Genomic DNA, 57,671 nt, shown 5'->3' with positions numbered 1-57,671 from the left:
GGGTAATATGAATCCTCATCTTCGTGATGTGCCAGATTTTCAGCATAAATTATGGGATCAGTTATTTATAATAAGTGATCTTAAGCTAGATGTTGAGTCTCCTTTTCCAAAACCAACGAGGGAAATGCTTACAGAGCGTCCTGAAATGCTTGATTATCCAGAGAATAATCCCAAGTACAGGTTCTACGGAAACAATATCAAGCGCATGATCGATGCAGCAAAAGATAAGGAAGAAGGGGATTTCAAAGATGCCCTGGTGATGACTATTGCCAATCACATGAAGAAATCTTACCTTAACTGGAATCGTGATTCTGTAGATGATGAAGTCATCATTAATCATTTGAAAGAATTGAGTGGTGGAAAGATCAATCTCAAAAATGCTGACGAGGATCTAACCCAGGCTTCAGAACTTATTCGCGGAAGCGGATCCAACAAGAAGAAATACTCGAAAAACAAAAAACATACCGGCGGCCGTAAGCCTGGTCGTAAACGCCACTAATATTTTTCTTTAATGGGAACATTTCAAATAGAAGGCGGTCATCGTTTGAGCGGGGAAATACAACCTCAAGGAGCAAAAAACGAGGCGCTGCAAATTTTATGTGCAGTATTGTTAACCGATGAAAAGGTGGTTATCAATAACATTCCAGATATACTGGACGTTAATAAACTAATCAACTTACTAAAAAATCTTGGTGTTAAGATCGAAAAACTGGGTAAAGGAAGTTATTCCTTTCAAAGTGATGATCTGGACATGGAGTACCTGAATAGTGAACAGTTCAAGATCGATGGAGGAGGACTTCGTGGTTCTATCATGATCGTAGGGCCTATGCTGGGAAGATTTGGAAAAGGTTTCATTCCTAAACCTGGTGGCGACAAAATTGGTCGACGCAGACTCGATACTCACTTTGAGGGTTTTATGAAGCTGGGTGCCGATTTCAGATATAATAAAGAAGAACGATTTTACGGAGTTGAAGCTCCTGAAGGTTTGACCGGGAGTTACATGTTGCTGGAAGAAGCTTCAGTAACCGGAACTGCCAACATTGTGATGGCCGCAGTACTTGCAAAAGGAAAGACGACTATTTACAATGCAGCCTGTGAACCATATTTACAGCAATTATGTCTCATGATGAACCGCATGGGTGCTAACATTAGTGGAATAGGTTCTAATATGCTTATCATAGACGGTGTAGAGAAGTTAGGAGGTTGTGAGCATACAATTCTTCCAGATATGATTGAAATTGGATCATGGATTGGCCTTGCCGCAATGACCAAAAGTGAAATCACTATCAAGAATGTAAACTGGGATATGTTGGGTATCATCCCTACGACCTTCAGGAAACTGGGAATTACTGTCGAAAGAAAAGGTGACGACATTTTTATACCTGCACATTCTGAAGGTTATGAGGTGCAGAGTTTTATTGATGGCTCGATCATGAATATCAGTGACGCGCCATGGCCAGGTTTTACCCCAGACCTTTTGAGTATCATCCTTGTGATTGCAACTCAGGCAAGAGGAAGTGTTTTAATACATCAAAAAATGTTTGAAAGCAGATTGTTCTTTGTAGATAAACTTATAGATATGGGAGCGAAGATCATACTTTGTGATCCACATAGAGCTACAGTGATTGGCCATGACTTTCAATCTCAGTTAAAAGCTACTACCATGACCTCTCCAGATATTAGAGCTGGAATTTCCTTGTTGATTGCTGCACTTTCGGCCAAAGGAACTTCAACGATACATAACATCGAGCAAATTGACAGAGGTTACGAAAATATCGAAGAAAGATTAAAAGCGATAGGAGCGAAGATCACCAGAATAGCCTAACGGTTTTTTCCTCGGAAATTAAAGCATAAAAAAAGCTGTTCGTTAGAACAGCTTTTTTTATGCTTTATGTATTCAGGTTAGACTTCTGACTTCGCCTGTTCCTTATGCTCCTTATAATGAAAGAGATTTTGCTCCTTGATCATTTTTGTGGTTTTTTCTGGAAGCATATCTTCCCATCCACTTTTCCCTTCGCTAATCATTTTTAGTACTTCGCGAGAATAAACATTCAGCGTATCTGGATTATAATTTTTGATATCCTCGACACGTCCATTATATTTAAAGAACTTGAATAATTCCTTCATTCTTGGGTGTACTTTCAGGTTTTCGCTGGTAGTGAGTTCACCAGTTTCCTCATCTTTCAGTGGATATAAGTACACCTTTAGATCTTTAAAAAATAATTTTCCGAAGGCCTCAAGAATACCGCCGCTTAGATGTCTATAGTATTTTTCATCAAATACGTCCACAAGATTCTGAACACCCATGGTAAGACCCATACGCTGTTTGGAGTATCTGGAGAAATATTCTACTACCTTGAAGTATTCCTGGAAGTTAGAGATCATAACTGTTTGTCCTAGCGAACATAAAAGTTCTGCTCTATCCATGAAATCACGTTCATCGATCTCCCCTTCAGCTCTCAAGTTGGATAGGGTGATTTCGAAAATGATCTCAGTATTTTCTTCAGAAACCTTACTCTCGTTGAAGAATAATTCTTTAGATCTTTCATACATATCCATGTTTACCTTGGTAACAGGTCTAAAGCTACCACGCAGCGCAAGAATATTCTTTTTGTAAAGTATTTTCGCAGGAAGTACATTATTTCCATCAGGGCCGAACATTACCGCATCGGTCATTCCATTCTTGACCAACTGTAAGCTCATTAGCCTGTTATCCACATTCTCAAAACGAGGACCCGAGAAATTGATCGTATCAATCTCGATCTGATCTTTATCTATATGATCATACAGGTAACGTAGTAGTTTTTTTGGATTATCGTACTTGTAATAAGCGCCGTAAATAAGGTTAACACCCAGTATTCCTAAGGTGTTTTGCTGGTGACGGGCGTCATTCTCATGAAATCGTACGTGTAGCAGGATCTCATTATAATCTTCTTTAGGATCTACCTGATATCTAATTCCTACCCAACCATGACCTTTGTATTTCTTCGCGAAATCTATGGTAGCTACAGTATTGGCGTAAGTAAAGAATAATTTGTTTGGATGTTTTTCACGAGAAATACGCTCTTCAATAAGATGGGTTTCGTGAGACAGCATTTTCTTCAGCCTTGCTTCAGTAACATATCGCCTGTCATCTTCAACTCCATAGATCGCGTCACTAAAATCCTTGTCATAGGCACTCATGGCCTTAGCGATGGTTCCAGATGCACCTCCAGCACGAAAGAAGTTTCGCACTGTTTCCTGCCCGGCACCAATTTCAGAAAAAGTTCCGTAGATATTTTCGTTAAGATTGATACGCAGGGCCTTACTATTAATAGAAGGAACATTTTCAAATTCCTTATCGCCCATTATGGTAATTGGCATATTTTATTGTTTAGGTAAGCATTGTTAATTGCGTACTCCAAAAGTACTAAAAGCGGTAGGCATACAAAAAAATATATTTACTTTTGTGTCAAAAATAACAGCATTTGGAAGTTACATTCTTAGGTACTGGAACATCACAAGGTATACCAATAATCGGGGTGGATCACCCGGTCTGCTACAGCGATGACCCCCGCGATAAAAGGCTTCGGGTCTCTGTATTGGTTAACTGGAAAGGAAAGAATATATTGATTGACTGTGGACCAGATTTCAGACAGCAGATGCTCGCCAATAATGTGAAAAAACTGGATGCTATTTTTTATACACATGAACACAATGACCATACTGCCGGTCTGGATGACATAAGACCATACTTTTTCAGGCAGGGAGACATTCCTATTTTCGCACATCAAAGAGTTTTAGATTCGCTAAGAAAAAAGTTCGATTATATTTTTACTTCGGAAGATCGATATCCTGGCGCTCCTGCAGTTATTGAGAATGTAGTGCGTAATGAGGAGTTTCAATTCGAGGGTTTGAATGTTTTACCTGTAGATTTTAAGCATAATAAATTACAGGTATTTGGATACAGACTGGGAGATTTTGCCTATCTCACTGATATTAAAACGATTTCTGAAATAGAGATCGCCAAACTGAAGGATTTAAAAGTTCTGGTAGTAAGTGCATTAAGAAGAGAGCCACATCATTCACATTTCAATCTTGAAGAAGCTCTAAAGTTTGTAGAAATGGTGAAGCCGGAAAGAACATATTTTACACACATAAGTCATATGCTGGGATTTCATGCGGAAGTCGAGGAAGAACTTCCCGAAAACGTTCATCTCGCATATGACAACTTAAAAATTGAAATTTAGCATGCGTAGCAAGATTCTAATGTATCTATTCATCTTCGCCTTATTATTCTGCATATTTATTTATGTAAATGATAAAAGAATTCTGGATTCAAAGCAGGAAAAGATCGAGCAGCTTGAAGATAAGCTTTCTGAGGTAGAACTCAATCAAAAGCAACAATCTATAGCAACAGAGGATTACTTCAATTTGAAGGATAATGAAGATGCAATCACTTACTTTCAGAATAACGGAATAGAGACCGAGGGACTTATCACAAAAATCGAAGATGCGATCATTTCTAAGAACAGCGCTTCAAATGATAATCCTTTGGTTCCACATGCTGGTATGGAAGGTTCCATGAGAATCAATAAGATAAAAGTTCTGAATCACAAATGGATCATTGCCGACTTTACCGATGGCTCTTACTGGGGGGAAGTGTTCTTAACTTACACTATTCAGGAAGACGGGACTCCGGTATTTAATACTGAGAAATCATTCCTATATCCTAAATATTAAAGTCTTTTTTGAAGCCATTCTTTGAGTTCAAAGAAATTCTGTGGAGCAACGCCGTGGCCGACTGGAAATTCAGAATAAGTAAAATCTACGCCAAGGTTTTCCAAGAATGGTTTTGTTCTGCGAGCCCAGTCTACAGGAATCACCTGGTCTGCAGATCCATGCGAGCAGTAGAAAGATAGCTGACTAAGATCATTTTTAAGATAATCCCGCCCGAATATCTCTTTATTGATATAACCACTAAGAGCAATCACATTATCGATCTTTTCCGGGTAAGTCAATGCCACGGCATAACTCAAAATACTTCCCTGGCTAAAACCTAAAAGATTTATTTTCGACGCATCTACAGGGTAGTTTTCGATCACCTGATCGATAAAAGTAGCGATCATATCTCGAGACTTAATAGCTTGTATATCATCACTAAACTTTCCATTCTCGTTATCAAAGTGTATAGCATACCACGCGTTTCCATATGGTTGCATTGAATAGGGAGCTTTAGCAGAAATTATAAATAATTCCTCTGGCATTTCCTCTGCAAATGAAAAAAGATCGTTTTCATCGCTTCCGTAGCCATGTAAGAGGATAACGGCAGGCGCATTTTCAACGCTTACTTTAGGTTTTCTTATAATATGATCTAAAACAAAATTGTCTTGCATTACTTAACTGTACTTAAAAATTTTTGAAATAAGGCGCCAAGAATCGGTACTTCTTTGGTTTGACCCTGTATTGCTGTAATGATTCCGTAACCCCAAAGTACTATAAAAAACAGGTAGAAGGCTCCTATGATAAACACCTGGTCAAATAGTCCCATTAGAGCTCCAAGAAGGTAAAAGGTGATGTTGATCCCAAATGCCTGTCTTATATGAAAACTAGCAAATTCATTCTTTTCTTCCATATTCATGAAATAGGCAATTATGGTTCCTACAATAGTGATATAAGAGATAATTGCACTGGTCTTTGCGTTACCTTCTGTTTTCATGTTTATGATCTTAGAATTAATCCTGCATTGTTTACAATTCCAACAGCTTTTCCCTTTAATTGACTATCCAGAAAGATGCTGTTCTTAGAATCAGATAGAATATCGTTCTTTCCGAAGGTATAGTTTACATCTGGCAGGAATAGACTAAGATTGGCAGGATTACCTTTTTCGAGTTTTGATGTTTCAAGCTTAAAGCGCTCTGTTCCGGAAGTTAGAAACTTGATGGTTTCTTCAGTAGTAAAAATAGTTTGCAAGGCGCTGAAAGCCGATTCAAGCCCAATAGTACCATACAATGCATTATCAAATTCCACTTTTTTATTTTCCACGTCTATTGGATTATGGTCTGAAGTAACCATATCTATAGTGCCGTCTTTCAATCCCTGAATTAGTGCTTCATTATCTACCTGAGTTCGCAAAGGAGGTAGAACCTTTGTATTGGCATCGTAGTTCGATAGCATTTTGTCTGTAAGAAGCAGATTGTGAATCGCCACACTACAGGAAACATCCATACCTTTTTTCTTTGCTTCTCTTATAAGTTTAACCGACTTTGCCGTTGAAATTGTAGGAATATGTAGTTTTCCACCAGTATATTCGAGAATATAAAGATCGCGGGTGATCTGCAGTTCTTCAGCTAGATTCGGGATACCTTTTAGGCCAAGGGCAGTACTATTCTCATGCTCGTTCACCATACCGTTGGTCGCAATTCGATTTTCCTGCGGATAACTTTGTATTAAAGCGTCAAAATTCTGCGCATACTGCAAGGCAATTTTAAGAAGATTGGGATTTTTTAAAGGTGATTTATAATCTCCAAAACTTATCGCACCGGCCTGTTGCATGTCCAGTAATTCGGCTAGATCTATACCTTCACTTTTAATGGTCAGGGCACCAATGGGATAAAGGTTTACCGGGTGTCCCGAACTTTTAGATTTCACGGCAGATATGGACCCGCTATGGTCAAGTACAGGATTGGTATAAGGATTTAGTGCAACGCCTGTAAATCCTGAGCTTCCTGCAACTTCGAGTCCGTTTTCTATGGTCTCCCTTTCTTCATAGCCAGGTTCTCCAAAACAAACACTACTATCAAACCATCCTCTGGAAACATGCAAACCTTCAATCTCTACATGTTTAACATCCTCCTTTAGTATATCCTTTCCAATTTCGGCAATTACTCCATTCTCGATATAAATGTCGGTCGTTTGCCCGTTCAAAGGCGAGGACTCATCAATAATTGTAACCGCTTTCAGAAGTAATTTCATTTCAGAAGTTTTAATAATAGCATTTCAATTGCTAGAAATATGATCGCAAAAATAATAAACCATTTCCAAAGCGAGCTGCTTTCGTTTCCTGCTTTTACTTCGGAAAAGTATTCTGCTATAGATTCATGATTCTGAACTGAAAATATCTCCGGATCTAAGTATTCGAGCTCACTCTCTTTTCTAGGTTCGTTAAAACTCAAATTTGATATGATTTTGTCCTGGCTCTTGATTTCATAATTTCCGGCATCCAAATTTTCTGAACCAACACTTATGGAAACCCGGTCAACAAATCTTTGCTGCTGCGGAATAAAATCCAGGTTAACACCGGTAAGATGAAGCACATGATCCTGTTCAATTTTTGCCGGTATAGATATTTCTTCTAATTCTGAGGTTTGGTAATAAAGTTGAGCAGGAGGGAGGCTTTGCAGTCCAATCTGGTATAGAATAGGTACAATTAAAGGTGAATTCTGAAAATTTGATATTTGCTGATTTAATGGAGCTGTAAAAATATAGGTATTGGACTTAGATATAAGAAAAGGATCATTGTTCTGGAAACTTAGAATACTGTTACCGGAGATGTTACTGAAATAACCATGCACACGGGGATACTCGAAATTTTGAATCTCCTTTTGAAATACATTTTCCAGCAGTGGATGATCAAAGTTAATAGTAGTAATCAGTTTTTCGCCCTCGGTCCATTCAGGCCTGTATCCCAATTGAAATTTCTCTGAAAACCGAATTAATTCAGTTCCGTTTTTTGAATTTGGAATAAATAGAACACTGGAACCTTTGTCTGAACGTTGTTTGATATTGTTCAGGTTCGCAACACTTAGTTCACTTACTTCATTTAAAATGATCAAACTAGCCTGCTGAATATCGGTATATTCAATTTTATTCGCTTCGCTTATTATTAGATTAAATTCAGGTTTAGTATATAATCTTTGTAGAAAATTAGAATCCTCATCAGAAATAGCGAGAACATTGATTGGGGGTTGTTCAGAAATACTGAAGTAGACGATATTATCATATTTCAAGCCCTCATCGTCTATAACAACTTTTCCATTAAGGATGGGTTGTGATGGTATGGAAAATATTGTACTGATATTGGTGTTTTTGGCATCGATTGTTTTCCTGCTTAGGAGTTGAGATCCGTCATACATGGATATAATTAAACCATCTTTCTTTAAATTTCCGGATAATAGAACTTCAATATCAAGCATTCCTGCCTTGGAATTTACCAGATAAAGAGAATCAATCTTTAAATTCCGGGTACTTTCAGGGGTTAGTTTTATACTACTAATACTTTTGTAAGGAACGTCTATTTCCTTTTGACTTAGAAATACTTTCTGAAAATCTGAAATTAGCAGCAGATTTGAAGAATCAATTTCGCGAAGTTGCTGGGTTTTCAACAGAACACTTTTCAGGTCCAATTGTTTTGAAGTATACTTTATCTCCTGAAGTATACCTTTTAATTCATTACCAGACTTTTTAGTATAAAAGGCATCATTTGTGACCAGACTATATTCTAAAGTAACATCGAGATTTTCAAGAAGCCCATTTCTGGCTATTTCCAGGAGTTCGTCATCTTGATTCTTAAGTTGCATACTACAAGAATTATCCAGGTAAATGATCAAATTTTTAGTGGAGCCTCCAGATTCTGCGGGAAAATAGGGTTTGGCAAATGCAAGTATTAGAAAGCCTAGCAGAAACATTCTGGAGAAAAGAACCAGAAACTTCTTTAGCTGAGAGCTTTTGCGCGTCTGCTGAACGACACGTTTTAAGAATTTAACGTTGGTGAAGTCTTCCTTCTGAAATCTGCGTAGTTTAAAAAGATGAACCAGAATAGGAATTATAAGCAAAAACAGTGCATACAGTAATTCCGGATGTTCAAATTGCATAGAAACAAAGCTGTTTCTCAAATATAGCTAAAGACTCAGAAGTTTTAGTGTCGGGGAACGCTAAATTTAAAATTACTTCCTTCACCTTCGGTAGATGAAATACTCACTTTCCCATGCAAGGATTCTACTAACTTCTTCACTGTAGCAAGCCCAATTCCACTACCTACATTTCCATCACGGTCGGCGGTATCGAGCGTAGCAAATAATTCAAAGATCTTTTCAAATCTTTCCGCAGGAATTCCATTTCCATTATCGATCACTTCAAAGGTGTAAAATTCTTCTTCTGGAGTGAATGCGATCCTGACTTTTCTTATATCCTTATCGTTGTATTTGAGTGCATTACTAATCAAATTCATGAAGACCTGCGTGAGCGCAGCTTTATTGACAGCGGTCAACTCAATATCTTCTGGGTAACTAATCTCAATATTGTTGGAAACCGTATAAAGATCTACGATAGGCTTTAAAAGCTTGCCTAAATTTATATTAGAAGCTTCTTTTTTGATGACATGATCACTGCGATAAAAGCTTAAGATACCATCAATATAATTTCGCAGAGAATAAGAGGCTTCAACCAGAAATTGCAGGTATTGGTTCGTTTCTTCATCGAATTTCTCCTTGTTTTCATCTTTAAGTAATTCACTGAGTGATATGATATTCGCAAGGGGAGACTTCAAATCATGCGATACCAGACTCGCGAATTTCTCTAACTCCTTATACTTTTCTTCCAGTTTATTCTGAACAGTAAAAAGTTTCTGTTTCTGCTTTCTGGACTCAAATAACTTTAAGGCTTGTTTTGATAAGGCTAGAAGCGCTGCTTCCTGCTTGGAACTAAGCTCTTTCTCGTATGTGTCAAAAATACAGAAAACCGCTATAGCATGACCATCGGGATTATATAACGGGACACCGGCATAAAAACTATATTCAGTAGAATACAATCCTGTAGCCGACTCAAATATTTCGGGATCTTCTGAGCGCTTTAGACAGAGAATAGGAGTTTTACTTTTGATCGTTAGGTCACAAAAAGAATGCTCTCGTTCGACCTCAGTAGATTCGGCTCCATGTACAGATTTGTTCCATATACGATCCCGATCAACGATATTTATTTTGGCGATCGAAACCTCGCAGGCGACTGTGGCCAGGAAAGTAAGATTATCATAATCTTCGTCTGGTCCCGTATTTACAATTTGATATTCCTTTAAAGCGGCCCGCCTTAATTTCTCATTAAAAGTGCCTGAATTTTTCTGCATTTCCCCTTACATTCTTGATTTAAAGTTATTTAAATTTAAATAACTTTTTCAGAATAAAAGCTTAAACCGGGATATTATGTCGTAAAACGCTGAACTCGAACACAGTACCTTTATTTTCTTCAGAATTAACCGTAATAGTACCTCCAAGACTGTTTACCAGCTTTTTAACTGTGGAAAGTCCAATTCCATGACCTTTCTTACCTCTACGATCCTGTTTAGCCACCGTAGTAAAAAGATCGAAGATTTTAGATTGCTGTTCCTGTGCGATACCTATCCCATTGTCACTAATTTTAAAATTGAAAAAGTGCTCGTTTTCTGTACAATCAATATCGATCACTATTTTTTCCTGATCATTGTATTTAAGACTATTATTGATCAAATTCATGAAGATCTGCCCTATAGCTGAGGCATTTCCATCTATCAATAGATTATTATCGGGTAGATTGATCTCACAGTTATCCGCGATCTGGAGAAGATCTATAATGTCCTCCAGCATATCGTTTAAAAAGAATTCTTTTACACTATTCTCACTATGGTGTTCGTTGGAATAATGATCAAGTAAGCCATTTATATAGTCACTTAGAGTAAGCCCGGAATCCTTAAGGTAAGAGATATATTTCGCTCCTTCTTCACCTAATTTCACAGCATACTTTGCTTTGAGAACATCTGCAGTAATGATCATATTTGCAAGAGGCATCTTAAGGTCATGAGATACAGTGCTCGCAAATTGTTGCAATACCTGATAGCTTTCATCAAGCTCTTCTTTCATTTTTTCAAGCACACTGTTGGCTCTGCGTGTTTCCAGTAAAAGCTCCACCTGTTTCCCTAAAGATTTCAATGCCATTTTCTGTTCTTCGTCCAGATGATGCTCTTTGGAATCATAAACACAAAGCGTTCCCATAGGATAGCCTTTTGGATCCAGAAGTGAAATACCTGCGTAGTAATTAATAGGTGTATCTGCAGTAACGAAAGGATTATCAGAAAAGCGATTATCCTTCAACGCGTTTGGAACTTCCAGTAAATTCTCAGGATCTGTAATGGTATGACCACAAAAGGAAACATCTCGAGGTGAACCTTTCAAATCTGTTCCATAACTGGATTTGAAAAAATTACGATCGGCATCGATCATATTTACCACCGCGATTGGCGTTTTACATATATAACTAGCGAGCCTGGTAATATTATCATAAGCCTCTTCCGGAAGAGTATCCATTATATTGAGTTCTCGCAGAGACTCAAGTCTTTGAAGTTCATTCACTGGCTTTTCCGGAGTTATCATATATGCATCCTGTTTTTTAGGTTCAAAGAAAGATAAATATACTGATGTTAAAAATACTAAAACCGATCTTTTTCATAAACACCCAGACCAAAGAGTGCAAAATCATATTTAACGGGATCCAAGGGATCCATTTTTCTCAATTCCAAGTCGAGCTCTTTTACTGCTTTAGCATCATTCGCTTTCCTGTGCAATATCCCGAGTTTCCTTGCAACGTTACCAGAATGAACGTCTAAAGGACAGCTAAGTTTTGCTGCAGGAATGGTTTCCCATATTCCAAAATCCACGCCATGCTTATCTTTCCTGATCATCCAGCGCAAATACATATTGATTCTTTTTGCTGCTGAATTTTTCAGCGGATCACTTACATGTTTCTCGGTTCTTACCTGGTGAGCTAATTCGAAAAAGATCTTTTTTAGTTCATGGATGGCATTCTGAAGATCGGTTTCAGTTTGATATTTGATAAAAATATTCTCCAGTCCGCCATGCTCAAGATAAATATTCCGAAGTGATTTTAGAAAATACTTTAGATCATTCGCATTAAAAGTACGATGAACGAAACCTTCGAATCTTTCAAGATCCTGTTCTGAATGATTTAAAATAAAATCATAGGGAGCATGATCCATTAATTTCATCATCTGGTTAGCATTTTTTAAAATGCTTTTACGGTTTCCCCAGGCAATCGTTGCTGCCAGAAAACCCGAAATCTCAATATCTTCTTTCTTCTGAAATAAATGGGGAATACTAACCGGGTCCTCCGCAATGAATGCTAGTGTGTTGTACTGAGCCGTTTTAAAATCAAGAAATTCTTTTAATTCTGACTTTTTCAAATACTGGTTTTTATTTCAGGAGCAATTTTACCGTCTACCATCGTAAGTTTTCTATCTGCCATATTCGCCAGTTCTTCATTATGCGTAACGATCACAAAAGTTTGATCAAATTCATCTCTGAGCCTGAAAAATAACTGGTGAAGATTTTCCGCAGATTCTGAATCCAGGTTGCCTGATGGTTCATCTGCAAAGATCACTGCAGGATTGTTAATAAGACTTCTGGCTACCGCGATTCTCTGTTGTTCTCCGCCACTCAATTCTCCAGGTTTGTGAGAAGCCCTGTTTTTAAGCCCAAGAAATTCAAGTAATTCCATAGCGCGGTCTTCAGCCTCCTTTTTTGGAGTTTTATGAATAAATGCTGGAATGCAAATATTTTCCAATGCTGTAAATTCTGGAAGCAACTGGTGAAACTGAAAAATGAATCCTATATGCTTGTTTCGGAATTTAGAAAGTTCTCTGGATTTGAGTCCGTAGATATCAGTTCCATTAATAAGAAGTTCTGAATTTTTATCTTTTCCCGGTTTGTCCAGAGTCCCCAGGATTTGCAATAATGTGGTTTTTCCAGCACCTGAAGCTCCAACGATCGAAACGATTTCTTTCTTCTTGATATGCAGGTCTACCGACTTCAATACGTGCAGATCCCCGTAATATTTATGTATGTTCTTTGCGATTATCATGAATGCGAAATAAACATTCCGAAATTAGCCAAATTGCACACATTCCCCAAGTTAACTGCGGAATATGTTTCGGAGGTTATTGTAATCTATAAAATAAACGACCCTAAGGCTTAAATTGTGCCGTGCAGGTTTTGAAAATAAATTATCCAGGCTATCTGAATAATTGAGCTCACTCAGTTTATCTTCATTAAAAATCGAGTTTCGATACAGGAGCACGGCTTCACTACCGGGCGCAAACTGCCAGCGGTAGCTTAGATCCAGATTCCAGATATTAAAATTCGCGTCTGGATCTCTGAAAGTATTAGTATCATAACTGGTAGGTTCAAGTTCACCTTCTGCTATCAATTTCTGGAAGGAGTTATCACCAAAACTTGCCGTAGACCAGAATTGTCTCGCACTCAAACTTAAGCCTTGTTTTGTATTGAAATTGTAATTCGCTCGAATAGAATTTTCTACAGTTTTCTGATCTCTTATTCCGAAGATGATATTGTCATTTACTTTATTTACGAAACTGGGACGCTCTTTTTGCAATCCGTAATCAAACTCATAAACCATATTGAACCTGTCACTAAACCTGAATCTTGGTTCAATGCTCAAACCATAATAGGCATAATCTGTATCGAAATATTCTTCCACATAGATCCTGGAGTCAATTGCAAATTTCTTTCGATAATCTGATGATATAAAAAATCTTGAACTTGCAAAAGGTTTGTAGGTAACATACGTATTTTCAGCCCTGGTTTCAAAATAGTCTCTAAACTTTGAATTGAAATCCAGAGACCCTCCAAAAGCAAAACGCTCGCGAGTCATCGCAAAGAAATCTCCGCCCATTCCGGTATTGATCGTTTTGTCTGGTTTGTATCTTCGAAGGTGCTGGCCGTATAGACTAATTTGAAAATTGTTGAGATTACCCTGTGGTTCAAAGATCTGGTAGGAAGTCCCCCAGAAAATATTGTTGTAATTGTTCGTAAAGTTGATGCCAAGGTCGTTAATGTCGAAAGTCTCGTTCGCGAACTCATGAGCAACTCTATACCTGAAATTTCCTTTCGTACGGCGTGCTGCAAAATAGGAGGCAAAACCAGTAAGATTCTGGCCGGGAAGATTGACGTTACTCATCTTTGCCTGTCCTTCAACATTAAAACTGTTCGCCTTGTTGTACACGTCAAACAGGAAGCCTGTCACATTCCCATCTCTAAAGTTTCCATCACGTGTCACATTTGTATTAATCAGTGTTATAGATGAGTTTTTATTAAACCTTTGATCCAGAACAACAATATTATAATTGGCAAGTGGCTCGGTGATCTTGGATCTTGTGTTGCCAGTTAAAGTATCGCGAAATACTGCTTTCGCTTCGCTGGTAATTGCATTAAAGACTCCAATACCTAAACCACGATCTGTTCTTCCTGAAACTTTCAGCGCATTAAGAAGATCTGTTCTGCTCGGATTTTCAATAATTTCCTCACTATCAAGTCTGCTGGTTTGAGCCGTGTTGAAACCAATAGGAGTACTCCCAACTCTTCTGGAATAAAATAAATTTCCTTTATTAAAAAGCTCAGTTCCTTCAGTAAAGAAAGCGCGGTTCTCACCAAAGATCTGTTCAAAAGGACCCAGATTCAATTCAACTTCGTCATAAGCTGTCTGTCCAAAGTCTGGCACTAAAGTCATATCCAAGGTAAAGGAATCATTAATACCATATTTCAGATCCATTCCAGCGTTGAAACTAAAATCATCACTGCCGTCAAATGAGTCAAAAGCAGATTGTATAAATGGATACAGACTCAGGCGAACAGGGGGATCAATATTATTAATCCCAGTAAGTAAACCTGTGTACTGTGCCATTTGTCCTACCGACTTATTGATATAGTTCCAGACATATGTTTCATTTCTATGCGTGATCTCACGTGAAAACTGCAAGCCCCATCTTTGTTTTTCAGTTTCCGGAAATCTCAATGCAGAATAAGGGATCTTCATTTCAAGATACCAACCATTTTCATCCTTGGAAACTGCCGACTCCCATACTACATTATAACCATAATCCTCCTGAGATCCTGTAATGCGTGCATCGGCTTGCGTTCCAGCAGAGGTTACTATAAACCTGGTCTGGTTCTCACCATCATCATAAGTGTTGATGTCCATCAAAAAATATTCAGATTGTTGAAGATTATCCCGCTGAGTAAATTGCCTGATTGTTTTATCTGGATCACTTTCCTTCATGGTCGCAGCAATATAGATCGCAAGATCATCATATAAGATCTTGACTTCTGTAGCGTGGGATTCGGGAATTGGAGTACCATCTCCAGGCTCAACCATTACAAATTTTTCCGCTGTAGCAGCTTTCTTCCATACTTCTTCCGAAGCTAGTCCATCGATCTTTGGTGCTTCCTGTATACGAGTTGCCTCGTAATTTTTCCTAATTTCTGAATTTTGTGAGGATAAAATGCTGCAATTGATGATAATAATGAAAAGCAGCCAGTATTTTTTCGACATTTATTGATGAATGTTCAATATTGATATTTACGTAAAAGTAAATGCTAAAATTTTATCGGCAAAGTTTTTCATTAAATTCCCGTTAAACGAGGTATTTCTTGTTTAATTAGACCTTAAATTTGATAAACAAAAATAATATTGCAGGTTATGAATGAAGATAATTTGAAGAAAGCGACCCTTGCCGGAGGATGTTTCTGGTGTACAGAGGCTGTTTTTCAGAGATTGAATGGTGTAGAAAAAGTGGTATCAGGTTTTACAGGGGGTGCGATCAAGAATCCCGCCTATAGAGAGATCATTACAGGCCGCACCGGACATGCAGAAGCAATACAGATTACATACGATCCAGATAAGATTGCATACAACGACTTACTGTTGGTGTTTTTTGCGACTCATGATCCAACGACACTTAACAGGCAGCAGAATGATGTTGGAACCCAATATAGAAGTGCGATATTCTTTCATGATGAAGAACAGGAGAAGATAGCGAGAAAAACCATAGAAGTTATTGAAGAAGAAAATGCGTTTGAAGATCCTATCGTAACCGAAGTTACTGAAGCTTCCGCTTTTTATGTTGCAGAACAGGAACATCAGGATTTTTACAATCAACACAGGCAACAACCATATTGCCAGTTTATAATTGACCCGAAAATATCAAAGCTGAAAAAGTATTTTTCAGATAAGCTTAAGCAAACTAATGATCATGGCATATAAATTTTTTGAAGAATACAACCAGGAGGTTACTGGCAAAATGAAACAGAGTTTTCAGGACATCCTTGTGGGCGTTGGAGAAAATCCCGAACGAGAAGGAATCGTTAAGACTCCTGAAAGAGCTGCCAAAGCAATGCAATTCTTAACTCAGGGATATGAAATGGATGCGGAAAAAATTCTGAAGAAAGCTATGTTTTCTGAAGATTATGATGAAATGGTTGTAGTGAAGGATATAGAATTATATTCACTTTGCGAACATCATATGCTGCCATTCTTCGGAAAAGCTCATATAGCATACATCCCTAACGGAAAGATCGTAGGATTAAGTAAGCTTCCTCGTGTCGTGGATGTTTTTGCCCGAAGGTTACAGGTACAGGAGAGACTAACCCATGATATTCTGGAATGTTTGAATAATACACTGCAACCTCAGGGAGTAGCTGTGGTCATCGAAGCGGTACATATGTGTATGATGATGCGCGGAGTGCAGAAGCAGAACAGTGCCACCACAACATCGGGTTTCCGTGGACAGTTCAAAGAAATTGAAACCAGGAATGAGTTCCTTAAACTTATAAGCTCCGACCTTAAATAGATTTGGCACCTTATTTGCTTTTAAATAGTCAAAACCAAAAAACATGAAGCTATTTAAAAATAAATTATTTGCAAAAGGTCTGGTATACGACCTTGTAGGGATGGCAACTGTTGCAATTCCATTCGTAGGTCCATTTCTGGATTTACTATGGGCGCCATATGCTGCTAAAAAGATGAGAGATATGTATCCGGGTAGAAAAGGTAAATTAGCCTCAGTACTTGTTTTTATTGAAGAGATCCTTCCAGGAACTGATATAATTCCAACTTTTACACTAATGTATCTATACACCTATGTCTGGAAGAAGGAACCTATGATGCAACCACAGGTGATCGAAGTAGAAAGTTATTAGAATTTACCAGATATAAATAAAGAAGGGCTACTAATTTCAGTAGCCCTTTTTTATTTAAATATGAATATTAGCAGAGAGCATGATGTTTCTCCCAATATTAGATATGCTATCATTCTTTAATCGGGACAGGTGTGCAAAATAATCCTTATCAAATAGATTGTTCACACTTAGTCGCAATTCAAATAACGCGCTGTTGGTTCTAAGCTCAGTTCCGGCACCCAGATTCACCAGGCTGTAACCACCAGTTCGGGTTTCAAAACTGCCAGGGTTTTCCTGATCAAACACATTCTTTAGTGTTATAAAACTATAAGAACCCGATAATAACTTCCCTTTATCAAATTCAACCCTGAATGTGTTCGTAAGAGAATTTGCTGGAATTAATGGAAGGTAATCATCATTATCCAGTTTTCCGGTTACTGTTTCAAAGCTACTTTCCAGGTGAAGCCAGTCCAATGGATGTGGGTGAAGGTGGATACCTATTTCGCCACCATACAATTTAGCGTCATCTTGCTGATAACGAAATACATTCTCATCATCTATAATTTCTCCAGACGGACTTATAAATATATAGTCATTTACATTATTAGAAAACCCATTTACAAAAGCTTCGAAATGTTGATTTCTCCATTCCACGGCAAGATCAATCTGGAAATTCTGTTCATTATCTAGATCAGGATTTCCAATCTCGTATCTGTTAGCACCATTGTGAGAACCATTAGAGGTTAGTTCAGATAAATTAGGCGCTCTAAAGCCACTGGCAAGATTTAACCTGGTGGTAAGATTATCGGTAATATCCAATTTTGCACCTAAAGCTCCATTAAAGCTATTGAACTGTCGATCTACTTCATCAAGTATATCACCGTCCTCTGCGATATAGGATTCTGTTTCAATAGATCTGTTATCATATCGTATACCTCCTTGAAAATCAATTCTTGGTAAGTGATAATGAGCAGTGGCGAATAAACCAAAATCAGTAGTAGTAGCATCGGGTATTAAAATTTCCTCACCAAAATTCTCGTTGCTCTGCCACATTCCCTGTACTCCGGCAATAACGTCCAGGTTATCGAACTTGGGGAAATTGTATTTTAGATTATAGTTTAAAGTTTCCAAATGCATCTCAAGAGCTGGTTCATCACCTTCATGATCTTCATTTCCATGTACATCCTCTTCATGCTCTTCGCCCTCGTGTTCTTCGTGCTCTTCACCTTCATGATCTTCGTGATGATGATGGTCTTCAAATTCCTGGCGATCGTTAAACTGGTAACCAACTTTAAGGTCGATACTGGAATTATTCAGATAAAACTTGTTATCAAGACTCAGGATATGGTTGTCGATATTCTGGTAGGGTAGAAGTGGATCTTTATCAGTGGATTGAACACCCAGTTCTTCCGGAATACCAATTTCTGAATTATTAAAGTTATATCGTAGATCTCCTTTATAAACACTGTTCTGCAAACCAATTCCCGCTTTGATATCTTTCTCATTAAAACGAGTATTGGTAACTCTTTCTCCATCTCCTGTTTCATAATCACTATGAGCAGCATAACTTCCTCGTGCAATAATTTTTAGTCGTTCACCAGCAGTAGAAGCCATTAAACTAGTTTGATACCCTAGCGTATTTGTAAAATAATCTGACTCCAGACTTGCTTTCGTGCTATTCTCAGGGGCGTATCTTTCGGGATTCAGATATAAAACTCCACCAATGGCATCACTTCCGTAGAGTAAAGAGGCAGGTCCTTTGATAACTTCCACGCTGGCAATCCCTTTAGAGCTAATTCCCAAGCCATGCTCATCGCCGTATTGCTGATTCTCTAAACGAACTCCCTGAGTGTACACTAGCACTCGATTAGAACTAAGTCCTCTTATTACAGGTTTTCCAATACCCAATCCCGTGGTTAGATTTTCAACTCCCGCTATTTGAGTAATTCCTTCGGAAAGGTTTACAGCTCCATTTTTAGAAAGTTCAGAAACACTTTCGCGTTCCACCTTCATCACATTATCACTTTGTAATTGGTGAAATGGAGTAGATACTATAACCTCTTCCATTTCTATGGCTGAAGAATTTAATGTAATGGTAATATTCTGGGAAGGTAGAACCACATCCTGGGTATAACTGGCGTACCCTATCGAAGATACCACCATTTTAAAATTACCGCTTGGCAGATCTGATATATTAAAATTACCATCAAAATCTGTCATCGTCCCTCTTTCGAGAGCAGGGAAATAAATATTTGCACCAAGAACTGGTTCCTGAGTATCCTGATCGGTGATTTTTCCGCTCAGGGAATTTTGTCCATATATAATAGACTGAACTGCCAATAGCAGTGTCAATAGCATTGTATTACGCATTGAAATATTTTAAATGATTATTACTGCATTATCCTGTAATAGATAAAGCTGGTGGACCACGTAGCTCATAGCATAATGGTTCATAATCATTTAAAAATCGATAATAATCGCAGGTAAGAGTAGAGGTATAGAATACCTCAGTAAATTCAAAACTCTGGACGTCCAGAGATATAATTGGATTCTTTTGAAATTTATGAAGTTCGCAATCTAAGGACTTATCATGATAATGCTGATCTGCATAATTATTACATATTTTATGTCCATGATCTGAGAAAATATGCGAAAAACTCACTCCGCTAGGAAGCAGTATGAGGACTGCCGTAAAAGCTAGAAGTATGTTCTTCATCAAAACCATATTAGGTATCAAACATTTTAGCCAGACCGAGCCTGCTCAACATTTTCTTTTCGAAAGCCCAGAAAAATTGAAACTGACCAAATATCCAACCAAAACTCACCAGCAAGATTTGGTATATTGGAAATATCAATAAAATTCGAAGTGTCCAGTAAATGCTCCAGTGTGTAGTTTCAGATGTGATTCCCAGGAATTGACAGAGCGGGCCGGCAATTTTCGCAGAGGAAGAACCCGTAATGGCGAAAACCAGCAATATGATAAAAAGCTGCCAGTTATCATCAATTCCCCATCTAGCCTTCAGTTTTTTCATACGGCAAATATACGATTTTGCTTAAAAAATCAAATTCGTGTAGGAACACTAAATCGTTGGTTATAATGCCGGCTGAAAAAAACAAAATAATTGTACAGCAAATAATTTACCTCATACCCATAATTAATGTTCGGATCGTAGTTTATTTGATTGATATATAAATTGGGATCGTAGGTTTGTGGTTGCATAACCCTCGTATTATATTCAGTTACCAGAAACTGGTTTTTATTTTCCAGATAAGACTGCGTATGATATCCTCTAGGTCGAGCATAAGAATTGATGAACAAATTGAATCCTGGCTCAATGATAATTATTTCATATTCAAGACTATCATTGGCGATACGAACAGTATCGTTAGTTGCATCCCTGTCCTTAAAATCTCTGGATCTACCGGAGCCACAACTATAAATAAATAAAGCCAGTAGGCAAATGTAAATTATATTCTTCATAACAATTTAATTAGCTGCAATAAGCATTCCCTATTTCCCTCCTGTAAAACCTCCTAAAATACTGTCTTCGGAAGAGTCTTTATCTTCCAGAGCGATTCTTCCGGCAGGTTTGATAAGATCTGCGGTATCATTTGATCCGCTCGTAATTACTTTTATATATTCTTCTGAAGCTTTTTCAGAAGCACCTAATAACGTTTGTTTAATTTCAGTAAGCTCCAATTTGCCGTCTAGAGATAGGATTTCAGAAATGATCGAAACCGTAATGTTTTCAGCAATAGTTAAAAATTTTTCTGAACTATGAGACTCTACCTTGAAGGTATCTTCCAGTAATGAGTTCATCACCTTTTTATCTTCCGAAGAGATAATAGAACTTTCCTTCAATAAATCTGCAAACTTTAAATCACTAAATTTTGTCAGTTCTGATTTGGATTTAGATAGTTCAAGTTTAGATATAGTCCATGGCAACAGGCATGCGAATATTTGCAGGACCCATTCCTTATCCAGTTTGAACTCCGCATGAGTATTTTGGATTAGGTCTTTACCCTTTGAAATTTTGAAAAGATCCAGAATATTTGCCATTGACTTCTATTTTTTAAATATTTTGATAATTTGATGTGCCAGTTCTTCTCCAATTCTTTCCTGAGCCTCACTAGTTGCAGCACCAATATGCGGACTAAGTGAAATACTTTCGTTCATCAATAATTTTATAGCTGGGGAAGGTTCATTCTCAAAAGTATCCAAAGCAGCAAAAGAAACCTTTTCATCTTCGATCGCATTCAGAAGCGCTTCTTCATCTAAAATACCACCACGAGCGGTATTGATGATTCCCACACCCTTTTTCATTTTATCAAATTCTGCTTTACCAATAATTGGTTTAGACTGTGCGGGAACATGTAAACTAATGAAATCTGCATGTTCTATTAGCTGCTCTACAGGTTCAGTCTTAACAGGAATGGTAACTTTCTGGTCATTGTAGAAATCCAGTGTGATCTCGGTTTCTCCAACTTCCTTATCGCTGGCAACCACACGCATACCAACTCCTAAAGCAATTTTAGCAACTTCACGACCAATTCTGCCCAGACCTATAATTCCAAGTGTTTTGCCACGCAATTCAGATCCTCCAGCATAGGATTTTTTGAGATCCTTAAATCTGGAATCACCTTCCAAAGGCATATTTCTATTGGAATCATGCAATTTTCTGGCACCTCCAAAAAGATGAGCAAAAACAAGTTCTGCCACGGAAGCTGAAGAAGCTTCGGGAGTGTTGATCACGGTAATACCTTTACTTCGGGCGTATTCCACATCGATATTATCCATACCAACACCGCCGCGTCCAATAACTTTAAGATGTATACAATTATCTATAATATTCTTGCGAACCTCTGTAGCACTGCGTACAAGAAGTACGCTAATACCATTACTATTTAAGTAATCTTCCAGTTGATCCTGGGCAACTTTTTTTATGATAACTTCAAAGCCGGCATCCTTTAATAGTTGTACACCACTTTGTGATAAACCGTCATTTGCTAATACTTTCATTCTAATTTATGTCTGGATTAGTTTATTTCTTTTTCTAATTTCTGCATGAGATCTACTACTACCTGCACACTTTCAATTGATAATGCATTGTACATGGATGCTCGGTATCCACCCACACTTCTATGTCCGCTAAGACCATTCACGCCAGCATCCTTCCACAATGTATCGAATTGATCTTTATGAGCCTCATCTTTAAGGTTGAAAGTTAGGTTCATTGGGGACCTGTCTTCTTTAGCGGCAAAGCCTTCGAATAAAGGATTACGATCAATTTCTTCATATAAAAGAGCTGCTTTCTCGGCATTTCTTTTTTCCATGGCATCAATACCACCATTCTTTTTGATCCATCGCATAGTAAGCATGGAAACATATACCGCGTAAACAGGAGGTGTATTAAACATACTATCTTTTGAGATATGCACCTGATAATCCATCATGCTTGGAATCTGCCGGTCAACATTGCCCAAAAGGTTTTCTTTTACAACGACAAGAACAGTTCCGGCTGGTCCCATATTCTTCTGGGCTCCGGCATAAATAAGATCAAAATCTTCAAAATTAAGTTGTCTAGAAAATATATCACTACTCATGTCGCAAACGATGGGAACATCAGTATTTGGAAATTCCTTTATCTGTGTTCCAAAAATTGTATTGTTACTGGTGCAGTGAAAATAGTCTGCATCCTCAGGAATTGAATAGTCTTTCGGAATATAATTGAAGTTCTTGTCTTTTGAGGATGCTACTTCTATCACCTCACCAAACAATTTGGCTTCCTTGATCGCCTTGGAGGACCATGTACCGGTATTAAGGTAGGCCGCTTTGCTATCCAGTAAATTATAAGCGGTCATTAAAAATTGCATACTCGCGCCACCCTGAAGAAAAAGTGCTTTATAACCTTTATCCTGTAACCCTAAAAGTTCAAGAGCTAAATTCTGGGCTTCTTCCATAACCGACACGAAATCTGCACTACGGTGAGAAATCTCCAGTATCGAAAGACCAGAGTTGTTAAAATCCAGAATCGATTGGGAAGCTTCCTGAAATACTTCCTGTGGTAATATGCACGGACCTGCGCTGAAATTATGCTTTTTCATTAGTGTGTATTATAAGTGTGTATTCACAAAGATGCCAAATTTCGAAGGTCTTTGCTGTTATCGAAATGATAAGATTAAAGTTTACTAAGGAATTCTATAGTATCAATATTGTCTGCGTAATCCCACAGTTCTGGTTGTTGTGTTTTACCAAATGCAACTTCATTAGGCTTTGGATCTTTCCTTACTATACACTGCAATTTTTCGGAATTGGATTCTAGAACTTCTTTCAGGTTATCCTCATCCTTGTAGGTCTGGTAAAATACTGTTGCGATTGGAGAACCAAAACTTTCATCCTCTTTCAGCATTAAAAAACCGTTATCAAGGATCTTATATTCGCTCATTAAATAAACTGCCTTGTTGTAATCATAATTATTGGCATATTTATTTTCGTTGATAATAGGATTCCAGGAATACATAGCCTTGAAGAACTGGTCGAAATCATATCCTTCAGGCACATATAATTTAGATACATTACGACATCCTAAACCATAATAAAGAAAGATGTCCTCACTTAAAGCCTCAAGTTCTTCTTTAGATTCATTACCAGTAAGGATAGCTATAGAATTCCTGTTCTTGCGAACAATATTTGGTTTTCCTTTAAAGTAATATTCAAAATACCGGGCAGTATTATCACTTCCGGTGGCGATCACCGCATCAAAATTCTCTAGTTTCCCCTTGGTAAATTCTATCCGGTTCTTATATTCTGAATTCTGCTCGATAAGAAATCGAGCGATAAGAGGCAGTAATAGCTCATCACTCGAGGATTGTTTTATCTGTACTTTGTGATCACAGATGATCGTGGAAATAAAATCATGGAAACCAACCAGTGGAATATTTCCAGCCATGACAATCCCGATTTTTTTTCCGCCAGAATTTGAAAGATCATAGCGACCTATCCATTTTTCAATATTCTCGAATTTTAATGCTTCGCTCCACTGCTGAAGTGAGAATACAATATTTTCCCGGGTAAACCATCCGTTACGATGAATGGAACCATCGATCTTCTCATGTATTTCGTTAGTAAGCTCATCTAGTTCTGAAAAATCTGGATGTCTTTGAACTCCATCGATCTGAAACTGACCTAAAAATTTTCCTAATGCAACAAGGTTTGAAGTATGCGCTTCGATTGTCATGTTCATATTTGGTTATGAGGGTGGCCTATCTTAAATTTGTGAAGCGAAATTAAAGTTTCCGAAGCTATTAACCATAATTTTCTCTAAAAGCTCAGGTCTTTTTTCGCTCAGTACTTAAATTTACCAATAAAAACAGAGCTATGGCAATTGTAATAACCGATGAATGTATAAACTGCGGTGCATGTGAACCAGAGTGTCCTAATACGGCAATTTACGAAGGTGCAGATGACTGGAGATATGCAGATGGAACCGATCTAGAAGGTGATGTGGTACTTCCCGGAGGGAAAGAAGCCAACGCAAATGAAGCTCAGGAACCTATAAGCGATGAAATTTACTATATAGTACCAGATAAATGTACCGAGTGTAAAGGTTTTCACGAAGAACCTCAATGTGCGGCAGTTTGTCCTGTAGATTGTTGTGTTCCAGATGATGAGCATGTTGAATCTGAAGAAAAATTACTTCAGAAACAAAGTTTTATGCATCACGATTAAAGATCGATTTATAAAATACAAACTCGCCAATCGGCGGGTTTTTTTATGTGATGCTAAATTTTAGTTCACTTCTATAGACTGAAGGTGACCTCCCGGTAAATGCCTTGAATTGCTTATTAAAATGACTAAAATTGTTAAAACCACTTTCAAAGCAAACATCGGTTATACTTATCTGTCTTTCGTGTAATAGTTTAGCTGAATGCGCAAGTCTGTACTCATTCACAAACTGAGTAAATGTTTTTCCGGTAATTCTTTTAAAATACCTGCAGAATGCCGGGTTGGTCATACTAACCTTATCACTTATCTCCTTTAAACTAATTGGTCTCTGGAAGTGCTCTTTTACATAATTAAATATGATATTGATTCGGTCATTATCCTGTAAGTTAGTTTCCAGCAGAAAACCTTCAGCATTCAAAATCGTATAATCGCCAGTTTTTTCAAGTGAATTTAAAACTTCCAGTAATCCAAGCAATTTCTGGAAAGGATTAAGCTCTCGTAAGGATTCAATGATAGCTCCTATACGACGCTTAGTGTCGCTATGAAAAACGATTCCTTTTTTCGCTCTTTCGAGGAGGTCCTGGATTCGTGACATTTCAGGTGTGTTCAGAAAATCATTTCCAAGAAAATCATTTCTAAACTGTATCACCGTTTCGCAATTATGATTAGTAAGTCCATCGGTAAAAGCACAATGGGGGAGAAGCGAGCCAATCAATATAAGATCACCATTCCTGTAATAAGATATATGACTTCCTATTTGCCGCTTTCCGCAGCCGCCATTCACGTAAACCAGTTCGACCTCCGGATGATAGTGCCAAAAGGTCTTTTTCGAACCAACCTGGAATTTATCATGGGTTCTATATGAAAATGAACTCCCAAATCCAGGTTCTATTCTTTCCAGCCTTGGTTTCGATGTTGTATTCATAATATCGAGATTACGTCTAAAATTACATCTGAAGAATAATTGCTTGTGGAACAAAATTAGCAATTATATGTGCTGGATTAACCGATAACGTTTGAAATGGATTTCGTAAGGGTAATTGCGTACATAAACTGGATCATTTCACGCTACTTTTCCATTTGGATCTGGTCTAAGTTTATCTCAGTTAATCCAAGTATAACTTAAAACCTTAGATTATGAAAAACACAATCAACAATTTCGTAGTAGCAATCATGTTACTGGTATCATTCAGTAGTTCTGCCACAGATGGTGTGAATCTAAAAGTAGAAAATCAATATGATCTCATCGTAGAAATACAGAAAACTGAATATGGGTCTGAGCTTAGTCTTTTAAGTCAAAATGCAGAGGTTATTTTCAGAGATCAACTGGAGGAAAACGCCAGGTTTTCGAAGAAGTTAAATTTCGATTCGCTAAAAGATGGTGAATATTTACTAATTCTGAATAAAAAGTACTTTAGGTCTACCACGGTGATTACTAAATTAAATGATCAAATTAAAATTGACCAGGCTAATTACAAATTCGCTTTCAAACCTTGCTTTAAAATCGAAGAAGATCAGGTAGTGGTATATATGCCCAATCTAAATGAATCAAAACTCAGTGTTCAAGTCTTCGATCAGAAAGGAATCAAGGTAGGCAATTTTAAAACCAGAGAACCAGAACTTAGAAAAGCGTTTGATTTTTCTGAAGTGGATCCTGGCAAATACACCTTTATAATTGAAACTCCTGAAGATAGTTTTGAGCAAGTTATTGAAATAGGATAGTCAATTCGATTTTGAGATATAAAAAAACCCGCCAACTGGCGGGTTTCTTAAATTAAATTTTAAGCTTAATCCATTTTGCGTTTGATCTTATCGATCGCATTCTGAATAGATTTCTCAGGCTCGATAATATTGTTATTACCCCAGAATTGGGAGTCATAAAAACCAGATACATCATCTACCATCACGATATTAGGTCTAATTAGCTCCTGGTTCATTTTAAATTCTTCTTCAGAATATGGTTGCCAGTCGGTCACCACCATTTCGCTATTGATCTTGTATTTAGAATTGAAAATCTTTCGCTTCCAATTAACTACATAATCCATCTGCGCTTTTCCATAAGCAAAGTGCCACTTGCCGTTATTCTGAGCGTAATCAACCTGATAATTCAGTTCAGTAGGATAAACTTTCGCTCCGTTTGGTTTTTTCTTTACAAACATTTCCTGAGCTGCATTTCTATTATCCACGTTCAGGTTATAATCTGCCTTGACCAGAGTTGAAGTTTCAGCATCGATAAAAAGTTTCCCGTAATACCATGGATCTGACTCATCACGTTCTCTGAAATTTACAACATAGGTATATCGATCATTGATCTTGGCAGGCTCATCAAAACTAAAATCGTAACTATCCATCATACCTTGTCTAAGTACATACTCTGTGTATTTCATCATATCCAGGTATAATGTATTAAATGGGCCACCGCGTAATTTCAACGCCAATGTATCCAGTTTATCATAGTCTGTACTTTTTCTGGCTTTATACAAGGATACAAGATCTTTCTTACTGTCTTTATAAGAAGATTTGTGGATCTTAACAACTGCTTCAGATAAGCTAACATTACTCCATCCTTTCTTGATCGTTTCCCGGTAAAAGGAAGTCATAATACTTTGATCTGAAAGATAATTTTCATCCTTTTTGTCTAGCATGTCCTGAACCAGCAGGCGTGGATTCGTTGCCTTATATAGGCTGACTTCTGTAAGTTCTTCCATAGTTTCTGAAAGTTCTATTCGGGTATTTTCCGGTTTAAAATAATCCAGAGGAAGAGTTTTACTCTGAAATCCAAGAACTGATATGGTCACAGTTGCCTCTGTCATATCTTCCGGAACCTTGAGAGAAAATACACCATCTGCATTCGTGATGGTTGAAATGTTACTATTATTCAGGGAAAGGTATGCTGAAGAAATAGGCCTTCCGGTTCTCTCATTCACCACTTCACCTTTATATTCATTAAACGCTTTAGCCGAAGGCTGAAAAGCATATATCTGTAATGAACCTAGAATAAAACTTAGAAAAAATAGCAGGCTACTTTTTCCTGAAATAGGGTTTGAAAGTTTTGCATTCATAGTCAAATTATTAAAGTTTACTTAAACTTATACAATATAACTATTTAAATACTTATAAAGATGTGAATCAGCTAATTATTGAACTGAACGATTGTTAATCTTTCAATGAGCACGAATATCATATAATAGTTGTAGTCCTGAAAAATACCAAACCACACATGTATATTGTTTCAGTTATCCACACATTGAACTTGAAGCTCATCTGTAAACAATCATTTTTTCGTATGGCATGAAATATGACCATCAATTCTTCGTTATCAATGGATTTCAAAACCAATCAACTATGCATAAATTATGTTACGCCGCTCTCTTCGTTTTCTTCGGAAGTATTTCAGCTTCAGCACAACTATATAGTGAAGATCAGAGTGCATCTGTTACTGAGCAGGTATTAAAAGAACTCAACCGGGAGCGTTCATTATTAAGTCAGAATCTGGAATTTAGAATTAAAGAGATCGATTCCAAGATCACTAATCTGGACGAAAGTATTCGTACTTCAAATTCGGCTTCAGAAAAAGTAGAGAAACTATTGGAGCGAGTTAAGTTTTTAGAGCAGCGACAGGAAGAGATCGATAAGAATACAGTAAGTGTCTATAAGTACAATTATAGCTCAGCGGTTCTTAACCTTGCTTCTATGGAGCGCGAAATAAAACCTTTAAGTCTTTTTAATAGTTCGCGTGAATTTTATTCTACACTGGATAAAGTAAGTAATCCAATGAATTATGAAGGATACCAGCAGTGGTTTGGCAAATTCAAAGGGTACATTGAAGAAGAGAAAGAGGACGATGCTAAGCTGGAAGCGCTGAATCATATGTTGCAGGTGACAGGTGATCTGGCAAAAGGAACACCATTTACGGGAATGTTTGCAGGAAGCCTGATCGATGGGATCAGTCAGTTTGTTGGTTCACTAAATAGAAGAGACAAAGAGTTAAGAGAGAAAAGCATTAAAATGCTGAAGCTTACCACTAGCATTTCGCAATTTACCCATGATAAGGATCTTATCGAAACCGAATGGGAAGGAATTAATAAGAACCTGAATGAACTTAAAGAATTGCAACAGGAAGCTATTGAAGACAACCTGGTGCAGATCCTCGGCATCTCCCGCAACGGTTTTGCTGAAAAATTCACCAACGAAACTGATGCTAAAAAGCGAACACAGTATATTCTGGATATTTCCAAAATTGCTGAAAATAAGATCGTAGAGGAACGAAAGACAAATCCGGAAAACTGGAAGCAGGAATACCATGACCAGATGCTAACGGTACAGAATCTTAAAATACGTTTCGGGATGCTGACTTTCAGAATTCTGGAGAATCTTGAAAAATATGAAAAACTGATCGCTAAGTATGAAAATGACCCATTCCTGAAGGATGAGATGAAAAATCTAAGATTAAAACTAGATCTGGTAAGAAACAGTTTCGAAAGCACTTTTAATCCGCAGGAATATATAAGAGCTTCGAACGAAATGTATATTGTGGAGTAATTAAATTATTTCAATGTTTATAAAAGCCCTGTTGGATATATTCACAGGGCTTTTTTTATTCGGTCAAGCTGCGAAAAGGATGTATGTTATTCTCGAATCTAATACCTATCTTTGCAGCCGCAAAAACAAAGCATCTAAATTATAGTATATGAAAGCCGGAATTGTAGGACTGCCAAACGTAGGAAAATCGACACTTTTTAATTGCCTTAGTAATGCTAAAGCACAAAGTGCAAACTTTCCGTTTTGTACGATAGAACCTAACGTGGGAGTTGTAAACGTTCCAGACCAGAGACTGCTGAAGCTTGAAGAACTCGTAGATCCTGAAAGGGTTATTCCTGCAACGGTTGAAATCGTTGATATTGCTGGACTAGTAAAAGGAGCGAGTAAAGGAGAAGGACTTGGAAACCAGTTTTTAGGTAATATACGTGAAACCGATGCTATTCTTCATGTGCTTAGATGTTTTGAAGATGATAATATCGTACACGTAGATGGTTCCATAGATCCTATTAGAGATAAAGAAACTATAGACATGGAGCTGCAGTTGAAAGATCTTGAAACTGCAGATAAGAAACTAGAAAAAGTTAAACGAGCTGCCAGAACAGGTAATAAAGAAGCGCAGAAGGAGGAAGCTGCTTTGCTGAAAGTGAAGTCTGGTCTTGAAGCTGGAAAATCTGTTCGAGCGATCGATCTTACTGAAGATGAACGTAAAGAATTTATCGCGCCTCTACAATTTATCACAGATAAACCGGTAATGTATGTTTGTAATGTAGATGAAAGTGCTGCTGTTGATGGTAACGAACATGTAGAGAGAGTTAGAAAAGCTGTAGCAGAAGAAAATGCAGAAGTTCTTGTTCTTGCTGTTGGAACTGAAGCTGATATAACTGAACTTGATGATTTCGAGGAAAGACAGATGTTTCTTCAGGATATTGGGCTTGAAGAGCCTGGTTCTGCAAAACTAATTAGAGGAGCTTATAAGTTGCTTGATCTTCAAACTTACTTTACCGCCGGAGTTAAAGAAGTTAGGGCATGGACGATTCCCGTTGGATCTTCAGCTCCACAGGCTGCGGGTGTAATTCACACCGACTTCGAAAAAGGTTTTATTCGTGCTGAGGTTATAGCTTACGACGAGTATGTAAGTTTTGGAAGTGAGGCAAAAGTGAAGGAAGCTGGTAAAATGCGCGTAGAAGGAAAAGATTATATCGTAAAGGATGGCGATGTAATGCATTTTAGATTTAACGTCTAGTTGCTAGTATTGAAAAAATAATGAACAACACTTCAATTTGGGTTCATTCAGTTAATTAACAGCGTATCCAAAATCTTTGTTAATTACTTTCCTCTGGAACTGTTTCAGTTTTTCGGCTATTACCTTATATTTAGACCGAAACTCCATGAATCTATATGAGCGACAATACTAAATATACCGAAGATAATATTCGGTCTTTAGACTGGAAGGAGCATATCCGTATGCGACCTGGTATGTACATCGGGAAACTTGGAGATGGATCCAGCCAGGACGACGGTATATATATATTATTGAAAGAGGTTATCGATAACAGTATCGATGAATTCGTGATGGGTGCTGGAAAGACCATCGAAATCTCTGTGCAAAATCAGCGGGTGATCGTTCGTGATTTTGGTAGAGGGATCCCTTTAGGTAAAGTTGTGGATGTAGTGTCCAAAATGAATACCGGTGGTAAATATGATAGCAGAGCTTTCAAAAAGTCTGTAGGACTAAATGGTGTAGGTACGAAAGCTGTAAATGCTTTATCTTCTTATTTTAGAGTAGAATCTTCTCGTGATAGCAAAAGCCATGCTGCTGAGTTTGCAAAGGGAGAACTTCAGGATGAGGAGCATCTTGACGAAACTTCAAGAAGGCGAGGTACAAAGATCACATTCATTCCAGACGAGCTAATATTTAAAAACTATAAATTCAGAAATGAGTATATAGAGAAAATGCTTAAGAACTATGTGTACCTGAATCCAGGTTTAACCATAGTTTTTAATGGAGAGAAATTTTATTCTGAAAATGGATTAAAAGATCTCTTAGGAGATAGCATTAGCGAAGAAGATATGTTGTATCCTATTATTCACCTTCGTGGGGATGATATCGAAGCAGCGATCACTCACAGCAGAACACAATATAGCGAGGAATATCACAGTTTCGTTAACGGCCAGAATACTTCACAGGGAGGAACACATCTTGCTGCATATAGAGAAGCGATCGTCAAAACCGTTCGTGAATTTTATGGCAAGAACTACGAAGCCAGCGATATTCGAAAATCTATCGTAACCGCCATCAGTATAAAAGTGATGGAGCCGGTTTTTGAAAGTCAGACTAAAACAAAACTAGGGTCTACAGATATGGGAGGGGAGCTTCCAACGGTAAGAACCTATATCAACGATTTTATTAAAAGAAATCTTGATAATTATCTTCATAAAAACCCGGAAACAGCAGAGAATCTTCAACGAAAAATTCTTCAGGCAGAACGCGAGCGCAAGGATCTTTCCGGGATCAGGAAGCTAGCAAAAGACAGAGCTAAAAAAGCGAGTCTGCATAATAAAAAATTAAGGGATTGCCGCGTGCATCTTGGGGACAGTAAACATCAAAGATGTCTTGAAACGACCTTGTTTATTACAGAGGGTGATTCAGCATCAGGTTCGATCACCAAGAGCAGGGACGTGGTAACCCAGGCAGTATTTAGTTTGAAGGGTAAGCCTTTGAATAGCTACGGACTTACTAAAAAAATCGTCTACGAAAATGAAGAATTCAATCTGCTACAGGCAGCACTGAATATCGAAGATTCTCTGGAAGACCTGCGTTATAATAATATCGTAATAGCAACAGATGCTGATGTTGATGGAATGCACATCAGGTTATTGCTTATCACATTTTTCCTTCAGTTTTTCCCGGAACTAATTAAGGAAAATCATCTATATATTTTACAGACTCCGTTGTTTCGAGTAAGGAATAAGAAGGAAACTATTTACTGTTATAGTGAGATGGAGCGAAAGCAGGCCATGGAAAAATTGAAAGGTAAGCCTGAAATTACTCGATTTAAGGGGTTAGGTGAGATCTCGCCAGATGAATTTGTACATTTTATAGGAGAAGATATTCGTTTAGATCCTGTAATGCTGGATAAAGACAAATCTATAGAAGAAATGCTTAGCTTCTATATGGGCAAGAACACACCAGACAGACAGGAATTTATTATTGATAATCTCAAATTTGAACTTGACCTGGTCAATGAACTTGGCGTATGAGATTTACCAATAAAAGCGAGGTTAAGATAATCCCATCGATCTATATCGTGCTTGTTGCGGTATTCGTTACGAATCTATTCGTAAATATTGAGATCATGGCTTCAGATTCTGAACAGGAAATTACCTTCAGTCATTTTCTCCCCAATATCGCCACCTTGCTTTTAGGTCTATACGTTCACCGGATTGGACAGGCGTTCGATTTTGATAGTGATGGAGAAACTTTGAACTTTAAAAACAATGGAGTTTTTCTTTCAAAATTCATGGAATATCGTGTCAAGAAGGCTGAATTTCCGAAGAGAAAATTAGGGAAGTTCAAGTTTTACGACGTCGGAATTTATTCTGCCCTTACAATCTATATTAACTCAAGAAGAAAAAAAGGATACCGGAAATATACTTTCAATACCACATTTTTAAACCGAAAAAAGAAAAGGGGTTTAGTGGATTCACTGAATAAAGTTCTTGAAAACACCCCCAAAGTGACTGCCTAATGGAAGAAAACCTTGATGGAGCTCAGGAAGAGCAATTTGAAAATAAGGAAGAATTAATAAAGGTAACCGGAATGTACAAAGACTGGTTTCTGGATTATGCATCATATGTAATCCTGGAACGAGCCGTACCAGCAATTGAAGATGGCTTTAAACCAGTTCAGCGCCGTATAATGCATTCTATGAAAGACCTGGACGATGGCCGTTACAATAAAGTGGCGAACATTGTGGGTCACACCATGCAATATCATCCTCACGGTGATGCCAGTATAGGAGATGCCATGGTTCAAATTGGGCAAAAGGATATTCTAATTGACACCCAGGGAAACTGGGGAAATATATTAACAGGAGATCGAGCTGCCGCCCCAAGATATATTGAGGCGAGACTTTCAAAATTCGCTCTGGAAGTACTTTTCAGTCCGAAATTAACTGAATGGCAATTGTCTTACGATGGTAGAAAGCAGGAACCGGTAAATCTTCCCGTAAAATTTCCAATGTTGCTTGCCCAGGGTGCAGAAGGTATTGCCGTAGGTTTAAGTACAAGATTTCTACCACATAATTTTAATGAACTTATTGATGCCTCGATCAAACATCTTCGTGGTAAAACTTTTAAATTATTTCCAGACTTCCCAACGGGAGGTATCGCAGATATTTCCAATTACAATGACGGGAAACGTGGTGGACGCGTAAGAATTCGCGCACGTATCAATCAGTTAGATAAAAATACACTGGTAATAAATGAGGTTCCCTATGGAACCAATACCGGAAGTTTGATCGATTCTATTCTGAAGGCAAATGACAAAGGTAAGATCAAGATCAAAAAGATCGAAGATAATACCGCTGCTCAGGTAGAGATCCTGATACATTTACCTAACAATATTTCACCAGACAGAACTATAGATGCATTATATGCATTTACTCAGTGTGAAAACTCATTATCACCATTAGGCTGTGTAATTATTGATCACAAACCAATATTCCTGGGAGTTTCAGAAGTTTTAAGAAGATCAACAGATCATACGCTTCATCTTCTTAAACGAGAACTGGAGATAAAACTGGATGAGCTCCAAGAGCAATGGCATTTTGCATCGCTGGAACGAATATTTATCGAAAACAGGGTGTATCGGGATATTGAAGAAGAAGAAACCTGGGATGGGGTAATTCAGGCGATAGATCGAGGATTGAAACCTTTTACGACGCATTTAAAGCGCGAGGTTACCGAGGAAGATATTATAAGACTTACTGAGATTAGAATTAAAAGAATCTCAAAATTCGACATAGATAAGGCACAGCAGAAGATAGATGCGCTCGAAGATGAGATCGCCCAGATAAAACATCATCTTGACAACCTTATAGACTTTGCGGTAGATTATTTTCAGAAATTAAAGAAAGACTACGGTACCGGCAAAGAACGAAAAACAGAACTCAGGTTATTTGAAGATATTGAGGCGACAAAAGTCGTCATTCGAAATACCAAGCTTTATGTGAATAGAGCAGAAGGTTTTGTAGGAACCAGTCTCAAAAAAGATGAATATGTAACTGAATGTTCAGATATTGATGATGTTATCTGTTTTACAGCCGATGGTAAAATGATGGTGACCAAGGTTGATGCTAAAACTTTTATTGGTAAGGATATTATTCACGTAGCAATCTTTAAGAAAAAAGATAAACGTACGATCTACAATATGATCTACCGGGATGGGAAGGCTGGCAATACATATGTGAAAAGATTTGCAGTAACTTCAGTTACCAGGGATCGGGAATATAATTTAACTCAAGGTAAAAAGGATAGTAAAGTCCTGTATTTCACTCCGAATCCGAATGGAGAAGCTGAAGTAGTTACAGTCTTACTTAGACAGGTTGGAAGTATAAGAAAAGTAAAATTCGATGTAGATTTTGCAGATATTTCTATTAAAGGTCGGAATGTTAAAGGAAATATTGTCACTAAATATTCTGTAAAGCGTATTGAGCTGAAAGAAGAAGGTGTCTCAACGCTAAAACCTAGAAGAATCTGGTTCGACGAGACAGTTAAACGTCTAAACGTAGATGAAAGAGGAGAATTATTAGGGGAATTTAGAGGAGAAGATAGATTACTGATCATTACACAAGATGGTGTTGCAAAAACAATAAGACCGGAGTTAACAACCAGGTTTGATGAGGAAATGGTCATTCTGGAAAAATGGGTTAAGAATAAACCGATTTCTGCGATTTACTGGGAACCTGAAAAAGAACGTTACTATGTCAAGCGTTTTATAATCGAACATCCTGATAAAGAAGAGAAATTTATTAGTGATCACGAAGAATCCTTTTTAGAAATGGTTTCAACAGATTATTTCCCAATGGCCGAGATCGTCTATACCAAACCTAAAGGAAAAGAGCGTCGCGAAAACGACGAGATCAATATAGAGGAATTCATCGCAGTAAAAGGTATAAAGGCTTTAGGAAATCAACTCACTTCTGAAAAAGTAAATCAGATCAATCTTCTGGATCCAATACCTTATGAAGGACAAAATGAAGATGAATCTAACGAAGATCAAAGTTCGAAAGATTCTGAAGATAATATAACAGCAGAAGATATTAAAAATGGGACGATCAAAGCACCAGAAAAAAAATCTGGCGGCGACGGTCAACCTTCACTATTTGACGAGTAATGGGATTATTTAAAGAATTCAAAGAGTTTGCTGTAAAAGGCAACATGATAGACATGGCCGTAGGTATCATCATTGGTACGGCTTTCAATAAAGTGGTTGATGTTCTGGTAAAACAGATAATTATGCCGCCATTAAGCATGATTACCGATGGTGTAAATTACGCTGACAGGAAGATCATTCTACGAGATGGTGTTGGTACTGAAGGTGCGGCAGATTATGTAAATGAAGTTTCAATTGGTTACGGACTGCTTATTGAAACCATGGTAGATTTTTTAGTCATTGGTTTCGTTGTCTTTATAGTGGTAAAATTCATGAATCGTTTCCGGAACAAAGCTCAGGACCCAAAAAATCCAGAGGTCGTTACTCCCAAGGATATCGAATTGCTATCCAGTTTAAATGAGTTAATGGAAGAGCAGAATAAATTATTGCGGGAAAAGCGAGCTTAACGCTATTCTGAAACTTTCTTTACTTCCCCGCGGGCCTTTTGGGTTTCACCAACCTGGCCGTACTCGAACGTATAACTATTCTTAGAAGTAGTGAGGATCTTCATGTGGATTGGCTTCTGTTCAGCCATATTTTTAGGATTTGTATTCTTGATAATATACTCACATGGATTGATCCATCTTACGGAACTCGTATCTGTATTTCCCTGAAAAAACTCAATTTCTATCGAGTCATTCCTTACGAAAGTAGATTTTTGTAATTCTCCGTTTATATAAGTTTCGAACTCGAAAGTGCCAGTTCTAAAATCAGCACAGTTCCTGTTGGCTTCAAAACATGAGCTCAATGTGAGTAACAGGATAAAACAGAGTGAAATCATTTTGTTCATACTGCAAGGTAAGTTTTAATCAAATGAGAGTCAATTTTCGAAGGCTTCAAAACTACCATCCTCATAAAAAAATACTATTCGTTTCACCTTTTGGTTACTCGAAGTTTCCTGATTTAACTGAACATCCTTCGAAATATTAACTTCAGCATTTCTGGTCTGGGTTTCTTGCGTTGAGTGATCAGGTTTTGTTTGATGTACAACTTTATCATTACCTGAGTTGGTTCTGGGAGGGAAAGAACCCTTTCCATTTAACAACCAATATAATTCTACCTCGGGAAAATTCTTTACGACTTTCATGACAAAATCGAGACTTGGTTTATTTCTACCAGAAAGGATATGTGAAATGGAAGACCTTCCAACTTCTATTTTATCTGCGAAAGATGCTGCTGAAAGATCGTAATATTCAAGAATGCGTTGCAGCCTGGTTCCGAATTGTTCTGTGTTTACCATTGTAAATTACTTCTGATTTCCCCATTGATTACAAATGTAAATATAGCATATTTTAGTGTTAATACACATCTGTAAACAACAATATTTATGTTGAACAAATACTTTATAAAAACTAATCTAGATTATTGATAATGAATTAAAAATACCTTTTTTATGTCCAGTTTGGATAAATTCCTAACCATGCTTGTATTGAAGAAACCCACTTATTCACAACTGTAAACTACGGAGTGATTTCTACTTGTATACAATTGTAAATAATTGATTGTTTAGTTTTGTAAACATGACTGAGAAATCAAAAATGTGGTTGAGTAATCGCGATTATGATAAAGCCAAATACAGGAAAGTGGCAGGCCGCTATCTTCATAATGATCATCTGGAAGACTTTATATCTACCCATTCAGATAAACTTGTATTTAAAACTATAGGAGTTTCCGTAGAGAATAAGAAAATTTACGGACTGCGAATTGGATCTGGATCAAAGAAGGTTTTAATGTGGTCGCAAATGCACGGGAATGAATCCACAACAACGAAAGCTGTACTGGATTTTTTAAACTCTGTAGTGGTAGATGTAGATAGCTCTTATAATAAGTCACTACTTGAGCGTACAACCTTATATATTATTCCAGTACTTAATCCAGATGGCGCAGCGTATTATACGCGAGTCAATGCCAATGCTATAGATCTTAACCGGGACATGCAGGATCTTAGCCAGCCAGAAAGCAGGTTGCTCATGAAGGTTTACAGGGAATTCCAACCTGATTTTTGCTTAAACCTTCATGATCAACGCACCATTTTTAGTGCAGGAGAAACGAATCTACCGGCAATATTGTCTTTTTTGACGCCTTCGAGCGATATAAACCGCAGTATCACCGAAGCACGTAAGGACAGTATGTCTTTAATCGCTGGAATTGTTAATGATTTAAAAGATGAACTCGGGGAACGTGTAGGTAGATATGATGATGGTTTTAATCTTAATTGTGCTGGTGACACCTTTCAGAGTTTTGAAACTCCAACTATTCTTTTTGAAGCTGGTCATTATCCTGGAGATTATAACAGGGATGTAACGCGAAAATTCGTTTTTAAAGCTTTGAGAAGCTGCCTGGATCAAATAATGAATGATACACGTGTCGATTACCATCAATATTTTAAAATTCCTGAAAATGCTAAATGTTTTCGGGATGTGGTATTAAGGAATGTAAATATCGAAGGAGAGCAAAAAGATATTTTGATACAGTTCAAAGAAACATTAGTTCATGATAAAATACGATTTGTGCCCGTAATTGAGGATATTCTTAATAACTCAGTTTTATATGGACATCGCGAAATTGATGCAGCTGGTAAAATGATAAGATTGATGGAGGAGGGGTCAATTTCCGAAAACGTTATAGTTAATAAAATATTCTTAAATGATGATATTTTCGAGCTAAATCCCCAATAAAGGTGTTTTTATTTAGCAATAATTCAATGATTTTGTATTAATTTTGAATTTCATTAAAAATAGAACTTCAAGATGGCTAAGTTTAAATTAGACGACACCGACCACCAGATTCTTGACATGCTAATCGAGAATACCAGAACTCCATTCACCGATATAGCGAAGAAACTACTGATATCAGCTGGAACTGTCCACGTTCGTGTAAAGAAAATGGAAGAAGCTGGAATTATTATAGGATCATCGTTAACTCTCGATTACAAGAAACTTGGATACGCGTTTATCGCCTATGTAGGGGTTTTTCTGAAGAATACTTCACAAACAAAATTTGTACTTGAGAGAATCAACGAAATTCCATTCGTTACGGTTGCTCATGTAACTACAGGCAAGTTTAATGTGTTCTGTAAAATACGTGCTAAAAACACTCAACATGCGAAGGAAATCATTTTCCAACTTGATGATATCGAGGGTGTCTATAGAACAGAGACTATGATTTCTCTGGAGGAAAGTATCAATGATAAAAAACGTTTGATGCATTCCATATTTAAAGATATGTAATTTATACTAAACTTTTAATAAAGACCCTCTAAACCTAGCTGTTTAGAGGGTTTTTTTATACTTTTAAGTCAGTTGAAAAATATTGAAATTATGAATAGAGAACCTCGTTTAGATAGATTTAATGATAATGTGCTGGCAAAATACCAGGTCTATAATAGTATCTTTTTAACCTTGCCATATGACGAGATACAAAAGACCGGAGCTCTGTTACCACTTTTTCAGGAACTTTGCGAACGTGGTTTTTCTGATAAAAAGAATCCATCGGAGATCGTTGAACACTTTTTTGAACGTTATGGTGAAACACCTACAGAAGACGAGCGTAACGCTTTGCTTTTTCGTTTCATCCAATATATAGAACGCCAGGTAGTATTATTTGATGCTATTGAGGATGCGTCGTTCCCTATCGTCAATAATATGGATGGTCGTGGTACGCTGCGAAGTGTGAAGGAGGAAGCGGAAGCTAAGCAAAAAACAGAACAGTTAAAGGAATACTTGAAGAGATTCAATGTAAGACCTACTCTTACAGCACATCCCACCCAATTTTATCCTGGTGCAGTGCTGGGAATTATAACAGATCTGGATAAGGCAATCCAGAAAAACGATCTTGTTCGTATTAAGCAGTTATTAGCACAGCTAGGTAAAACTCCGTTCTTCAACAAAGAGAAACCAACTCCATATGACGAGGCGGTTAGTCTCATCTGGTATTTTGAAAATGTTTTCTACCAGAGTGCAAGTAAGATTCATAATTATATTCAGCAAAATATATTTGATGGAGAGGATGTAGGCAACCAGGTGATCAACCTGGGATTCTGGCCAGGAGGAGACAGGGATGGAAACCCGTTTGTAACTACTGAGATCACTCTAAGAGTTGCACGCCGACTTCGCCGCACAATTCTCCTTAATTATTACCGGGATATTCGGAAACTAAAGAGAAGACTTACTTTTAGAGAGGTTAATGAAATCATGGCAGAGATAGAGAAAGCTTTGTATGATTCAGCCGTTACAAATTCAGACACTCCAAAAATTTCCTTGGAGGAATTGGTGCTGAAATTGCAAACAGCAAGAGAGATTCTAATAAATAAGCATCAGTCACTATTCCTTGAAGAGCTTGATGACATGATCAACAAGATCAAACTCTTCGGTTTCCACTTCGCAACTTTAGACATCAGGCAGGATAGCTCGAAACACGAAGAAGTTTTTGCAGATCTTAAGAAATACAAATCAGAGTTGATTCCGGAAAATTTTGAAACTCTTTCAGACGAGGAAAAAATTGCCGTAATGACAACTACAGATGCCCAGTTGGATCCTGAAGAATTTGAAGAAGGGATGACCCGATCTACGCTTTCATCAATATATGCGATGATGGAAATTCAGGAGAAGAATGGGGAGCAGGGGGCTAATCGCTATATCATTAGTAACTGCGGAAGTGTGGAAGGTGTTTTACAGCCTTATTTGTATATGAAATTATGTGGTTGGAAAACACCAACTGTAGATGTTATTCCATTATTTGAAACAGTGCCGGATCTAAGAGAAGCACATCATGTGATGGAGAAACTATACAAGAATCCTGTATATAAAGAACACCTTGAAAAACGAAATAATAAGCAAACGATCATGCTTGGTTTTAGTGATGGAACTAAAGATGGTGGTTACTTAATGGCAAACTGGAGTATTTACAAGGCGAAGGAAGAACTTACTCGAATTTCCCGTGAGTACGGAATTAAAGTTGTCTTTTTTGATGGTCGTGGTGGACCGCCGGCAAGGGGTGGTGGTAAAACACACCAATTTTACGCTTCCTTAGGTCCAACGATAGAGAATGAGGAAATTCAATTAACAGTCCAGGGACAAACAATCAGCTCTAATTTTGGCACAAAGGATAGTTGTACATATAATCTGGAGCAATTATTAAGTTCGGGGGTTTCTAATGAAATTTTTAGTGAAGGTAAAAATGAACTGAATGATCAGGATCGCAATACCATGAGCGAGCTTGCTGAAATTAGTTACAAAACATATACAGACTTTAAAAAACATCCTCGTTTTATTCCTTACCTGGAAAAAATGAGTACACTTAAATACTACGCTAAAACCAATATTGGTAGTAGACCAAGTAAACGAAATAAATCTGCTGAACTCAATTTATCAGATCTAAGGGCGATACCCTTTGTTGGAAGCTGGAGTCAGCTTAAACAAAATGTTCCTGGATTTTTTGGAGTGGGAACTGCAATGGAAGAAATGGATAAACAAGGTAGGTTTGATGAAGTTCAGGATCTCTACAACAATTCTGAATTCTTTAAAACCTTGCTTGAAAACAGTATGATGAGTTTGACTAAATCATTCTTCCCTTTGACAGCATATATGAAAAATGATGAAGAGTTTGGAGAATTCTGGACGGTAATTCATGATGAGTTCGAACGTTCTAAGAAAATGCTTTTAAAAGTTACCGGTTATGATAGTTTGATGCAGAATCAGCCCGCAGGAAAGGCTTCCATACAAGCGCGTGAAAGGATTGTACTTCCATTATTGACCATTCAGCAACATGCGCTTAGAATGGTGCAGGAGTTGAGTAAAAATCCTGAAGCCAACCAGAAAGCGCTTGAAGTATATGAAAAAATGGTTACAAGATCATTGTATGGTAATATTAATGCTAGTAGAAATTCTGCTTAATGAGAAAATCTGAACTTACCAAAGGAGAAATAGGCGAATTTTATAGAGGTTATATCGATAGATTAGAACCAGAAGCTGAATTAGTTACTAGTCTCAAATCGAACACTTCAGAATTTCTTCAATTTTTAGAGAATATTCCGGAAGACAAATGGGATTACCGTTATGCAGAAGGTAAATGGACTCTGAAGGAGATGATTCAGCATATAATTGATACAGAAAGGATTTTTCAATTCAGAGCATTGGCAATTGCCAGGAATGAACCACAGCCATTACCAGGTTTCGATCATGATATATATGTCCTAAATAGTCGCTCAGAACACAGAGCGGTACCTGATCTTATTAAAGAATATAAAATTGTGCGGGAAGCGGGAATCATTCTTTTTGAAAGTATGACTATAGATATGTTAAAACTTGGTGGTGTCATGAACGATATAAATGCTTCACCCAGAGCACTCGGCTTTATGATGGTTGGTCATGCTATGCACCATATTGAGGTGATCAAAGAGAAATATCTTTAATGTTTAGCAGGATCAAGGTATTCGGCAAACTTCTCAAGAAGACTTATGTGAGCTGGGATAAAAATGAACCCTATGCCAGAAGCGCCACAATCGCTTACTATGCATTATTTTCCTTACCATCATTATTGATCATTGTGGTAAGTATTGCTGGTTATTTCTTCGGAAGAGAGGCCGTTCAGGGTAGGCTTACAGGTGAGATAGGCGAGTTTATTGGAACTGAAGCTTCTAAAGCGATTGAGGGCATGATCGAAAACGCTGCATTGTCGCAAGATTCTACATGGGCCATTATTTTTGGTTTAGCAATGCTCATCTTTGGTGCAACCGGAGTGTTTTTTCAGTTGAAAATCGCGATGAACAACATTTGGAACGTTGCGGCCAGAAAAACTAATTTCCTCCGTATGGTTCTTGATCGGGTAATTTCTTTGGGAATGGTGGTCGTTATAGGTTTACTGTTATTAATTGCCCTGGTAGTTTCAACTATTCTAAAGTTGGTTACAGAAACTATGCAGCAGCTAATTCCTGATATCACACAGGTTGCCATGTATATACTCAATTACGCACTGACGTTTTTCTTTATAACGACCTTATTCGCGATGATCTTTAAGCTTCTACCAGATATTAAGATTAGATTGAAAACCACCTATACTGGTGCTGCATTGACGACAGCACTTTTTATAATAGGTGAGACGCTTATTAGTATTTATTTTGGTCAAAGCGATCCGGCTTCAGTTTATGGTGGTGCGTCTTCAGTCGTATTAATTTTACTTTGGGTTTACTATACCTGTTTAATCTTATTCTTCGGAGCAGAGTTCACAGTACAGTATGCCCTTCTGAAGAAAGAGAAAGTTGAGCCTAACCGTTTTGGTGAACCAGCGATATACCAGGAGATGAAGAAACTCGAACAACGGAAAGTTCAGCTTAAAGAAGAAAAGTATATCGTAGACCGTTTGAAATCTTACCTGGATGCAGATGAAACTTCAGAAGAAAAAGAGTTTTAAAAAACCTTTAACTCATAAACATCCAGTTTTAATAGGCTTTTAATACAGATTCACTCTTCCTAATCCTATCTTTGAGTAACTAAAAAAAAGAAAAATTATGGATAAGAGAATTGCAATTTTAGCAACAGATGGATTTGAAGAAGTAGAACTAACCTCTCCAAAAGAGGCAATGGAGAAGGAAGGTTTCAATGTAGAGATTGTTAGCCTTAAGTCAGGTAATATCAAATCCTGGGATGGTGATAATTGGGGACAAGACTTTAAAGTGGATAAAACCCTTGACGAGGTTTCAGCAAAGGATTACCATGCTTTAGTACTTCCCGGAGGAGTAATTAATCCAGATAACTTAAGAAGAGAAGAGAGTGCATTGATCTTTGTAAGAGACTTTTTCAAACAAAGTAAACCAGTGTGTGCTATCTGTCACGCGCCATGGACTTTAATTAGTGCAGATGTTGTGGAAGGTAGAACGATGACATCTTTTAGTAGTGTTCGTAAAGATCTTGAAAATGCAGGCGCTTTATGGGTAGACCAGGAAGTTGTAGTTGATGAAGCTTTAGTTACAAGCAGAAATCCTGATGACCTTCCAGCATTTAATGCAAAGGTTATAGAAGAGATTAAAGAAGGTAAGCATGATTTACAACATGCATAATCCTAAATAATTATGAAATAAAAAGGGACGCAATTGCGTCCCTTTTTTTATTTGTCTTCGTCTTCTTCAGTATCATCCTTCTCTGGAATGTCTACAATAGGATCTGTAAATTCTGAATCTTCATAATCATCTTCATCAAAATTTGCCATAGTACTTTCAAGCCTGGTACTTACCTTCACCAGGTAAATAGTATCTTCAGTCTTTACTTCCACAGCTTCAACAGTCTCATTTTTAGCATTCTTAAAGGCGATAACCTGGTCATCATCATATCCATCAGGATATTTCTCTACAAGAAGTCCAAGAATTTCAGGAGTAAGCTTTTTATAGTCTACAATTATCCTTTTCATAGTGTGATTGGTTTATGCAAGTATAAATAAAATATCAAACGCCACACAAGGGAGTTGCCAGATATTCGATTAATTTAATGATTAGTTGTATTCAGAGAGTTATAAAAGTCGAAAGATTTGAAAATCAGCTCTTCAGGAACTATAACATCCAATTCAGGAACAGCAATATCCTTCAGCAAAACAAAATTCACCTGTCCGTTCGAGTTTTTTTTATCATGTTTAAGCAACGAAATAATCTGGTTGAGATCTTCCGTAGATATGTCGGTAAAACCGAATAGATCAATTATTATTTTTGAAATATCCCGTAATTTTTTCTGCGGAAAATTTAGAATTTCAGAAGATAAATAAGACTCTAAGATCATCCCGATCGCAATTGCTTCTCCATGAAGTAATTTATCTTTTTCAGAATTAGTTAAATAGAAGGATTCCACAGCATGGCCGAGTGTATGTCCAAAATTAAGATTTTTCCGGATGGACCGTTCGTAAGGATCCTGCGAAACGATTTCCGATTTTATATTCACTGAATGTTCTATGATGGTATCAAGGTCTGAGAGATCTAGAGAGCTCAGGTTGCTCATACGATTCCAGTAAGATTCATCGGCTATAAGTCCATGTTTCAGGATTTCAGCGAGACCACTCCGCATTTCACGGGAAGATAATGTTTGCAGGTATTTGCTATCTACCACAACCAGTTCTGCCTGTACGATTACTCCCACCTGATTTTTAAGATTTCCAAGGTCAACACCGGTTTTACCTCCAACCGATGCATCTACCATAGAAAGTAAGGTTGTAGGAACATTAATAAATGGAATACCACGCTTGAACGTTGAAGCTACAAAACCACCAAGATCAGTGACAACACCACCTCCAAGATTTATCATCAAACTCTTTCGATCAGCACCAAGCTCTGAAAGTGCACTCCAAACACCAGTACAGGTTTCAATATGCTTATTTTCTTCCCCCGGCTCAATTTCAATAACTTCAATTTGTAGCTCCGTAGTTATATTCTTTAGAAATAATCCTAAGCAATTCTGTTGGGTGTTTGTATCAACTAGAATAAATACTGAAGATGGCTTTTTATCTTCTATGTACTGGTTGATATTCGAATAAGATTCGCTACCGTAAAATACAGGATTGACCAGGTAATTAGCTTCATTCATGGTATTGGCATTTAGAGCTTTCGAAATTAAATAGAATTTATGAAAATAGTCATCTTCAATAATTATATTTGCCCGATTAACAGCATGAAATGATTAGAAAGAAGATATTCAACAACACTAAATCTGCATTCAAACTTAAATCAAATTCAGACCTAGACAGGGCGATTTTTTTGTTTAGCATGATGAATTATTCTGCTTTGGTAAAAGCAGGTAGCGCATTAACTAAAATGGCTTTGAAATTACACTTGCCTGTAGAAACTCTTATAAAGAAGACGATTTTCGAGCAATTTTGTGGAGGAGTTACTGAAGAAGACTGTAAACCGGTTACCAAGGAAATGTATGGGGAGAACCTTCATAGTATTCTTGATTACTCGGTTGAAGGTAAAGAGAGCGAAGAGGAATTTGATTCTGCAATGCGCAAGAAACTGAGTCTTATTGAATACGCTAATGAAAGTGATGAAGTTACCTTTGCTATGTTTAAGCCTACCGGTATTGGAAGGTTTGCTATATGGGAAAAGGTGAGTGAAAAGCTTAGTCTTACCGATGAGGAAAAGGAAGAGTGGGATCGAGTAAAAAACAGAGTAGAAACTTTATGTAAGCGCGCATTTGAATTAAAGGTTCGATTGTATGCTGATGGTGAAGAAACCTGGATGCAAACCGCTGCCGATGATCTTATGGTTGAAATGATGAAAAAGTACAATCAGGATGAAGTACTTATATTCAACACGCTACAATGTTATAGATGGGACCGGCTGGACTACCTTAAGGACCTTCACGAGCAAGGCCAGAAGGAAGGTTTCAAAATAGGAGCCAAGATCGTAAGGGGTGCATACATGGAAAAAGAAAATTCCAGAGCTAAGAAATTAGGTTATGCATCACCTATATGTGAAAGTAAGGAGGCAACAGATGTTAACTTTAACTCAGTAATGTCTTACTGTCTTAATCATCTGGAAGATATTTCAGTATTCATAGGTACTCATAACGAGGTAAGTAGTTACCTGGCTTTGCAGATAATGGAAGACAAGGGCATTTCTATCGATGATAAAAGAATTTGGTTTAGTCAGCTTTATGGAATGAGTGATCATATTAGTTTTAATATGGCAAAGAAAGGATACAATGCAGTAAAGTTAGTTCCATTTGGACCGGTTAGAGATGTAGTTCCTTACCTATTGCGACGTGCTCAGGAAAACACTTCAGTTAAAGGACAGACGGGTAGGGAATTGGCTCTGCTTAGCGAAGAAAAGAAACGTCGTCGTGGAGATGAATCCACGAAACATCACCGGGAGTAACATATGCGTTGGCTGGCAAGATTTATTTTTTATAATATTTTGGGCTGGCGTCTGGAGGATAACTTTACATCCAGAATTAAAAAATGTGTTGTAATTGTTGCTCCACACACAAGCTCTTTTGATTTTCTCTTAGGAATTCTGGTTCGTAAAATTATGGATGTGGAATTTAACTTTGTAGGGAAGCAGGAATTGTTTAAACCTCCATTTGGCTGGTATTTTAAGTGGGTAGGCGGAGCACCTCTGGATAGATCAGGGAAAAAGAATAAAGTATATGCGATCGCGAAAGTTTTTGAAGACAAGACTATATTTCGATTAGCATTATCACCGGAAGGTACCAGGGAGAAAACAGATAAGTGGAGAACAGGTTTTTACTATATAGCCTTGAAAGCAGAAGTTCCGATTGTAATGGTTTCCTTCGACTATAAACCCAAAAAAGTAAAAATCTCCGAGGCTTTACAGCCTACCGGAGATTTTGATCTAGATTTTAAAGTTATTAGCCAGTTCTACGAGGGTGTAGAAGGGAAGATCAAGGAAAATTTCTAATTAATCCTCATCTGGTGTTTCCATAGTATGATAGACGTTTTGAACATCATCATCTTCTTCCAGTTTTTCAAGTAATTTTTCTACATCTGCGGCCTGTTCACCTTCTAAAGGTTTAGTAACCTGAGGAATTCTTTCAAATCCAGAAGAAAGTATTTCCATTTCCCTGTTCTCTAATTCCTTCTGAATGGCACCAAAGAATTCAAACGGTGCATAGATATGAATACCGTCTTCATCTTCAAAAACTTCTTCAGCACCAAAATCTATCAATTCTAACTCAAGTTCTTCCGGATCCAGATTTTCAGCATTAATTCTGAAGTTACAGGTATGGTCAAACATGAATTCTACAGAGCCTGATGTTCCAAGATTTCCATCAGATTTGTTGAAATGAGAACGAATGTTTGCAACCGTTCTATTATTATTATCTGTTGCAGTTTCTACAAGAACAGCAATACCGTGAGGAGCATAACCTTCAAAAAGAACTACTTTGTAGTCACCCTGGTTTTTATCTGAAGCACGTTTGATCGCACGCTCGATATTATCCTTAGGCATATTGACACTTTTCGCATTCTGGATCACAGCACGAAGTTTAGCATTCGTGTCAGGATCTGGACCACCTTCTTTTACCGCCATGACAATATCTTTACCAATCCTGGTAAATGCTTTAGCCATTGCAGACCAACGTTTCATTTTCCGTGCTTTGCGAAATTCAAAAGCTCTTCCCATTTCAAATTATAATTAGGTTTGCGCAAAAATATAAAAAAGCTCCTAAATACAGTATGTATAAGGAGCTGAGTTTGCAGTTTCAAGATTTTATCAATTCGTCGACTCTATAATCTCTTCAATTGTTCTGGCAAGTTTAAAATCTTTTTCAGTAACACCATTTGCATCGTGGGTAGAAAGGGAAATTTCCAGTTGATTATATACATTTCCCCAATTTGGATGATGCTCCTGAGCTTCAGCCTCAAATGCTATTCTTGTCATTACGGTAAATGCTTCTTTAAAATTCTCAAATTCAAAGGAAGTATGAATAGCACCTTTAGCATATGTCCATCCATCAAGACTTTTCAATTGATCATCTATCTCAGTATCACTTAATTTTTTCATGACTTAATTATTTGGTTTCCTTAAAGTTACTAAGAATGAAGCATATCACTGTTAAGGTGATTCAGTTTAATATCAAATTAACAGCTATAATTTAGCTGATGCTTTGACTACTTCCTGAATACTTATCTGTAGGTTCTTTGGAAGCTTATTATCCTTTGGGAGGACCGCCAGAAATCTATCAAAATTCGAGTCGTATACATTTTTGAAAAGTGGATTTTCATAACCAAGCTCCCTGGTAAGGTCCTCCACCAGATCTCTTTGATGCACCAGGTCATCGCTGCCCAAATGAAATACTCCCTGCCTGTTTCTATTAATGATATAATGGATTTGCTGAGTGACCTTTCCAATTTCAGTAGCATTCACGACCACATTTGGAAAAACTTCCAGCGGTTCGTTAAGATCAAGAATCGTTCTTATTTGTTTGATTCTTGGGGAGCCTTTTCCGAAGACCATAGGAAGTCTCAGGATATTATATTGTTTATTCGGAAGTCTAAGTAATGCATTTTCTATCTTGATCTTGAATCTGCCGTAAACGCTCTGACTAAGTGTTTTATCATATTCGTAGGAAGGATAGTTGGTAAAAGCATCAAAAACATTGGCCGAAGACAGAAATATCAGCTTTTTACGATAATTGAGAAGGTAATTGATGATCTCGAAATGAGTATTGATCTGAGCATCAAAGCCTCCACGCAGGCAGGATACGATGACATCAGGCTTTAAACTTTCCAGTAGAATACTGATGTTTTCCGTCTCCATATCAAAATGGTGGAATTGGTGATTTTTTTCAAAAAAATCATTTTCAGTATAATAGGTACCGTGTGTATCAAAATAGGAGCAGAGCTCTTTATACAGGGAATTCCCAATAAAGCCACTCGCTCCTAATATCAAAATTCGTTTCAATTAAATTATCCTTTATAAAAGGGCAATTTCACCTGGGTTGCCTGTACAGCTTTTTTCCTGATCTGAATGGATATCTTATTTCCAACACCTGCAACTTCTACCGGTACATATCCTAATCCAATTCCTTTTTCAAGAGATGGTGACATGGTGCCCGAAGTGACTTTTCCAATTTTCTTGCCGTTTTCATCTACAATATCATATCCCTGTCTGGGGATAGCTCTTTCATCCATTTCAAAAGCGACTAGCTTTCGCTTTGGACCTTCTTCTTTTTGTTTTTTAAGCGCTTCACTATTGATAAAATCTTTACTGAATTTTGTGATCCAGCCAAGACCCGCTTCAATCGGGGAAGTAGTATCGTCAATATCATTCCCGTACAAGGAATATCCCATTTCCAGTCTTAATGTATCTCTTGCTGCCAGTCCTATTGGTTTTATACCAAATTCTTCCCCCGCTTCCATTACTGCCGCCCAGATTTGAGGAGCATCTTCATTTCTGAAATAAATTTCAAACCCGCCACTCCCAGTATAGCCTGTAGCTGAAACGATCACTTTTTCCACACCAGCAAAAGTACCAACCTCGAAAGTGTAGAATTTCATATTCTGAAGATCGATCGAAGTAAGGGATTGCATAGCTTCAGCCGCTTTAGGTCCCTGTATTGCCAATAAAGACAATTCATCACTCATATCACGCATAGTTGCGTCTACATCGTTATGCTGAGAGATCCAGTTCCAATCTTTATCGATATTCGAAGCGTTTACTACCAACAAGTATTTTTCAGCTTCCAGCCGGTAAATAATAAGATCATCCACTATGCCACCATTTTCGTTAGGCATCGTAGAATACTGAGCTTTCCCATCTGTAAGTTTTGAAGCATCGTTAGAACTGATCTTCTGGATAAGCTTTAATGCATTTTCTCCGGAGATCAGGAATTCTCCCATGTGGCTAACATCGAAAACACCAAGTTTTTCTCGTACAGTTTGATGTTCAATGTTTACACCTTCATAAGATACCGGCATATTGTATCCGGCAAAAGGTACCATTTTGGCATTTAATTCATTGTGTATTGCAGACAGGGCTACTTCTTTCATTATTGTCAAAAATTTGCCCAAATTTATTGAATTCAGTTAGAATACAATATTAAATAAGCGTTTTTATATGAGTATCTTTAGGGTTCGAAAAAAGAAAGAACAAGAAAGATTTACCCAATGAAAATACTTACGGCAGCACAATTGGCAGAGGCAGATAAGGTTACTCTGGAAAAGCAGGATATCACTTCAGAAGAACTTATGGAACGGGCTGGAACACTTGTATTTAATGAAATTCATAAAAGATTGCAGGGAGCCCCAATTCCCATAAAGATCTTCTGTGGAATTGGTAATAATGGAGGAGACGGATTGGTGGTTGCCAGGCATCTTATTCAGCATGGATACGAGGTTCGTACATTTATAGTTAATTATAGTGATAAAAGATCTGAAGATTTCTTGAGCAATTATGAGAAATTGAAGGAAATTACAAATGACTGGCCGGAACTTATAAAGAGTAAAAACGGTTTCCCTGAAATTCATACTGGTGATTTTGTTATAGATGCCTTGTTTGGAATTGGTCTAAACCGTGCGGTAGAAGGCTGGCCAGCTGATTTAATTAATTTGATCAATACCTCACAAGCTTTCGTCCTATCTATCGATATGCCGAGTGGTCTAGCACCAGATCAGGTTTTTAAGGATGGAGCAGTAATTAAAGCAGGATATACATTAAGCTTTCAATCTCCTAAACTCAGTTTTTACCTGCCAGATACCATGGAATATGTTGGTGATTTACAGGTCATCGATATAGCACTAGATCGGGAATATCTGGGGAAAGTGGATTCCAATATATTCTTAATAGGAAAAGAGGAAGCTCAAAGTTTATATAGGTCAAGAAAAATAAACTCTCATAAAGGCGACTATGGAAAGGTTTTGATCATTGGAGGAAGCTACGGTAAAATAGGTAGCGTCATTCTGGCATCTAGGGCTGCAATGCGATCGGGTACGGGACTCTGTACGGTTTATATCCCGGAATGTGGATATGATGCCCTCCAGATATCCATTCCGGAAGTGATGGTACTCACAGATCAAAATTCTAAAATGATCACCAAATTTCCTTCAGATTTTGATGCTGATGTATTTTGTTTCGGAATGGGAGCAGGAACCAATGAAGCTACGGCTAACGCCTTAGGAGAATTTTTAGAAACTCAGAAGAAACCAGTTGTGATTGATGCTGATGGAATCAATATTTTATCGAAAAACAAGTCACTTTTGAAAAAAATGCCTGAAAACTCCGTCATTACTCCGCATCCAGGCGAGTTGAAAAGACTAATAGGGGAGTGGAAGGATGATTTTGATAAACTTGACAAGGTTAAGGCTTTAAGCAAAAAGTTTAAACTTATCATCGTTGTAAAGGGTGCTCATACATTTATTGTAAATAATGAAGAGGTCTACATAAATTCTTCAGGGAATCCGGGAATGGCAACTGCTGGTAGCGGTGATGTGCTCTCAGGAGTTATCACAAGTTTTATAGGTCAGAATTATAGCAGCCTGGCGGCGACGATTCTGGCTGTCTACTTACACGGTTCAAGTGGTACTTTAGTAAGTGATCAATTAGGATATGAAAGTTTGCTTGCCGGCGACATTGCAGACAATATTGGTCGTGCAGTACAGCAACTGTTTAATAGAAATCCCGAACCAGAACAAAAGAATTAAACTGATAAATTCTATTCGGGGACCGATAGTGATAATTTCTCCTGTACCCAACTGGTAGCGTCCTCTAGTTCAGCAAAAACCCTGAAGAAATTTGCATCGATATAAAATTCCTTTTCAACTGTAGAGGCCAGGGTTCTGGTCATATCGTTATCACTGACAACCGCGATAACTTTTAGATTTTGAAATTTTGCAGATTGTTTGTAAACCATTGGATCTACCGCGTAGCTATTCACTCTGTGTGATATGTAAGCGTATGGTTTTCCCTGGAATACTTCAGCTCCAATTTCAAGAAGAGTTTCATTTTTGCTAATATCAAACAGAATTCCTTCGTTCATTTTAGCGATCATAAAATCTTCGTGAATAGAAATACTGCCAAAATCAAGTTCAATAGTAGGGTAGTTCATACGATTATTAGGACAATTTCCGGCTAAATTACTGAAGTTTGGTTGATACACAAGAATAAAAAAACCTGCCATGAAAATGGCAGGTTTTTTTATTTTCTGAACTTAAATATTATTCAGTTTCTACGGATTTCTGAATATCTATGGTCAGTTCACTTTTCTCTTCATCCAGATCCATCGTGATCTTGTCACCTTCCTTCAGGTTTGAGGTAACGATCTCTTCAGCTAAAGCATCCTCAATATATTTCTGAATTGCTCTATTTAATGGTCTGGCACCATATTGCCTGTCAAAACCTTTATCTGCAATAAAATCTTTAGCCTTATCTGTAAGGGTAAGATCGTATCCAAGTCCCTGAATTCTACCAAACAATTTCGCAAGTTCGATATCGATGATCTTATGAATGTCTTCTCTTTCAAGACCATTAAAGATCACTACGTCATCAATCCTGTTTAAAAACTCGGGAGCGAATGCTTTTTTCAATGCATTTTCAATCACGCTTCTGGCGTTATCATCCACCTGGGATTTCTGAGCGGTAGTTCCAAAACCAACACCCTGACCAAAATCTTTTAATTTTCTGGCTCCAATATTGGAAGTCATAATGATGATCGTATTTCTAAAATCGATCTTTCTTCCAAGACTATCGGTTAGATACCCATCATCCAGTACCTGTAATAGCATATTGAAAACATCTGGATGTGCTTTTTCCACCTCATCCAGGAGGATCACAGCGTATGGCTTTCTACGAACTTTCTCTGTAAGCTGACCACCTTCTTCATAACCAACGTATCCAGGAGGCGCTCCAATTAATCTGGAAACAGCGAATTTCTCCATATACTCACTCATATCGATTCTGATAAGAGCATCATCGTTATCAAATAACTCTCTTGCCAATACTTTAGCTAACTGAGTTTTACCTACACCAGTTTGTCCAAGGAATATGAATGAACCAATTGGTTTATTTGGATCTTTAAGTCCGGCGCGATTCCTCTGTATGGCTTTTACAACCTTGCCTACAGCTTCATCCTGACCAATTACTTTTCCTTTGATCAATTGAGGAAGTTCCACGAGCTTATTGCTTTCTGTTTGGGCGATACGATTCACTGGAATTCCAGTCATCATCGATACAACATCAGCTACGCTATCTTCAGAAACAATTTCCTTATGTTTCTTAGACTCTTCTTCCCATTTTTCCTGAGCTACAGCAAGTTCTTTTTCAAGATTTTTTTCGTCATCTCTAAGTTTTGCAGCTTCTTCATATTTCTGTTTCTTAACTACAGAATTCTTGTTTTCACGAACTTCTTCAAGTCTTCTTTCCAGATCCAGTACCTGTTTTGGTACATCGATATTAGTAATATGAACTCTTGATCCTGCTTCATCTAATGCGTCAATAGCCTTATCTGGTAAAAACCTATCGGTCATATAACGATTCGTTAACTTTACACAAGCTTCGATCGCTTCGTTTGTATATTGTACATTATGGTGATCCTCATATTTATCCTTGATGTTATTAAGAATTTCTATGGTTTCATCTACAGTAGTAGGTTCCACTATAACCTTCTGAAATCTTCTTTCTAAGGCACCATCTTTTTCGATATATTGTCTGTACTCATCAAGGGTAGTGGCACCAATACATTGTATTTCACCTCTTGCAAGTGCAGGTTTAAACATATTGCTGGCATCCAGACTACCTGTCGCGCCACCTGCGCCAACAATCGTATGTATCTCATCAATAAAAAGGATGATATCATCATTCTTTTCAAGCTCGTTCATCACGGCCTTCATCCTTTCTTCGAACTGGCCTCGATATTTTGTGCCAGCAACTAAGCTAGCGAGGTCGAGAGTAACCACTCTTTTATCAAATAAGATCCGGGATACCTTCCTTTTGACAATTCTAAGTGCTAATCCTTCAGCAATAGCAGATTTACCAACTCCTGGTTCTCCTATCAATAATGGATTATTTTTCTTTCTACGACTAAGAATCTGAGAAACTCTTTCGATCTCTTTCTCTCTTCCAACCACAGGATCCAGCTTATCAGCTTCAGCCATTGCAGTGAGGTCTCTTCCGAAGTTATCAAGAACCGGAGTTTTTGATTTCTTATTGGTTTTTCCTGTACTAGCACCGCCGCCTCCGCTAAACGGATTTTCCCTGGTGGCTTCATCTCCATCATCATCTGAAAATGACTCCGCCGTTGGACTATCTGAAAAGTCGGTTTCATCGCTAGCGATCATGTATTTAAACTGATCTTTAACGCCATCGTAGTCTATTCTCAATTTATTCAGCAGTTTGGTAGTTGGGTCATTCTCATTTCTAAGAATACACAATAATAAATGTGCGGTATTAATCGAAGCACTCTGGAATAATTTGGCTTCCAGAAATGTAGTTTTCAATGCTCGCTCTGCCTGCCTGGTAAGATGCAGGTTTTTCTTTTCATTACTTATAGTAACAGTATTGGGATTTGCAGGACTTAGTATTTCGACTTTACGTCTCAAATGGCTAAGGTCAATTTCCAACGCGGTTAGAATATCTATAGCTTTCCCGTCTCCATCTCGCAACAACCCCAGCATTAGATGCTCTGTTCCAATGAAATCATGACCAAGCCTTAATGCTTCCTCTTTACTGTAAGCAATAACGTCTTTTACTCTTGGTGAAAAATTATCATCCATTTTTATCTTCCTTTCTCAATTTTATTTTCACTCCAAATAGGACAAAAACCGTACCTAATAAGGTGACCATAGCTAAGTGACAAAATAACCATCACTTTTCAAAAGGGAAAATAATGAACTTATTAACCAAAACACAATAAAAATTTGTTAATAAAAAATACTTAAGCTCAGAGATTACGGGACGTTAAAGAGGTATAAAATATGTAAATTGCCCCTTACAATTTTAAGATAATTAAATTTTTTAATATGGCTGAAGGAGAAAAGCTAATTCCTATCAATATTGAAGATGAAATGAAATCTGCCTACATCGATTATTCGATGTCGGTCATTGTGTCACGTGCACTACCAGATGTTCGTGATGGATTGAAACCTGTACATAGACGTGTGCTTTACGGTATGTATGAGCTTGGAGTACTTTCAAATAGAGCCTATAAGAAATCTGCTAGAATCGTAGGAGAGGTATTAGGTAAGTATCACCCGCACGGGGATTCTTCAGTATACGACACTATGGTGCGTATGGCCCAGGAATGGAGCATGCGGTATATGCTTGTAGATGGCCAGGGTAACTTTGGATCTGTAGATGGGGATAGTCCTGCAGCGATGCGTTATACTGAAGCACGTATGCGTAAGATCAGTGAGGACATGCTTGCAGATATTGACAAGGAAACAGTAGATACTCAGCTGAATTTTGATGACTCATTAAGTGAACCTGTCGTAATGCCGACACGGGTGCCAAACTTATTGGTGAACGGAGCTAGTGGTATTGCTGTTGGTATGGCTACTAACATGCCTCCTCATAATTTAAATGAAGTTATAGATGGTACCATCGCTTATATCGATAATCACGATATCGAGATCGATGAGCTTATACAATATATTAAAGCACCAGATTTCCCAACAGGCGGTATTATTTACGGTTATGATGGAGTAAAGGAAGCTTTTAAAACCGGAAGAGGTAGAGTCGTAATGCGTGCTAAATCCCATATGGAAGAGATTGCGGGTCGGGAATACCTCGTTGTTACAGAAATACCATATCAGGTGAACAAAGCTGATATGATCAAGAAGACAGCAGATCTTGTAAATGACAAGAAGATCGAAGGAATCAGTCTGATTAGAGATGAATCTGATAGAAATGGTATGCGTATCGTATACCAGATGAAAAGAGATGCTATCCCCAACATCGTTCTTAATACCTTATTTAAACACACAGCATTACAATCTTCTTTTAGTGTAAATAATATTGCACTGGTGAATGGAAGACCGCAAATGTTGAATTTAAAGGATCTTATTTATCACTTCGTAGAACACAGACATGATGTGGTCGTAAGAAGAACTGAATTTGAACTTCGGAAAGCTAAAGAGCGTGCTCATATCCTGGAAGGATTGATCATAGCTTCAGATAATATTGATGAAGTGATCGCCTTAATACGTTCTTCTTCTAATGCTGAAGAAGCTCGTAATAAATTAATTGATCGTTTTGAACTTTCAGAAATTCAGGCTAAAGCGATCGTAGAAATGCGATTGAGACAACTTACAGGTCTTGAACAGGATAAGCTGAGAGCTGAATATGACGAGATCATCAAAACAATCGAAGATCTGGAAGATATCCTGGCTCGAAAAGAGCGTAGAATGGAAGTGATCAAGAATGAACTTCTGGAAGTACAGGAAAAGTATGGGGATGAAAGAAGATCTCAGATCGAATACGCCGGTGGTGATCTTAGTATCGAAGATATGATCCCGGATGAGAAAGTAGTGATTACTATTTCTCATGCAGGGTATATCAAACGAACTTCACTCAACGAATACAAGACTCAGAATAGAGGAGGAGTTGGACAAAAAGGATCTAACACCAGAAATGAAGATTTCCTTGAATACCTTTTCGTAGGTACCAACCACCAGTATATGTTATTCTTTACTCAAAACGGTAAATGTTACTGGATGAGAGTTTATGAAATTCCGGAAGGAAGTAAAGCTTCCAAAGGAAGAGCAATTCAAAACCTTATTAACATCGAACCTGAAGATAAGGTGAATGCCTTTATCTGTACTCAGGATCTTAAGGATGAAGATTATGTAAATAATCATTTCGTGATCATGGCCACCAAAAAAGGACAGGTTAAGAAAACAAGTCTGGAGAAATATAGCCGCCCAAGAACAAACGGTATTAATGCCATTACTATCAAAGATGGTGATGAATTACTTGAAGCAAAACTAACTACCGGGAATAGCCAGGTGATGTTAGGACTTAAAAGTGGTAAGGCAATTAGATTTGAGGAAAGCAAAACCCGACCTATGGGTAGAAATGCCTCAGGTGTTCGTGGAATTACTTTAGCCGACGATAACGATGAAGTTGTTGGAATGGTTTCGGTTAACGAATTTGATTCAGATATTCTCGTAGTTTCTGAGAATGGTTATGGTAAAAGATCAAGCCTGGAGGATTACCGAATCACCAATCGAGGTGGTAAGGGAGTTAAAACAATTTCAGTTACGGAGAAAACAGGACAACTTGTTGCAATCAAGAATGTATCAGACGATGATGATCTTATGATCATTAATAAATCGGGGATCGTTATTAGAATGGCTGTTGAAAATTTGAGAGTTATGGGCCGTGCTACGCAGGGTGTAAGACTTATAAACTTAAAGGGCAATGATTCTATCGCTGCAGTGGCAAAAGTATTGCATGATGAAGATGATGTCGAGCTAATGGAAGATGCGGAAAAGCCTGTAGGCGGGGAGAGTCAGACCGATGGCACGACTATTGCAGATGATAGTG

The 57,671-nt window shown here is 37.6% G+C and carries 55 protein-coding genes (1 of these 55 cut by a window edge); 25 read left to right on the top strand and 30 right to left on the bottom strand.

Annotation, left to right across the window (positions count from 1 at the left end; all coding sequences use genetic code 11):
• On the top strand, positions 1 to 499 hold the 3' portion of the coding sequence (locus ACNKXS_RS12365) for a DUF4290 domain-containing protein (protein ID WP_417921114.1). It extends 149 nt beyond the left edge of the window; 499 of the gene's 648 nt are visible here — the last part of the coding sequence; its start codon lies off the left edge, out of view; its stop codon occupies positions 497 to 499.
• 12 nt (positions 500 to 511) lie between these two features.
• Positions 512 to 1,825 carry a UDP-N-acetylglucosamine 1-carboxyvinyltransferase gene (murA, locus tag ACNKXS_RS12360; RefSeq protein ID WP_417921113.1) on the top strand — a complete coding sequence of 438 codons (1,314 nt, stop codon included), beginning with the start codon at positions 512 to 514 and terminating at the stop codon, positions 1,823 to 1,825.
• 77 nt (positions 1,826 to 1,902) lie between these two features.
• On the opposite strand, the gene ACNKXS_RS12355 is transcribed toward murA, so the two are convergent.
• On the bottom strand, positions 1,903 to 3,363 hold the full coding sequence (locus tag ACNKXS_RS12355; protein WP_417921112.1) for a TonB-dependent receptor: 1,461 nt from the start codon (positions 3,361 to 3,363) through the stop codon (positions 1,903 to 1,905).
• A gap of 104 nt (positions 3,364 to 3,467) precedes the next feature.
• Here ACNKXS_RS12355 and ACNKXS_RS12350 point away from each other — a divergent pair, with 104 nt between their 5' ends.
• Both ACNKXS_RS12350 and ACNKXS_RS12345 read left to right on the top strand, forming a co-directional pair.
• The gene (locus tag ACNKXS_RS12350; RefSeq protein WP_417921111.1) at positions 3,468 to 4,229 is read left to right on the top strand and encodes an MBL fold metallo-hydrolase; all 762 of its coding nucleotides are present in this window, start codon (positions 3,468 to 3,470) and stop codon (positions 4,227 to 4,229) included.
• A 1-nt stretch (position 4,230) separates the two neighbouring features.
• Positions 4,231 to 4,722, top strand: coding sequence for a hypothetical protein (locus ACNKXS_RS12345; protein WP_417921110.1), 492 nt, complete (start codon positions 4,231 to 4,233; stop codon positions 4,720 to 4,722).
• On the opposite strand, the gene ACNKXS_RS12340 is transcribed toward ACNKXS_RS12345, so the two are convergent.
• The 9 genes from ACNKXS_RS12340 to ACNKXS_RS12300 form a co-directional block, all read right to left on the bottom strand.
• Positions 4,719 to 5,375: an alpha/beta hydrolase gene (locus tag ACNKXS_RS12340; RefSeq protein WP_417921109.1), complete on the bottom strand. Its 657-nt coding sequence runs from the start codon at positions 5,373 to 5,375 to the stop codon at positions 4,719 to 4,721. The two genes, ACNKXS_RS12345 and ACNKXS_RS12340, sit on opposite strands and share 4 nt — an antisense overlap.
• Positions 5,375 to 5,698: a magnetosome magnetite crystal formation protein family gene (locus ACNKXS_RS12335; protein ID WP_417921108.1), complete on the bottom strand. Its 324-nt coding sequence runs from the start codon at positions 5,696 to 5,698 to the stop codon at positions 5,375 to 5,377. The genes ACNKXS_RS12340 and ACNKXS_RS12335 overlap by 1 nt, the downstream gene beginning before the upstream one ends.
• A 2-nt stretch (positions 5,699 to 5,700) precedes the next feature.
• Positions 5,701 to 6,954, bottom strand: coding sequence for a dihydroorotase (locus ACNKXS_RS12330; RefSeq protein WP_417921107.1), 1,254 nt, complete (start codon positions 6,952 to 6,954; stop codon positions 5,701 to 5,703).
• Positions 6,951 to 8,852: a BatA domain-containing protein gene (locus ACNKXS_RS12325; RefSeq protein WP_417921106.1), complete on the bottom strand. Its 1,902-nt coding sequence runs from the start codon at positions 8,850 to 8,852 to the stop codon at positions 6,951 to 6,953. Before ACNKXS_RS12325 ends, ACNKXS_RS12330 begins: the two co-directional genes overlap by 4 nt.
• Before the next feature lie 44 nt (positions 8,853 to 8,896).
• Entirely contained in the window at positions 8,897 to 10,099 is a 1,203-nt protein-coding gene (locus tag ACNKXS_RS12320) for a GAF domain-containing sensor histidine kinase (protein ID WP_417921105.1), read from the bottom strand.
• Positions 10,100 to 10,160: 61 nt separating this feature from the next.
• Positions 10,161 to 11,378: a GAF domain-containing sensor histidine kinase gene (locus ACNKXS_RS12315; protein ID WP_417921104.1), complete on the bottom strand. Its 1,218-nt coding sequence runs from the start codon at positions 11,376 to 11,378 to the stop codon at positions 10,161 to 10,163.
• A 56-nt stretch (positions 11,379 to 11,434) separates the two neighbouring features.
• Positions 11,435 to 12,205 carry a TIGR02757 family protein gene (locus ACNKXS_RS12310; RefSeq protein ID WP_417921103.1) on the bottom strand — a complete coding sequence of 257 codons (771 nt, stop codon included), beginning with the start codon at positions 12,203 to 12,205 and terminating at the stop codon, positions 11,435 to 11,437.
• Positions 12,202 to 12,882 (bottom strand): ABC transporter ATP-binding protein, encoded by a 681-nt coding sequence (locus ACNKXS_RS12305; RefSeq protein WP_417921102.1) that lies wholly within the window; start codon positions 12,880 to 12,882, stop codon positions 12,202 to 12,204. The genes ACNKXS_RS12310 and ACNKXS_RS12305 overlap by 4 nt, the downstream gene beginning before the upstream one ends.
• 51 nt (positions 12,883 to 12,933) lie before the next feature.
• A complete protein-coding gene (locus ACNKXS_RS12300) occupies positions 12,934 to 15,369 on the bottom strand; it encodes a DUF5916 domain-containing protein (protein WP_417921101.1) in 2,436 nt (811 codons plus the stop codon).
• A gap of 147 nt (positions 15,370 to 15,516) precedes the next feature.
• Between ACNKXS_RS12300 and msrA the strand changes: the two genes are divergently transcribed.
• The 3 genes from msrA to ACNKXS_RS12285 are packed head-to-tail and all read left to right on the top strand — an operon-like array spanning position 15,517 to position 17,015.
• Complete coding sequence (msrA, locus tag ACNKXS_RS12295; RefSeq protein ID WP_417921100.1) at positions 15,517 to 16,080, top strand: peptide-methionine (S)-S-oxide reductase MsrA; 564 nt, start codon at positions 15,517 to 15,519, stop codon at positions 16,078 to 16,080.
• The gene (gene folE / locus ACNKXS_RS12290; protein ID WP_417921099.1) at positions 16,070 to 16,666 is read left to right on the top strand and encodes a GTP cyclohydrolase I FolE; all 597 of its coding nucleotides are present in this window, start codon (positions 16,070 to 16,072) and stop codon (positions 16,664 to 16,666) included. The genes msrA and folE overlap by 11 nt, the downstream gene beginning before the upstream one ends.
• 43 nt (positions 16,667 to 16,709) lie before the next feature.
• The gene (locus ACNKXS_RS12285; RefSeq protein WP_141877847.1) at positions 16,710 to 17,015 is read left to right on the top strand and encodes a hypothetical protein; all 306 of its coding nucleotides are present in this window, start codon (positions 16,710 to 16,712) and stop codon (positions 17,013 to 17,015) included.
• Positions 17,016 to 17,069: 54 nt separating this feature from the next.
• Here the strand turns inward: ACNKXS_RS12285 and ACNKXS_RS12280 are convergent, their stop codons facing one another.
• The 8 genes from ACNKXS_RS12280 to ACNKXS_RS12245 form a co-directional block, all read right to left on the bottom strand.
• Positions 17,070 to 19,364: a TonB-dependent receptor gene (locus ACNKXS_RS12280; RefSeq protein ID WP_417921098.1), complete on the bottom strand. Its 2,295-nt coding sequence runs from the start codon at positions 19,362 to 19,364 to the stop codon at positions 17,070 to 17,072.
• Between the two features lie 28 nt (positions 19,365 to 19,392).
• Complete coding sequence (locus ACNKXS_RS12275) at positions 19,393 to 19,710, bottom strand: hypothetical protein (RefSeq protein WP_417921097.1); 318 nt, start codon at positions 19,708 to 19,710, stop codon at positions 19,393 to 19,395.
• 10 nt (positions 19,711 to 19,720) lie between these two features.
• Positions 19,721 to 20,026 (bottom strand): DUF6787 family protein, encoded by a 306-nt coding sequence (locus ACNKXS_RS12270; RefSeq protein ID WP_417921096.1) that lies wholly within the window; start codon positions 20,024 to 20,026, stop codon positions 19,721 to 19,723.
• A 29-nt stretch (positions 20,027 to 20,055) separates the two neighbouring features.
• Entirely contained in the window at positions 20,056 to 20,475 is a 420-nt protein-coding gene (locus ACNKXS_RS12265) for a DUF6146 family protein (protein WP_417921095.1), read from the bottom strand.
• 30 nt (positions 20,476 to 20,505) lie between these two features.
• Positions 20,506 to 21,054, bottom strand: a complete 549-nt coding sequence (locus ACNKXS_RS12260; RefSeq protein WP_417921094.1) for a hypothetical protein — start codon at positions 21,052 to 21,054, stop codon at positions 20,506 to 20,508.
• Between the two features lie 6 nt (positions 21,055 to 21,060).
• Positions 21,061 to 22,014, bottom strand: a complete 954-nt coding sequence (locus ACNKXS_RS12255) for a D-2-hydroxyacid dehydrogenase (RefSeq protein WP_417921093.1) — start codon at positions 22,012 to 22,014, stop codon at positions 21,061 to 21,063.
• Between the two features lie 17 nt (positions 22,015 to 22,031).
• Positions 22,032 to 23,099: a 3-phosphoserine/phosphohydroxythreonine transaminase gene (gene serC, locus ACNKXS_RS12250; protein ID WP_417921092.1), complete on the bottom strand. Its 1,068-nt coding sequence runs from the start codon at positions 23,097 to 23,099 to the stop codon at positions 22,032 to 22,034.
• A gap of 74 nt (positions 23,100 to 23,173) precedes the next feature.
• Positions 23,174 to 24,238 (bottom strand): acyl-CoA reductase, encoded by a 1,065-nt coding sequence (locus tag ACNKXS_RS12245; RefSeq protein WP_417921091.1) that lies wholly within the window; start codon positions 24,236 to 24,238, stop codon positions 23,174 to 23,176.
• A 134-nt stretch (positions 24,239 to 24,372) separates the two neighbouring features.
• Between ACNKXS_RS12245 and ACNKXS_RS12240 the strand changes: the two genes are divergently transcribed.
• Positions 24,373 to 24,723 carry a 4Fe-4S dicluster domain-containing protein gene (locus ACNKXS_RS12240; RefSeq protein ID WP_298247220.1) on the top strand — a complete coding sequence of 117 codons (351 nt, stop codon included), beginning with the start codon at positions 24,373 to 24,375 and terminating at the stop codon, positions 24,721 to 24,723.
• A 43-nt stretch (positions 24,724 to 24,766) separates the two neighbouring features.
• Here the strand turns inward: ACNKXS_RS12240 and ACNKXS_RS12235 are convergent, their stop codons facing one another.
• Positions 24,767 to 25,645, bottom strand: a complete 879-nt coding sequence (locus ACNKXS_RS12235; protein ID WP_417921090.1) for an AraC family transcriptional regulator — start codon at positions 25,643 to 25,645, stop codon at positions 24,767 to 24,769.
• Between the two features lie 212 nt (positions 25,646 to 25,857).
• Here ACNKXS_RS12235 and ACNKXS_RS12230 point away from each other — a divergent pair, with 212 nt between their 5' ends.
• Positions 25,858 to 26,442, top strand: a complete 585-nt coding sequence (locus tag ACNKXS_RS12230; RefSeq protein ID WP_417921089.1) for a hypothetical protein — start codon at positions 25,858 to 25,860, stop codon at positions 26,440 to 26,442.
• A gap of 65 nt (positions 26,443 to 26,507) precedes the next feature.
• Here ACNKXS_RS12230 and ACNKXS_RS12225 read toward each other — a convergent pair whose 3' ends face one another.
• Positions 26,508 to 27,782, bottom strand: a complete 1,275-nt coding sequence (locus ACNKXS_RS12225) for a carboxypeptidase-like regulatory domain-containing protein (RefSeq protein WP_417921088.1) — start codon at positions 27,780 to 27,782, stop codon at positions 26,508 to 26,510.
• 283 nt (positions 27,783 to 28,065) lie between these two features.
• Between ACNKXS_RS12225 and ACNKXS_RS12220 the strand changes: the two genes are divergently transcribed.
• The 6 genes from ACNKXS_RS12220 to mscL all read left to right on the top strand — a co-directional run bounded on the left by ACNKXS_RS12220 (position 28,066) and on the right by mscL (position 36,105).
• Positions 28,066 to 29,262, top strand: coding sequence for a coiled-coil domain-containing protein (locus tag ACNKXS_RS12220; RefSeq protein ID WP_417921087.1), 1,197 nt, complete (start codon positions 28,066 to 28,068; stop codon positions 29,260 to 29,262).
• A 148-nt stretch (positions 29,263 to 29,410) separates the two neighbouring features.
• Complete coding sequence (gene ychF, locus ACNKXS_RS12215; protein WP_417921086.1) at positions 29,411 to 30,505, top strand: redox-regulated ATPase YchF; 1,095 nt, start codon at positions 29,411 to 29,413, stop codon at positions 30,503 to 30,505.
• 155 nt (positions 30,506 to 30,660) lie between these two features.
• Positions 30,661 to 32,523 carry a DNA topoisomerase IV subunit B gene (locus ACNKXS_RS12210; RefSeq protein WP_417921085.1) on the top strand — a complete coding sequence of 621 codons (1,863 nt, stop codon included), beginning with the start codon at positions 30,661 to 30,663 and terminating at the stop codon, positions 32,521 to 32,523.
• On the top strand, positions 32,520 to 33,011 hold the full coding sequence (locus ACNKXS_RS12205; protein WP_417921084.1) for a hypothetical protein: 492 nt from the start codon (positions 32,520 to 32,522) through the stop codon (positions 33,009 to 33,011). Before ACNKXS_RS12210 ends, ACNKXS_RS12205 begins: the two co-directional genes overlap by 4 nt.
• Positions 33,011 to 35,659, top strand: coding sequence for a DNA gyrase/topoisomerase IV subunit A (locus ACNKXS_RS12200; protein WP_417921083.1), 2,649 nt, complete (start codon positions 33,011 to 33,013; stop codon positions 35,657 to 35,659). The genes ACNKXS_RS12205 and ACNKXS_RS12200 overlap by 1 nt, the downstream gene beginning before the upstream one ends.
• Positions 35,659 to 36,105, top strand: a complete 447-nt coding sequence (mscL, locus tag ACNKXS_RS12195; RefSeq protein ID WP_295180269.1) for a large conductance mechanosensitive channel protein MscL — start codon at positions 35,659 to 35,661, stop codon at positions 36,103 to 36,105. The genes ACNKXS_RS12200 and mscL overlap by 1 nt, the downstream gene beginning before the upstream one ends.
• A gap of 2 nt (positions 36,106 to 36,107) precedes the next feature.
• Here the strand turns inward: mscL and ACNKXS_RS12190 are convergent, their stop codons facing one another.
• Positions 36,108 to 36,488: a DNA topoisomerase IV gene (locus tag ACNKXS_RS12190; RefSeq protein WP_298526161.1), complete on the bottom strand. Its 381-nt coding sequence runs from the start codon at positions 36,486 to 36,488 to the stop codon at positions 36,108 to 36,110.
• Positions 36,489 to 36,518: 30 nt separating this feature from the next.
• Positions 36,519 to 36,938, bottom strand: coding sequence for a helix-turn-helix domain-containing protein (locus ACNKXS_RS12185; protein WP_417921082.1), 420 nt, complete (start codon positions 36,936 to 36,938; stop codon positions 36,519 to 36,521).
• A 280-nt stretch (positions 36,939 to 37,218) separates the two neighbouring features.
• Here ACNKXS_RS12185 and ACNKXS_RS12180 point away from each other — a divergent pair, with 280 nt between their 5' ends.
• The 6 genes from ACNKXS_RS12180 to ACNKXS_RS12155 all read left to right on the top strand — a co-directional run bounded on the left by ACNKXS_RS12180 (position 37,219) and on the right by ACNKXS_RS12155 (position 43,754).
• Positions 37,219 to 38,376 carry a DUF2817 domain-containing protein gene (locus ACNKXS_RS12180; RefSeq protein ID WP_417921081.1) on the top strand — a complete coding sequence of 386 codons (1,158 nt, stop codon included), beginning with the start codon at positions 37,219 to 37,221 and terminating at the stop codon, positions 38,374 to 38,376.
• A gap of 72 nt (positions 38,377 to 38,448) precedes the next feature.
• Complete coding sequence (locus tag ACNKXS_RS12175) at positions 38,449 to 38,928, top strand: Lrp/AsnC family transcriptional regulator (RefSeq protein WP_417921080.1); 480 nt, start codon at positions 38,449 to 38,451, stop codon at positions 38,926 to 38,928.
• Between the two features lie 90 nt (positions 38,929 to 39,018).
• Positions 39,019 to 41,592: a phosphoenolpyruvate carboxylase gene (locus ACNKXS_RS12170; RefSeq protein WP_417921079.1), complete on the top strand. Its 2,574-nt coding sequence runs from the start codon at positions 39,019 to 39,021 to the stop codon at positions 41,590 to 41,592.
• Positions 41,592 to 42,110 carry a DinB family protein gene (locus ACNKXS_RS12165; RefSeq protein WP_417921078.1) on the top strand — a complete coding sequence of 173 codons (519 nt, stop codon included), beginning with the start codon at positions 41,592 to 41,594 and terminating at the stop codon, positions 42,108 to 42,110. Before ACNKXS_RS12170 ends, ACNKXS_RS12165 begins: the two co-directional genes overlap by 1 nt.
• Positions 42,110 to 43,108 carry a YihY/virulence factor BrkB family protein gene (locus tag ACNKXS_RS12160; RefSeq protein ID WP_417921077.1) on the top strand — a complete coding sequence of 333 codons (999 nt, stop codon included), beginning with the start codon at positions 42,110 to 42,112 and terminating at the stop codon, positions 43,106 to 43,108. The genes ACNKXS_RS12165 and ACNKXS_RS12160 overlap by 1 nt, the downstream gene beginning before the upstream one ends.
• A 97-nt stretch (positions 43,109 to 43,205) precedes the next feature.
• A complete protein-coding gene (locus ACNKXS_RS12155) occupies positions 43,206 to 43,754 on the top strand; it encodes a type 1 glutamine amidotransferase domain-containing protein (RefSeq protein WP_417921076.1) in 549 nt (182 codons plus the stop codon).
• 47 nt (positions 43,755 to 43,801) lie between these two features.
• On the opposite strand, the gene ACNKXS_RS12150 is transcribed toward ACNKXS_RS12155, so the two are convergent.
• Positions 43,802 to 44,101, bottom strand: a complete 300-nt coding sequence (locus ACNKXS_RS12150) for a hypothetical protein (protein WP_295180277.1) — start codon at positions 44,099 to 44,101, stop codon at positions 43,802 to 43,804.
• Positions 44,102 to 44,175: 74 nt separating this feature from the next.
• On the bottom strand, positions 44,176 to 45,261 hold the full coding sequence (gene aroB, locus ACNKXS_RS12145) for a 3-dehydroquinate synthase (RefSeq protein ID WP_417921075.1): 1,086 nt from the start codon (positions 45,259 to 45,261) through the stop codon (positions 44,176 to 44,178).
• An 89-nt stretch (positions 45,262 to 45,350) separates the two neighbouring features.
• Between aroB and ACNKXS_RS12140 the strand changes: the two genes are divergently transcribed.
• Positions 45,351 to 46,550 (top strand): proline dehydrogenase family protein, encoded by a 1,200-nt coding sequence (locus ACNKXS_RS12140; protein ID WP_417921074.1) that lies wholly within the window; start codon positions 45,351 to 45,353, stop codon positions 46,548 to 46,550.
• A 3-nt stretch (positions 46,551 to 46,553) separates the two neighbouring features.
• Positions 46,554 to 47,093 carry a 1-acyl-sn-glycerol-3-phosphate acyltransferase gene (locus ACNKXS_RS12135; protein WP_417921073.1) on the top strand — a complete coding sequence of 180 codons (540 nt, stop codon included), beginning with the start codon at positions 46,554 to 46,556 and terminating at the stop codon, positions 47,091 to 47,093.
• Here the strand turns inward: ACNKXS_RS12135 and ACNKXS_RS12130 are convergent, their stop codons facing one another.
• From ACNKXS_RS12130 to gcvT, 4 genes are all read right to left on the bottom strand, one after another.
• The gene (locus tag ACNKXS_RS12130) at positions 47,094 to 47,816 is read right to left on the bottom strand and encodes a YebC/PmpR family DNA-binding transcriptional regulator (RefSeq protein ID WP_295180281.1); all 723 of its coding nucleotides are present in this window, start codon (positions 47,814 to 47,816) and stop codon (positions 47,094 to 47,096) included.
• A 90-nt stretch (positions 47,817 to 47,906) separates the two neighbouring features.
• Entirely contained in the window at positions 47,907 to 48,197 is a 291-nt protein-coding gene (locus ACNKXS_RS12125) for a 4a-hydroxytetrahydrobiopterin dehydratase (protein WP_417921072.1), read from the bottom strand.
• A gap of 84 nt (positions 48,198 to 48,281) precedes the next feature.
• A complete protein-coding gene (locus ACNKXS_RS12120; protein WP_417921071.1) occupies positions 48,282 to 49,097 on the bottom strand; it encodes a sugar nucleotide-binding protein in 816 nt (271 codons plus the stop codon).
• Positions 49,098 to 49,102: 5 nt separating this feature from the next.
• Complete coding sequence (gene gcvT, locus ACNKXS_RS12115) at positions 49,103 to 50,185, bottom strand: glycine cleavage system aminomethyltransferase GcvT (protein WP_417921070.1); 1,083 nt, start codon at positions 50,183 to 50,185, stop codon at positions 49,103 to 49,105.
• Between the two features lie 117 nt (positions 50,186 to 50,302).
• Between gcvT and ACNKXS_RS12110 the strand changes: the two genes are divergently transcribed.
• Positions 50,303 to 51,835, top strand: a complete 1,533-nt coding sequence (locus tag ACNKXS_RS12110; RefSeq protein WP_417921069.1) for an NAD(P)H-hydrate dehydratase — start codon at positions 50,303 to 50,305, stop codon at positions 51,833 to 51,835.
• Between the two features lie 11 nt (positions 51,836 to 51,846).
• On the opposite strand, the gene ACNKXS_RS12105 is transcribed toward ACNKXS_RS12110, so the two are convergent.
• Positions 51,847 to 52,311, bottom strand: a complete 465-nt coding sequence (locus ACNKXS_RS12105) for a hypothetical protein (protein ID WP_417921068.1) — start codon at positions 52,309 to 52,311, stop codon at positions 51,847 to 51,849.
• Positions 52,312 to 52,348: 37 nt separating this feature from the next.
• Positions 52,349 to 54,901, bottom strand: a complete 2,553-nt coding sequence (locus ACNKXS_RS12100; RefSeq protein ID WP_417921067.1) for an ATP-dependent Clp protease ATP-binding subunit — start codon at positions 54,899 to 54,901, stop codon at positions 52,349 to 52,351.
• Positions 54,902 to 55,147: 246 nt separating this feature from the next.
• Here ACNKXS_RS12100 and gyrA point away from each other — a divergent pair.
• Positions 55,148 to 57,671 (top strand): DNA gyrase subunit A (gyrA, locus tag ACNKXS_RS12095; protein ID WP_417921066.1); only part of this gene is annotated, 2,524 nt, incomplete at its 3' end.

This window comes from Christiangramia marina (assembly GCF_048285865.1).
Taxonomy (GTDB): domain Bacteria; phylum Bacteroidota; class Bacteroidia; order Flavobacteriales; family Flavobacteriaceae; genus Christiangramia; species Christiangramia marina.
This window is presented reverse-complemented; position numbering and strand designations above follow the sequence as displayed.

Bases quoted from the DNA above. Each gene is read 5' to 3' on its own strand.
- murA (WP_417921113.1), top strand. From the start codon at position 512: ATGGGAACATTTCAAATAGAAGGCGGTCATCGTTTGAGCGGGGAAATA.
- ACNKXS_RS12355 (WP_417921112.1), bottom strand. From the start codon at position 3,363: ATGCCAATTACCATAATGGGCGATAAGGAATTTGAAAATGTTCCTTCT.
- ACNKXS_RS12345 (WP_417921110.1), top strand. From the start codon at position 4,231: ATGCGTAGCAAGATTCTAATGTATCTATTCATCTTCGCCTTATTATTC.
- ACNKXS_RS12340 (WP_417921109.1), bottom strand. From the start codon at position 5,375: ATGCAAGACAATTTTGTTTTAGATCATATTATAAGAAAACCTAAAGTA.
- ACNKXS_RS12335 (WP_417921108.1), bottom strand. From the start codon at position 5,698: ATGAAAACAGAAGGTAACGCAAAGACCAGTGCAATTATCTCTTATATC.
- ACNKXS_RS12330 (WP_417921107.1), bottom strand. From the start codon at position 6,954: ATGAAATTACTTCTGAAAGCGGTTACAATTATTGATGAGTCCTCGCCT.
- ACNKXS_RS12325 (WP_417921106.1), bottom strand. From the start codon at position 8,852: ATGCAATTTGAACATCCGGAATTACTGTATGCACTGTTTTTGCTTATA.
- ACNKXS_RS12320 (WP_417921105.1), bottom strand. From the start codon at position 10,099: ATGCAGAAAAATTCAGGCACTTTTAATGAGAAATTAAGGCGGGCCGCT.
- ACNKXS_RS12315 (WP_417921104.1), bottom strand. From the start codon at position 11,378: ATGATAACTCCGGAAAAGCCAGTGAATGAACTTCAAAGACTTGAGTCT.
- ACNKXS_RS12305 (WP_417921102.1), bottom strand. From the start codon at position 12,882: ATGATAATCGCAAAGAACATACATAAATATTACGGGGATCTGCACGTA.
- ACNKXS_RS12300 (WP_417921101.1), bottom strand. From the start codon at position 15,369: ATGTCGAAAAAATACTGGCTGCTTTTCATTATTATCATCAATTGCAGC.
- msrA (WP_417921100.1), top strand. From the start codon at position 15,517: ATGAATGAAGATAATTTGAAGAAAGCGACCCTTGCCGGAGGATGTTTC.
- folE (WP_417921099.1), top strand. From the start codon at position 16,070: ATGGCATATAAATTTTTTGAAGAATACAACCAGGAGGTTACTGGCAAA.
- ACNKXS_RS12285 (WP_141877847.1), top strand. From the start codon at position 16,710: ATGAAGCTATTTAAAAATAAATTATTTGCAAAAGGTCTGGTATACGAC.
- ACNKXS_RS12280 (WP_417921098.1), bottom strand. From the start codon at position 19,364: ATGCGTAATACAATGCTATTGACACTGCTATTGGCAGTTCAGTCTATT.
- ACNKXS_RS12275 (WP_417921097.1), bottom strand. From the start codon at position 19,710: ATGAAGAACATACTTCTAGCTTTTACGGCAGTCCTCATACTGCTTCCT.
- ACNKXS_RS12270 (WP_417921096.1), bottom strand. From the start codon at position 20,026: ATGAAAAAACTGAAGGCTAGATGGGGAATTGATGATAACTGGCAGCTT.
- ACNKXS_RS12265 (WP_417921095.1), bottom strand. From the start codon at position 20,475: ATGAAGAATATAATTTACATTTGCCTACTGGCTTTATTTATTTATAGT.
- ACNKXS_RS12260 (WP_417921094.1), bottom strand. From the start codon at position 21,054: ATGGCAAATATTCTGGATCTTTTCAAAATTTCAAAGGGTAAAGACCTA.
- ACNKXS_RS12255 (WP_417921093.1), bottom strand. From the start codon at position 22,014: ATGAAAGTATTAGCAAATGACGGTTTATCACAAAGTGGTGTACAACTA.
- serC (WP_417921092.1), bottom strand. From the start codon at position 23,099: ATGAAAAAGCATAATTTCAGCGCAGGTCCGTGCATATTACCACAGGAA.
- ACNKXS_RS12245 (WP_417921091.1), bottom strand. From the start codon at position 24,238: ATGAACATGACAATCGAAGCGCATACTTCAAACCTTGTTGCATTAGGA.
- ACNKXS_RS12240 (WP_298247220.1), top strand. From the start codon at position 24,373: ATGGCAATTGTAATAACCGATGAATGTATAAACTGCGGTGCATGTGAA.
- ACNKXS_RS12235 (WP_417921090.1), bottom strand. From the start codon at position 25,645: ATGAATACAACATCGAAACCAAGGCTGGAAAGAATAGAACCTGGATTT.
- ACNKXS_RS12230 (WP_417921089.1), top strand. From the start codon at position 25,858: ATGAAAAACACAATCAACAATTTCGTAGTAGCAATCATGTTACTGGTA.
- ACNKXS_RS12225 (WP_417921088.1), bottom strand. From the start codon at position 27,782: ATGAATGCAAAACTTTCAAACCCTATTTCAGGAAAAAGTAGCCTGCTA.
- ACNKXS_RS12220 (WP_417921087.1), top strand. From the start codon at position 28,066: ATGCATAAATTATGTTACGCCGCTCTCTTCGTTTTCTTCGGAAGTATT.
- ychF (WP_417921086.1), top strand. From the start codon at position 29,411: ATGAAAGCCGGAATTGTAGGACTGCCAAACGTAGGAAAATCGACACTT.
- ACNKXS_RS12210 (WP_417921085.1), top strand. From the start codon at position 30,661: ATGAGCGACAATACTAAATATACCGAAGATAATATTCGGTCTTTAGAC.
- ACNKXS_RS12205 (WP_417921084.1), top strand. From the start codon at position 32,520: ATGAGATTTACCAATAAAAGCGAGGTTAAGATAATCCCATCGATCTAT.
- ACNKXS_RS12200 (WP_417921083.1), top strand. From the start codon at position 33,011: ATGGAAGAAAACCTTGATGGAGCTCAGGAAGAGCAATTTGAAAATAAG.
- mscL (WP_295180269.1), top strand. From the start codon at position 35,659: ATGGGATTATTTAAAGAATTCAAAGAGTTTGCTGTAAAAGGCAACATG.
- ACNKXS_RS12190 (WP_298526161.1), bottom strand. From the start codon at position 36,488: ATGAACAAAATGATTTCACTCTGTTTTATCCTGTTACTCACATTGAGC.
- ACNKXS_RS12185 (WP_417921082.1), bottom strand. From the start codon at position 36,938: ATGGTAAACACAGAACAATTCGGAACCAGGCTGCAACGCATTCTTGAA.
- ACNKXS_RS12180 (WP_417921081.1), top strand. From the start codon at position 37,219: ATGACTGAGAAATCAAAAATGTGGTTGAGTAATCGCGATTATGATAAA.
- ACNKXS_RS12175 (WP_417921080.1), top strand. From the start codon at position 38,449: ATGGCTAAGTTTAAATTAGACGACACCGACCACCAGATTCTTGACATG.
- ACNKXS_RS12170 (WP_417921079.1), top strand. From the start codon at position 39,019: ATGAATAGAGAACCTCGTTTAGATAGATTTAATGATAATGTGCTGGCA.
- ACNKXS_RS12165 (WP_417921078.1), top strand. From the start codon at position 41,592: ATGAGAAAATCTGAACTTACCAAAGGAGAAATAGGCGAATTTTATAGA.
- ACNKXS_RS12160 (WP_417921077.1), top strand. From the start codon at position 42,110: ATGTTTAGCAGGATCAAGGTATTCGGCAAACTTCTCAAGAAGACTTAT.
- ACNKXS_RS12155 (WP_417921076.1), top strand. From the start codon at position 43,206: ATGGATAAGAGAATTGCAATTTTAGCAACAGATGGATTTGAAGAAGTA.
- ACNKXS_RS12150 (WP_295180277.1), bottom strand. From the start codon at position 44,101: ATGAAAAGGATAATTGTAGACTATAAAAAGCTTACTCCTGAAATTCTT.
- aroB (WP_417921075.1), bottom strand. From the start codon at position 45,261: ATGAATGAAGCTAATTACCTGGTCAATCCTGTATTTTACGGTAGCGAA.
- ACNKXS_RS12140 (WP_417921074.1), top strand. From the start codon at position 45,351: ATGATTAGAAAGAAGATATTCAACAACACTAAATCTGCATTCAAACTT.
- ACNKXS_RS12135 (WP_417921073.1), top strand. From the start codon at position 46,554: ATGCGTTGGCTGGCAAGATTTATTTTTTATAATATTTTGGGCTGGCGT.
- ACNKXS_RS12130 (WP_295180281.1), bottom strand. From the start codon at position 47,816: ATGGGAAGAGCTTTTGAATTTCGCAAAGCACGGAAAATGAAACGTTGG.
- ACNKXS_RS12125 (WP_417921072.1), bottom strand. From the start codon at position 48,197: ATGAAAAAATTAAGTGATACTGAGATAGATGATCAATTGAAAAGTCTT.
- gcvT (WP_417921070.1), bottom strand. From the start codon at position 50,185: ATGAAAGAAGTAGCCCTGTCTGCAATACACAATGAATTAAATGCCAAA.
- ACNKXS_RS12110 (WP_417921069.1), top strand. From the start codon at position 50,303: ATGAAAATACTTACGGCAGCACAATTGGCAGAGGCAGATAAGGTTACT.
- ACNKXS_RS12105 (WP_417921068.1), bottom strand. From the start codon at position 52,311: ATGGCAGGTTTTTTTATTCTTGTGTATCAACCAAACTTCAGTAATTTA.
- ACNKXS_RS12100 (WP_417921067.1), bottom strand. From the start codon at position 54,901: ATGGATGATAATTTTTCACCAAGAGTAAAAGACGTTATTGCTTACAGT.